The organism is Pseudomonas sp. R37(2017) (assembly GCF_002113375.1).
Lineage (GTDB): Bacteria > Pseudomonadota > Gammaproteobacteria > Pseudomonadales > Pseudomonadaceae > Aquipseudomonas.
Map to the genome: position 1 here is coordinate 1 of NZ_NEHO01000010.1, position 56,498 is coordinate 56,498.

Below are 56,498 nucleotides of genomic sequence, written 5' to 3' on the forward strand. Positions count from 1 at the left end.
GTGGGCGGCATCCAGGGCCTTGTCGATGTCTTCGGCCGTGGAGCGGGGGAATTCGGCAATCGGTTGGCCATTCACTGGCGAGGTATTGGTGAAGTACTGGCCCTTGACCGGCGCGACGAACTCGCCGCCGATGTAGTTACCGTACTTGGCTTTGAACGAAACGATAGCGCCTTCAGTACCGGGGTGAGCGTAACGCATGGTGGTCTCTCCTTGCTTTTGTGCTTATAGGGAGTCGCGCATGTGCGCTTGTTATAAGCGTAGAGCAAGGGGCGGGCCAGTGCGTTACAGCTCAGGAAAATCAAGGCCTTGCGTATTTTCTGTCGGACGGATGGAGTGCACCTGTGACGCTTTCGGTACAGCTGGCGTGACACTTTGTACCGCTTCTGGCACAGCCTGTGACTGGCTAGTCTTGCAGGCATTGCAATGCCGGCCCGGCTGGAGGATGCTCGGCATCACCTCATGCACGGGACGCCGAGCCCCGGGGAGAATAATAAGAAATGCACGACAACCATTTGAGTCGCCATGCGCAGCAGGTCCTGACCGTCACTCAGGGCAAGGCCCATCTGCATGGACCCGGCAGTGATCCATCCATCGCCCGATCCTGGCTGCGTTGCCTTGAGGATTATCACCTCGATCCGGCCCTGAGCATCGCGCCGACGGTGCTGGAGCATGGCCGGGTCCTCGAAAGCCGCGAACGTTTGCAGCAAGTACTGCACATCGCCGGCAATGAAATGACCAGCCTGCACCAGCAACTCTCCGGTGCCGGCCACGCGGTATTGCTGACCGATGCTCGCGGCGTGATCCTCAATTGCGTCACCGCGCCCGCTGAGCGGCAGATTTTCGAGCGCGCCGGCCTATGGCTCGGTGCCGACTGGAGCGAGGCCTGCGAAGGCACCAATGGCATCGGCACCTGCCTGGTGGAACGTCAGTCGCTGACCATCCATCAGGACGAACACTTTCGTGGCCGCCACACCGGCCTGACCTGCTCGGCGAGCCCGGTCTTCGACCCCCACGGCGAATTGCTGGCAGTGCTCGATGTGTCGTCGGCGCGGCGCGATGTGTCGCGGCAAAGCCAGTTCCACACCATGGCGCTGGTCAATCTGTCGGCGAAGATGATCGAGAGTTGCTACTTCCTGCGCTGCTTCGACAACCAATGGTTGCTGCGTTTTCACTTGCAGGCCGAGTCCGTAGGCTTGTTCAGCGAAGGGTTGCTGGCGTTCGACGGAGAAGGGCGCATTTGCGCGGTCAACCAGAGTGCGTTGAACCTGCTGGGGCACATCCGCGGCGGCTTGTTGGGCAAGCTGGTGGAAGCGTTTTTCGATTGTTCGCTCGATGAGTTGCTGGGGCGGGCGAGCATCAATGCTGCGGCCAGTTGGCCATTGCGTACCCGTGATGGTCGCAAGTTGTTCGCGGTATTGCGCGGTGAGGCGCGGCGGCCGCTGCCGACTCCGATGGTGCCTGCTCCCCAGGTCTTGCACGCACCGCGCCTGTCGGGCATTTGCCTGGGGGATGCGACGTTGCAGGCAGACTTCCGCAAGGCTTTGCGCGTCTACGAGCGCGACGTGCCACTGCTGATCAATGGAGAAACCGGGTCCGGCAAGGAGGCCTTCGCCAAAGCGGTGCACCACGCCAGCCAGCGGGCGGAAAAAGCCTTCGTCGCCCTCAATTGCGCAGCCATTCCCGAAAGCCTGATCGAAAGCGAGTTGTTCGGTTATCGCGGTGGCAGCTTCACCGGCGCACGCAAGGAAGGCATGCGTGGCAAGTTGCAACAGGCCGACGGCGGGACGTTGTTCCTCGATGAAATCGGTGACATGCCTCTGGCCCTGCAGACGCGATTGCTGAGGGTGCTGGAGGACCGGCAGGTGGTGCCGATCGGTGGCGAGCCGGAAGCGGTTAACGTGCGGATCATCAGCGCTACCCACCGTAATTTGCTGGATCGTGTGCAGGACGGCAGCTTCCGCGAGGATTTGTATTACCGCCTCAACGGGTTGGAAGTCGCATTGCCGGCTTTGCGCGATCGCAGTGACAAATCGCAGTTGCTCGACTTTTTACTGGCCGAAGAAGCGGGCGCGGAAAAGGTGTTGATCGACGGGCCGGCACGCGAGGCTTTGCTGGGATTCGCCTGGCCGGGCAACGTACGCCAGTTGCGAAATGTGCTGCGAACGCTGGCAGCACTGTGTGAGAGCGGGCGTATTGGTCTTGAGGACTTGCCGGCGATGATTCGTTCGGCCAGGCCGGCGGTGGCGCAGGCTGTCGAAGAGCCATCGGAGCATCCGCTGGAGGATGCCGAGCGGCTGGCGTTGCTCAGTGCGCTGGAGCAGACGCGCTGGCATATGACGCATACTGCGGAGCAGTTGGGGGTCAGTCGAAATACCCTTTATCGCAAGCTACGCAAGCACAATATCGCCCGGTAAACCGTGTCGCGGCCATTCGCGAGCAAGCCCGCTCCCACATTTGCTCGGAGGTGTTCACAAATTTGTGTTCACTATAGAACCAATGTGGGAGCGGGCTTGCTCGCGAAGGCGTCCTGAAGTCTGAAACACAAGGTGCGATTTTCCCCTCCCTAGGCTAACCTGCGACCAGGTTTTACGAGGTCGACTATGCACATTCATATTCTTGGTATCTGTGGCACTTTCATGGGGTCAATGGCAGTTCTGGCCAAAGAACTGGGCCATCACGTGACGGGCTCCGATGCCAACGTCTATCCGCCGATGAGCACTCAACTGCAAGCCCAGGGCATCGAGCTGACACAAGGCTATGACCCTGCGCAACTCGACCCGGCCCCCGATCTGGTAGTGATCGGCAACGCCATGTCCCGGGGCAATCCGGCGGTGGAGTACGTGCTGAACAAAGGCCTGCCTTACGTCTCCGGCCCGCAATGGCTGGCGGATCACGTGCTGCAAGGTCGCTGGGTGCTGGCCGTTGCCGGTACGCACGGCAAGACCACCACCAGCAGCATGCTGGCCTGGGTTCTGGAGCACGCGGGCATGGCTCCGGGCTTCCTGATCGGCGGCGTGCCGCAAAATTTCTCGGTGTCGGCGCGCCTGGGCGATACGCCGTTCTTCGTCATCGAAGCCGACGAGTACGACAGTGCGTTCTTCGACAAGCGCTCCAAGTTCGTACACTACCGCCCGCGCACGGCAATCCTGAACAACCTTGAATTCGATCACGCGGACATTTTCCCGGACTTGCCGGCCATCGAGCGACAGTTCCACCATCTGGTGCGGACCATCCCGAGCGAAGGCCTGGTGATCCATCCAACCACTGAGCCGGCCTTGCAGCGCGTCATCGAAATGGGTTGCTGGACTCCCGTGCAAACCACCGGTGCCGGCGGTCAGTGGCAGGTCAGACTGCTCAGTGAGGATGGCTCGAAGTTCGAAGTGATGTTCGAAGACATCGCCCAGGGCGTGGTCGAGTGGGACATGACGGGTCAGCACAACGTCGCCAACGCCCTGGCGACCCTGGCCGCCGCACGCCACGTCGGTGTGGTGCCGTCCATGGGCATCGCCGCGTTGAGCGCCTTCAAAAGCGTCAAGCGCCGGATGGAGAAAGTCGCGGAAGTCCGTGGCATCACCATCTATGACGACTTCGCTCACCACCCGACCGCTATTGCCACCACGCTGGATGGCTTGCGCAAACGCATTGGCGATGCGCCGCTGATCGCAATCATCGAGCCGCGCTCCAACTCCATGAAGCTCGGCGCGCACCGCGACGGTTTGCCGGAAAGCGTGGTCGATGCCGATCAAGTGATCTGGTATGCACCCGCCAATCTCGGTTGGGACCTGGCGGGCACTGCGGCGCTGTGCACTGTGCCGTCGATTGTCAGCGACTCCCTCGAGGGCATCATCGAGCGCGTGAAAAGCCAGGCCCAACCCGGTTCTCACGTGGTGATCATGAGCAATGGCGGCTTCGGCGGCCTGCACGGCAAACTGGCCGAGGCGCTCAAATGAACCACGGCCCGGACCGCATCACCCTGGCGATGACCGGCGCTTCCGGCGCCCAATATGGTCTGCGCCTGCTCGACTGCCTGGTGCGGGATGATCGTGAAGTGCACTTCCTGATTTCCAAGGCTGCGCAGTTGGTGATGGCTACCGAAACCGACGTCACGCTGCCGTCCAAGCCGCAGATGATGCAGGCGTTCCTCACCGAATACACGGGCGCTGCCGCCGGGCAGATTCGGGTGTACGGCAAGGAAGACTGGATGTCGCCGGTGGCTTCGGGTTCCGGCGCGCCAGCGGCGATGGTGGTGGTGCCGTGCTCCACTGGCACGTTGTCGGCCATCGCTACCGGTGCCTGCAACAACCTGATCGAGCGAGCCGCCGATGTGACGCTCAAAGAGCGTCGGCAGCTGATTCTTGTGCCTCGAGAGGCGCCCTATTCGAGCATTCACCTGGAGCACATGCTCAAGCTGTCGAACATGGGTGTGACAATCCTGCCGGCATCACCGGGCTTTTATCATCAGCCGCAAACCATCGACGACCTGATCGATTTTGTCGTCGCGCGGATTCTCAACCTGCTGAATATTCCTCAGGACATGCTCCCGCGTTGGGGCGAGCATCATCTGACCAGCGATGAATAAGCTGTTGCTGGTTGCGCTGGCGCTGCAATTGGCCGGGTGCGCGACGGTGCGCACGCTCGATGCGGCCAAGCCGGGTGCGCCGGTGGTGTATTCGGGGACTCGCCTGGATTTGTATGCGATGAACGGCGGGTGCTGTGCCAAGGACCGTTTCGGCGCCGAAGCGCCGAGCTACCCGGGCGTCGATCTGCCGGCGAGTGCGTTGCTCGACACGCTGTTGTTGCCGTTGTCGTTATTTACGGTGATTGGGGTGAGTTTTCAGGCGACGGGTGGGTTGTAAGAAAGCGTTGTGGCGAGGGGGCTTGCCCCCGTTGGGCTGCGGAGCAGCCCCAAAACCGGTCATCTCCATTTTTCTGATACATCGCGAGTCCCATATTTACGACTGCTACGCAGCCCAACGGGGGCAAGCCCCCTCGCCACAGGTCCGTGGATCACTTGCCCAACTTCCTCAGCTCATCCGACTCGACAATCCTGACCCCATCCTGCTCTTCCAGCGCCAGGCGCCACATCGCGCGGGCCAGTTGGCAGGCCTCGATGCCATGGTATTTGCCGGGAATCAGCCGAGACAACGGCCCGGCGACTTTCTCGCCCAGTCGCGGTTCGCTGCGTTCGCCCAGCAACAGTGACGGCCGGCAGATGGTCAGTTGCGGCCAGTCCTGCGCGCGCAATGCGTACTCCATCTCGCCTTTGACCCGGTTGTAGAAAATCGAGGATCTGCGATCGGCCCCCAGGGCACTGATCACGATCAGATGCCGTGCGCCCATTTCCCGGGCACGTTTGGCGAATGCCACCACCATGTCCAGGTCCACCGCGCGAAATGCCTGTTCGGAGCCCGCCTGCTTGATCGTGGTGCCAAGGCAGCAATAGGCGATATCGACTCGTCCGTTCAGTTGCGGCAGGAACGCCGTCGGGTCGCCAACCGGATTTTCCAGGTGCGGATGCTCGGCCAGTGGCCGGCGTGAAGGGGCCAGAACCCGGGTAATGGTTGGCTCGTTAAGCAGGCGATCAAGCAGATGTTCACCCGTCAAACCGGTGGCTCCGGCGAGCAGCACATGCTGAGGCGTCAAGTACATAGTGTTTCTCCCTTGATACTGTTCAGCTTAGTTGCTGTTTGCATCCTTGCTTTGCATGGATGCACTTTGCAGTGCTTTTCGTGCCTGTTGCTTGCGCAGTAGTTGCCAATGCGAAAGGACGGTTTTCGGTGCCCAGATCTGAGGTTCGGACGCTTCGAAACCGTCCGCCAGTTCACGCTCGGCGACGGTGGCCTTGGCCAGCTTGAAGGCTTGCTCCAGATCGTCGGTCTGGTTCAGGGCCTGGACGAACAGGGCGTCGCCGAAGTAGGTGAAGTTGGCTTCCTCCGAGCAGCCGAAAGACACCCGATCGGCCCGCGAGGCCGTCATGATCAGGGTTCGTTCGTCCTTGAGGGCGGGGATGAAACCGCCTGAGTAGCAAGACGAGATCACGATGACCTTGTCGCGGTTCTTCAGCGGGGCGAGAACCGAGGCCAATTCATCGGCTGGCAGATCAGCCAGTTCCATGCGCGGCTGGTCCAGCACCAGTTCGTGTTCGCTGGTGCCATGGCTGGTCAGGTAAATGAAGATCAAGTCTTCCGGTCCACTGCGTTCGGCCAGCGTCAGGACGGCGCGGCGCAGGTTTTCCCGGGTAGCCATCGGGCGGTCGGCGAGGTGGTCGCGATGGTTCACCAGGCGGATCTGGCCAAAGGCGCCGAAACGGGTGGAGAGCATGTTGGCGACGTAGTCGGACTCGCGAAGAAACACGCTTTGCTTGCCATCACCGCCCAGGGTCAACGAATACAGTTCCACCGCCGGGGTCGAGGGCGGAATGTCGCTCAGCGCTGCATCGAGCAGGCGCCCCTGTGCCAGTAAGCCGAGCTCCAGTGTGTCTGGCAACAATTTGCCCTCGGCATCGCGCACGCGCTGGCCGTTGATCCAGGTGCCGCTGAGTACGGTGCCGTCGGTCAACACCAGCGTGCCGCGCCCCTGGTAACTGTCGTTGTCGAACTGGCCGGTGTAAAAACTGCCGTCGGCCAGGTTAAGTCGGCCCGGCCCGGAGAAGCGCCAGTCGTTGAACTGGCCGATGTAGTGGCTGCCGTCGGTGCCGATCAGCTCGCCCTTGCCGTTCAGCGAACCTTCCTTGAACTGACCCAGCCAGACATCGCCATCGGCGTTTTCGTAGCGACCCTTGCCGTTCAGTTGGTTGTTCTTGAAGCTGCCGACATAGATGTCGCCTTCGGCGCTGTTGAACGTGCCGTTGCCCTCCAACTGGCCGTCGACGAAATGTCCAGTGAACTGATTGCCGTTGCCGTCGCCGCGCTGGCCTTCGCCGTTGGGTTTGCCATGGGCGAACTGACCCTGATAGGAGCTGCCGTCTTCGAGCTCGAGGCGGCCCAGGCCGGCGTACTGATCGGCCTTGAACTCGCCGCGATAGCTCATGCCGTTTTCTTTGAGAGTGCCTTCGCCGTTGCGCCGGCCAGCCTTGAAACCGCCGATGTAGCTGCTGGCATTGGTGGTCAGCGCCCCCTGGCCGTCGAACAGACCCTGATTGAACTGCCCGCGATAGACTTCGCCATTGCTGCCATGCCACTCGCCCTGGCCCTGCCACTGGCCTTTGTCGAAATCGCCGGCGTACCAGCTGCCATTCGGGTAGTCGATACGCCCCTTGCCTTGCAGCAAGCCATTGACCAGGTCACCGCGATAACGTCCGCCATCCGGCAGGCGTGCATCGGGGGGCAAAGGCGATTCGCCCTCGCCGCAAGCGGTGAGCATCAGGGTCAAGGCTAGGAGTGCAAGTGGGCGCATAGCGGATTCCGGGCAATTAGGCGAGGGAGTATGCCGTAGCTATGTGTCCTTATATAGGGCGAGGTACCGCAGGATGGCGCGAAACAGCAGGAGCTGCTTCGCATCCGGGAAGGGTTACACGAAGCACAGGGACAGGGGCTCGGCGATATACGCCGGTTTGTCCGAACCTTCGATTTCCAGGGTGGTGGTGGCCTTGAGCAGCCATTGGCCGGGCTTTTTCTCGATGACTTCGGTAAGGTCGACCTTGAGTCGAACTTTCGAATCGACCTTGACCGGTTGAATGAAACGCACGCTGTCGAGGCCGTAGTTGACCACCATCTTCAAGCCTTCAGGCATGACGAGGATGTCCTCCATCAATTTCGGGATCAGCGACAACGACAGGAAACCGTGAGCGATAGTGCAGCCAAATGGCGTTTGCGCGGCCTTGACCGGGTCGACGTGGATGAACTGAAAATCCCCTGTGGCTTCGGCGAACAGGTTGATGCGGTCCTGATCGATAGTGAGCCATTCGGAACGTCCGAGTTCCTTGCCGACATAATCTTTGAGCTCTGCAACTGGAACATGGGGCATTGAGACTCTCCTTGGTTCATCGGTTTTATAGTTTTGAGTCGGGGGGATTCGACCTCCCTGCTTACCACTTTAGATCAACATGGCCAAACGCTCAGGTCAACTGACCATGCTTTTGGCGAATGCCGGTCCATAGCGCGAGCATGCTTATAATGCCCGGCCGAAGCGGATGATGGATTTTGCGGGAGATCAACGATGTTGTTACGGGGCCTGACGTGGCTGGTGTTGTTCCAATTGCTCGGCACTGCGATCAATCATTTGTTCTTGCCGGTGCTGCCGGGGCCGATTGTGGGGTTGCTGCTGTTGCTGGTGTACCTCATCTGTCGCGGACAGGTCGGCGAGCCGCTGAACCTGGCGGCCAGCAGCCTGTTGCGTTACCTGCCACTGTTGCTGGTGCCGCCAGCCGTGGGCGTGATGGTCTATGCCGCTGACATCGCGGCGGACTTCTGGGCGATTGTCGGTGCGCTGGTATTGTCGCTGTTGCTTTCGATGGCCTTCGCCGGGGTGCTGATGCAGCGCATGGTCAAGCGTCACGCTCACAACGAGGACAACCCATGATCTTCGACTGGCACGGCGCCTGGACGTCGGTGATTCACCATCCGTTGTTCGGCATTGGCATTACTCTCGGCGCCTATCAACTCGTGCTTGCGGCATTCGAGAAAACCCGATGGATCTTTTTGCAGCCGGTGCTGGTCTCCATGATGCTGGTGATCGGCGTGCTGGTGGGCTGCGGCCTGACCTACGCCGAGTATCGCAAGAGCACCGAGATTCTCAGCATTCTGCTCGGGCCGGCTACTGTCGCCCTGGCGGTGCCGCTCTATCTCAACCTGCGACGGATTCGGCAGTTGTTCTGGCCGATATTTACTACGCTGGTGATAGGTGGGGTGGTGGCCACAGGGATGGGCGTGCTGCTGGGCTGGTCGTTCGGTGCCGAGCACATGATCCTGATGACCATGGCGCCGAAGTCGGTCACTTCGCCGATCGCCATGCTGGTGGCCGAGCAGATCGGCGGGGTCGCGGCGCTGGCAGCGGTGTTCGTCTTGATCACCGGCGTGATCGGAGCGATTTTTGGTCCGGCCCTTTTGACCCGTCTCGGCGTGCATAGCCCGGAAGCCAGGGGCATGGCACTGGGTATGACGGCCCACGCGGTCGGCACGTCGGTGGCGTTGCAGGAAAGTGAAGAATGCGGCGCCTTCGCGGCGCTGGCAATGAGCCTGATGGGTGTGGCCACGGCAGTTTTCCTGCCGCTGGCGGTGTCGATGGTGGTGTAAGGAAATTTCTATATGAGTCTGCCGCTTTTTCCGTTGAACACAGTGCTGTTCCCAGGCTGCATCCTCGACCTGCAGATCTTCGAAGCGCGCTATCTGGACATGATCGGCCGCTGCATGAAGCAGGGCGGTGGTTTCGGCGTGGTCTGCATCCTTGATGGGGAAGAGGTCGGGATCGCTCCGGCCGGCTACGCGCTGGTGGGCTGTGAAGCGCTGATCACCGATTTCAAGCAACAGGACAACGGCCTGCTGGGGATTCGGGTTCAGGGCGGGCGGCGCTTTCACGTTTTGCGTACCGAGGTGCAGCGCGATCAGTTGACCATCGCCGAAGTCGAGTGGCTGGAAGACGAGCCGGAACAACCACTGCAGGATGAGGACGCCGACCTGGTGGCATTGCTCAAGGCCCTGGCGGAGCACCCGATGGTCGAAGCGTTGAACATGGGTACTGAAGCGACCGGGCAACAGTCACTGGCCAATCAGTTGGCGTACCTGCTGCCGTTTGCCGAGCTGGACAAGATCGACCTGCTGCAACTTGACGATCCGCAGCAGCGACTGGATGCGATTCAGGCGCTGCTGGATGAGTTGCAGGGCGAATTGTTTGCCTGACGAGCGTTCTACTAATACGCATACCGCAACATCGTATGCGGTAAATGTCGCAACACGAAGTAGCCGAACAATGCCGCCAGCGCCGGCAGCACCAGCCACCAGACCTTGGGCGGCAAGGCGTTCAGCGGCTCCTTGCGCTGGATCAGCCACAGGCTGGCCGCACAGACACATGCCGCCAGCATCGCACCGGCCATGACATCGGTCGGCCAGTGTGCCCCGAGGTATACCCGGGAAAGGGCTATCGCCATCGCTGGCAAGCTGGCCACCAGCAACCAGGTCAGGCGCATGCGCGGCGGTTGCCCGCGACCGGCCAGTACGGCGAGGGTCAGAAACAGCGCGAACGCGCCTGAGGCGTGGCCGCTGGGCATGCTGTAGCTGGTGAGCGGGTCACTCAATACTTCCGGGCGTACACGGGAGAAGAAGTTTTTGCTTGCTGTATTGGCCAGTGCAGTGACGAGCAGTGTGCCAGTGGCGAAGATTGCCTGGCGCCATCTGCGCGTGATCAGCAGCAGAATGACCAGCAATGTGCTGAACAGCAGCATGTTGCGGAATTCGCCAATCAACGTGAAGACCACTGCCACCTCATCGAGCATCGGGCTGCGGTGCTCTTGCACCAGCGTCATGAGCCCCTGATCGAGGGCGCTCAGGTGCGGATAGCCGATGAACAGCCCTGCCAGAATGAGAAAACTCATCCCGGCAATCAGCGCTGTAGCCCTGCGATGCTGGCGCAAGCTGCTGGTGGCGCTCATTCCCACCATGACCGCAATGCTGCCGGCAACGATCCCGGCCTGAGTCCAGAAGCCTTCAGGCAGCGGCAGGCGAATCGCCGCACCGGTAGCCCAGCCAGGCAGCAGATAAGCCACCGACCAGCCCGCGCCGGCCAGCAGACTGACTGCGAAGAAGCGTGGGAAGGGCATGTCGCACATGCCGGCGACCATGGGCAGCATTGGCCGCAGCGGTCCGATAAAGCGCCCGACCAGCAGGCTGGCGATGCCATAGCGCTGGAAGTAAGTCTCGGCCCCGGCGATCCATTCCGGGTGATGGCGCAAGCCCGGCAGGCGCCGGATATTCTGATGAAAATGCCGTCCAAGGAAGTAAGAGACCACATCGCCAAGCACGCCGGCCAGGAAGCCCAGCAGCAGTGTTTCGCTCAGCGAGAGCGCTCCGCTGCCGGCCAGTACCGCTACGGCGAACAGCAGCACGGTGCCGGGCACGATCAGCCCGGCTATCGCCAGGCATTCCACGAAGGCCACAATGAACACCGCCGCGGCCAGCCATTGCGGGTTGACCGTCAACCAGCCGGTCAGGCTATCGAGCCATTGGCCCATAAAAACCACTCCATCAAATGTTCAATTGCTTCCAGGGGATAAGTACAACCTTGAGTACGCCACGGCCCGCTCCCACAGGGGATTTCGGTTTGCATCAAGTCTGAGTCACTTTCAGAACAGCACAAAATAATCGCGACCTTCGACTTGCCCCCGCCGCAGCGGGTTGCGCGTGCAGTACGGCGCGTAAGCCGCATCGACGAAGCGGTACATCAGGTGCTCGTCGCGCCCGTGGGGGATGCCCAGGCGGGTAGTCTGGATGATATGCGTGGGTGTCTGTCCGACGTCTTCCACCAGCAGTACTTCATGATCGAAGCGTTTGGCGTCCCAGACGGGCACCTTCAGCCCCAGCGACTTGCAGAGCAGTGTTTGCCCCGCGCACAGCTTTTGCGAGGGGCGAGGGCGGCCTTGCGCGTCGGGGTTGTTCAACAGCATCTGTGCCAGACTGGCCGGGCCACTCCGTTCGTCGACCCACGGGTAGGCGGATTTGATCAGCACGGCGTTGCCCGGACCTTGAGCGCTGAAGTTCAGGGAGTCACCGCCCCGGGCGTAATACATATAAATGTGGCCACCATCCAGAAACAAAGCCTTACGCTTTTCCGTGTAGCCGAGGGATGCGTGGCTGCCTTTTTCTTCGCAGTAATAGGCCTCGGTTTCGATGATCCGGGCGCTTAGCCACAGCTCGCCAACACGATGACGGATGACTTTGCCCAGTAGATCCCGGGCCAGAACTTGCGCGTCGCGGTCGAAAAAACTGTCCGGAAGGCCCGTGGGCAGCCTCACGGCGGATGCTCGAGCAGTCAGGTTGGACATGATGATCGGCGTTTATCAGGGCTGAATGAGTCGTGATGATAACAATTTGCAGCTTAATCCCGGCTGAACGTCGACAAATACCCCTCCATTTCGACCATCCGCCCGTCACCGCTGTTAGTCCCGGGACGCGACAGCTATAATCTGCCGCTTTACTCTTTACCAAGACCTTATCAAAGACCACTCCAGACCATGACTGAGTCCGTTCTTAACTACATGACCCGCCTGGGTCGCGCTGCCCGTGAAGCTTCTCGCGTCATCGGCCGTGCCAGCACCGCGCAGAAAAACCGTGCACTGCAGGCTGCCGCCGATGCGCTGGACGCTGCACGCGCCGAGTTGACGGCCGCCAATGAGCTGGATTTGGCCGCCGGTCGCGCCAATGGTCTGGAACCGGCTCTGCTCGAGCGCCTGGCACTGACTCCGGCGCGGATCGACGGCATGATTGTCGGCTTGCGTCAGGTCGCGGCCTTGCCGGACCCGGTCGGTGCGATCCGCGACATGAGTTTCCGCCCGTCCGGTATTCAGGTCGGCAAGATGCGCGTGCCGCTGGGCGTGATCGGGATCATCTACGAGTCGCGGCCGAACGTGACCATCGATGCCGCCAGCCTGTGCCTGAAGTCAGGTAACGCGACCATCCTGCGTGGCGGTTCCGAGGCTATCCATTCCAATCGTGCCATTGCTGCCTGTATCCAGCGCGGCCTTGCCGAAGCCGATCTGCCGGCCGCCGTCGTGCAGGTGGTCGAAACCACTGACCGTGCAGCCGTTGGCGCATTGATCACCATGCCGGAATACGTCGATGTCATCGTGCCCCGTGGCGGCCGTGGCCTGATCGAACGGGTCAGCCGCGATGCCCGCGTACCGGTGATCAAGCATCTGGACGGCATCTGCCACGTTTACGTGAGTGAACACGCCGATCTGGCCAAGGCACAGCGCATCGCGTTCAACGCCAAGACCTACCGTTATGGCATCTGCGGTGCCATGGAAACGCTGCTGGTGGATCACGCCGTTGCCAGGGATTTCCTGCCGGCGATGGCGGCACAGTTCCGCGAAAAAGGCGTCGAACTGCGCGGCTGCGAGCGTACTCGGGCGATCATCGATGCCGTGCCGGCCACCGAAGAAGACTGGAGTACCGAGTATCTGGCAGCGATTCTGTCGATCCGAGTAGTCGACGGGCTGGAGCAGGCCATCGAGCACATCAACCGTTACGGTTCTCACCACACCGATTCGATTGTCAGCGAACACCAGGGCGACACCCGGCGTTTCGTGGCTGAAGTCGACTCCTCGTCGGTGATGATCAATACCCCGACATGCTTCGCCGATGGCTTCGAATACGGATTGGGTGCCGAGATCGGCATTTCTACTGATAAGCTGCACGCCCGCGGCCCGGTGGGTCTCGAAGGACTGACCTGCGAGAAGTACATCGTGGTCGGTGACGGGCAGTTGCGCGGACAGGAGCCGGCCTGACTTGGGCGACATCGACCTGTCTGCCCCGGGCACCGTCGGCGAGCCAACCCCTCGCCGCATTGGCGTGCTGGGGGGAACGTTCGACCCGGTGCACATCGGCCATTTGCGTGGTGCGCTGGAAGTTGCCGAAACACTGGCGCTCGATGAGCTGCGTCTGACACCCAGTGCCAGGCCGCCCCATCGGGACACGCCGCAGGTGTCGGCGAAGGACCGTCTGGCGATGGTCGAGTGCGCGGTGGCCGGCGTGGCGCCGTTGGTGGTGGACGCCCGCGAATTGCAGCGGGACAAACCGTCCTACACCATTGATACCCTGGAACTGATGCGCGCCGAACTTGCCGTATCCGACCAGGTTTTTCTGCTTTTGGGCTGGGACGCTTTTTGCGGCCTGCCCACTTGGCACCGCTGGGAGGAGTTGCTCCAGCATTGCCATATCCTGGTGTTGCAACGCCCGGATGCCGACAGCGAACCGCCGGATGCCTTGCGCAACCTGCTGGCAGCGCGCTCGGTGAGCGACCCGCTGGCCCTCAAAGGGCCGAGCGGACAGATTGCATTCGTCTGGCAGACGCCGCTCGCGGTATCCGCCACCCAGATCCGTCAACTGCTGGCCAGCGGTAAGTCGGTACGTTTCCTGGTGCCCGACGCGGTCCTGGCCTACATCGATGCGCACGGACTCTACCGTGCGTCGAACTGAACAGGAGTGCTTCAAGGCACGTGGCAACAACGTGTATTGAAGCGCCCGAACAAACGAGCAAAACGAGTTTTATATGACGAGCAACAACGAAAGCAAAGTTAAACGCAAAGGCACATTCAAGAGTGCCCCACTGCCGGAAAAGGTACTCGCCGTCGAGCCACCCAAAGGTGATGAGCTGGTCAAGATCGCCGTAGCCGCCCTGGAAGACGTCAAGGCCCAGGACGTACTGGTAATCGATGTTCGCGACAAGCAGAGCATCACGGACTACATGATCATCGCCACCGGTACCTCCAACCGCCAGATCGGCGCGATGCTGGACAAGGTTCGCGAAGCGGTCAAGGCCCTGGGCATCAAGCCGCTGGGTGAGGAAGGCAAGGGCGACAGCGACTGGGTGTTGCTGGACATGGACGACGTGATCGTCCACATGATGACCGCCAGTGCCCGTCAGTTCTACGACCTAGAGCGTCTGTGGAAAGGTGCCGAGCAGAGCCGTGCGGCCGATGGCAAGCACCACAGCCCTGAAGTTGGTCACGAGCACTTCAACAAGCTCAACAAAGACCAGGAATAAGGGACCGCTGTGCGACTGCGACTGATCGCCGTCGGTTCTCGCATGCCCAAATGGGTGGAAGAAGGCTGGCATGAATATGCCAAGCGTCTTCCGTCCGAACTGGCGCTGGAACTGGTGGAAATACCGCTCAATACCCGTGGCAAGAACGCCGACGTGGCTCGTTTCATCCGTCAGGAAGGCGAAGCCATGCTGGCGAAAGTCGGGTCGAACGAGCGGATTGTCACGCTCGAAGTCCACGGCAAGCCCTGGAGTACCGAGCAACTGGCGGTCGAGCTCGATCGCTGGCGGCTGGATTCGCGCACGGTCAACTTCATGGTCGGTGGCCCCGAAGGGCTGGCGCCGGAAGTCTGTGCCCGGGCTGACCAGCGCTGGTCGTTGTCGCCGCTGACCTTGCCGCACCCGTTGGTGCGGATTCTGATCGGCGAACAGTTGTACCGTGCCTGGACCGTGTTGTCCGGTCACCCTTACCACAAGTAATTCTGCCCTCATGTCCCAGCCGATCCGCATCAAGGACCACGAAAAAGACGCCCGTCTGGTGCGTGGCCGCGTCGTGTTCGGGGCTATTGCAGTAGTGGCGCTGATCGGCGTGCTGATCGCACGCCTGTACTTCCTGCAGGTGATCCAGTACGACTACCACTCGACCCTGTCGGAGAACAACCGCGTCCACGTGCAGCCGATTCCGCCGCCCCGTGGGCTGATTTTCGACCGTAACGGTGTCGTCATTGCCGACAACCGGCCCAGCTTCAGCCTGAGCATGACCCGAGAGCGTTCTGGCGATTGGCAGCAGGTGCTCGATGTGATCGTCCAGGTGCTGGAGCTGACCCCCGAGGATCGGGGGATTTTCGAGAAGCGCATGCGCCAGGGGCGTCGGCCGTTCGAGCCGGTGCCGATCCTGTTCGAGTTGACCGAAGAGCAGATCGCGCGGATTGCGGTCAACCAGTTCCGCCTGCCGGGCGTGGAAGTGGTCGCGCAACTGGTCCGTCACTATCCGCAGGGTGCGCATTTTGCGCATTCGGTGGGCTACATGGGGCGGATCAACGAGAAAGAGCTGAAGACCCTGGATCCAGTGAGTTACAGCGGCACCCATCAAATTGGCAAAACCGGCATCGAGCGTTTCTACGAGCCTGAGTTGCACGGCCAGGTGGGATACGAGGAGGTCGAGACCAATGCCCGTGGCCGCGTATTGCGTGTGCTCAAGCGCACCGATCCGATTCCCGGCAAGGACATCGTCCTGAGCCTGGACATCAAGTTGCAGGAAGCCGCCGAAGCAGCGCTCGGTGGTCGTCGCGGCGCGGTGGTAGCGCTGGACCCGAAAACCGGCGAAGTGCTGGCGATGGTCAGCCAGCCGAGTTTCGACCCGAACCTGTTCGTCACTGGCATCAGTTTCAAGGCCTATTCCGAGTTGCGCGATTCCATCGACCGGCCGCTGTTCAATCGCGTGCTGCGCGGTCTGTATCCACCAGGCTCGACCATCAAGCCGGCGGTAGCGATTGCCGGCCTGGACGCGGGCGTGGTGACTGCGTCGTCGCGGGTGTTCGATCCCGGCTACTACATGCTGCCCAACTACGATCACAAGTACCGCAACTGGAACCGCACCGGCGACGGCTTCGTCGATCTCGATACCGCGATCATGCGCTCCAACGACACCTACTTCTATGACCTGGCCCACAAGCTGGGCATCGATAGGCTGTCGTCCTACCTGAGCAAGTTCGGTATCGGTCAGAAGGTCTCTCTGGACATGTTCGAAGAGTCACCGGGATTGATGCCGACCCGCGAATGGAAGCGTGCGACCCGCCGTCAGGCCTGGTTCCCGGGTGAAACGCTGATTCTGGGGATTGGCCAGGGCTATATGCAGTCGACGCCGTTGCAGCTGGCGCAGGCCACCGCGCTGGTGGCCAACAAAGGCATCTGGAACCGTCCGCACCTGGCCAAGACCATCGAAGGCGTGAAACCGGTGGACCCGAACCCGATGCCGGACATTGTCCTGCGTGATCCGTCGGACTGGACCAGGGTCAATCACGGCATGCAGCAGGTTATGCATGGCGCCCGGGGTACGGCGCGCAAGGCTTCGATCGGCGCGCAATACCGCATCGCCGGCAAGTCGGGTACCGCCCAGGTGGTCGCGATCAAGCAGGGTGAAAAGTACGACCGTTCCAAGGTCCAGGAGCGTCACCGTGACCACGCCTTGTTCGTTGGCTTCGCGCCGGCAGACGACCCGAAAATCGTGGTGTCGGTGATGGTCGAGAACGGCGAGTCCGGTTCCGGTGTCGCCGCGCCAGTGGTGCGTCAAGTCATGGACGCCTGGCTCCTGGACCAGGACGGTCGGTTGAAGCCCGAATACGCCAGCCCTATCAGCGCAGAGGCCACCGCCCGTGATGAATAACTTCGATCGCATGCTCTCCAGTGAGGATGTGATGCGTCGCCGTGCGACGCTGCTGCAACGCCTGCACATCGACGGGCCGCTGCTGATCCTGCTACTGACCCTCGCCGCCGGCAGCCTGTTCGTTTTGTATTCGGCCAGTGGCAAGAGCTGGGACCTGCTGGCCAAGCAGGCCACGTCGTTCGGCATCGGCCTGGTGTCGATGATCGTCATCGCCCAGTTCGAGCCGCGTTTCATGGCGCGCTGGGTACCGCTGGGCTACGTGGTCGGGGTGATGCTGTTGCTGGTGGTGGACATCATGGGTCACAACGCCATGGGGGCCACCCGCTGGATCAACATTCCCGGCGTGGTGCGCTTCCAGCCCTCGGAATTCATGAAGATCCTGATGCCGGCGACGATTGCCTGGTACTTGTCCAAGCGCACCTTGCCACCCCAGCTCAAGCACGTGGGCGTGAGCCTGATGCTGATCGGCGTGCCGTTCATTCTGATCGTGCGGCAACCGGATCTCGGCACTTCGCTGCTGATCCTGGCCGGTGGTGCTTTCGTGCTGTTCATGGGGGGCTTGCGCTGGCGCTGGATTCTCAGTGTGCTGGCCGCCGCCGTGCCCGTGGCGATTGCCATGTGGTTCTTCATCATGCACGACTACCAGAAGCAGCGAATCCTGACGTTCCTCGACCCGGAAAGCGATCCGCTCGGTACGGGCTGGAACATCATCCAGTCCAAGGCGGCCATCGGCTCCGGTGGCGTGTTCGGCAAGGGTTGGTTGCTGGGCACCCAGTCGCACCTGGACTTCCTGCCGGAAAGCCATACCGACTTCATCATTGCCGTGATGGGTGAAGAGTTCGGCCTGGTGGGGATCTGCGCATTGTTGCTGATTTACCTGCTATTGATTGGCCGCGGCCTGGTGATCACCGCCCAGGCGCAGACATTGTTCGGCAAGTTGCTCGCGGGCAGCCTGACCATGACGTTTTTTGTTTATGTTTTCGTCAACATCGGTATGGTCAGTGGCCTGTTGCCGGTGGTTGGGGTGCCGTTGCCGTTCATTAGCTACGGAGGAACTTCGCTGGTGACGCTGCTGTCAGCGTTTGGGGTTTTGATGTCGATCCATACCCATCGCAAGTGGATCGCGCAGGTTTGAATAAGGTGAAATTTTCAATGCAGGCAATGCGTGGCTGGGCGACCCGGTATGCGCCATGGGTCGGCCTGGTAAGCATCCTTGGCACGATGCAGGAAGCGTTGGCCGGCGACTACGAGGGCTCGCCCCAGGTGGCTGAATTCGTCGGTGAAATGACCCGCGACTACGGTTTCGCCGGTGAACAGTTGATGGGCGTGTTCCGCGAGGCCGAGCGCAAGCAGTCGATTCTGGACGCTATCTCGAAGCCCGCCGAACGGGTCAAGCCGTGGAGCGAATATCGCCCGATGTTCATCACCGATGCGCGCATAGCCCGGGGTGTGGATTTCTGGCGGCAGCACGAAGCTGTTTTGGCTCGTGCCGAGCAGGAATATGGCGTTCCGGCCCAGGTGATTGTCTCGATCATCGGCGTTGAAACCTTTTTCGGTCGTAATACCGGAAATTTCCGGGTGATCGATGCCTTGTCGACCCTGGGTTTCGACTATCCTCCCCGTGCCGAGTTTTTCCGCAAGGAGTTGCGTGAGTTTCTGTTGCTGGCCCGCGAGGAACAGGTCGATCCGTTGACGCTCAAAGGCTCCTATGCCGGAGCAATGGGATTGCCGCAATTCATGCCGAGCAGTTTCCGCGCCTATGCGGTGGATTTCGACGGTGATGGCCATATCAACATATGGACCAACCCGGACGATGCCATTGGCAGTGTCGCCAGTTACTTCAAGCGTCATGGCTGGGTTGCCGGCGAGCCGGTGGTCAGCCGCGCCGATGTCCGTGGCGATCAGGTCGACGAGGGGGTGACCACAGGAATCGAACCGACGAAAACCGTCGGGGAGTTGCGAGCGCTGGGGTGGTCAGGTCATGATGCGCTGCGCGATGATATGCCGGTTACCGCTTTCCGCCTGGAAGGTGACAATGGCCCCGAGTACTGGATGGGCCTGAAGAATTTTTATGCGATCACGCGTTATAACCGCAGCGTGATGTACGCAATGGCCGTACATCAACTGTCTGAACAGCTGGTCCAAGCACGGGGCGTCAAGTAATGCGGGCATTGCCTATCGATAAACCCCTGAAGCTGATGGCATTCGCCGCGCTGGCAGTGCTGGTCGCCAGTTGTTCGACCAGCCGCGCACCGACGCAGAAGACCACTACCGCCGTACGTTCGACACCGGGGTTGGACATCAACCGTGCCCACAAGGATGGCGCGCCATGGTGGGACGTCGACATTTCGCGCATCCCTGATGCCACGCCGACCTTGCACACCGGTCCGTACAAGGCCAGCCCGTACTCGGTGATGGGCAAAACCTATTTTCCGTTGCAGGAATCCAAGACCTACGTAGCGTCGGGCACGGCGTCCTGGTACGGCACCAAGTTCCACGGCCAGAACACCGCCAACGGCGAGGTGTATGACCTGTACGGCATGAGTGCCGCGCACAAGACATTGCCGCTGCCGAGTTATGTTCGGGTGACCAACCTGGATAACAACAAGAGCGTGATCCTGCGAGTCAACGACCGTGGGCCGTTCTACTCGGACCGGATCATCGATTTGTCCTACGCCGCCGCCAAGAAACTCGGCTACGCCGAAATCGGCACCGCGCGGGTCAAGGTCGAAGGCATTGATCCACAGGCCTACTGGGCGGCCAAGGGCCGTCCGGCGCCTATGATGCTGAACGAGCCGCAAGTCGCGCAGAATAGCGCCCCGGTGATCACGGCTTCGGCCGGCACAGTCGAGCAATGGACACCGCCGCCGCAGCAACACGCCGCCGCGGTGGTGCCAGTACAGCTCGATGCAAAAAAAAACGCTTCTGTACCAGCCTCTGGCCAGTATCTGCAGGTGGGCGCGTTCGCCAACCCGGACGCTGCAGAACTCCTGAGATCGAAGCTCAGCGGGATGGTGAGCGCTCCGGTGTTCATCAGTTCGATCGTGCGCAATCAGCAGACCCTGCATCGGGTTCGCCTGGGCCCGATCGGATCGCCGGGTGAAATCCAGCAGGTGCAGAACAGCGTGCGCCTGGCCAATCTCGGTTCGCCGAGTGTTGTAACTGAGTAATACGTAGGACTTGATTGACGGTTCGTCTGCGATATTGGGGGGCGAACCAGGTTGTTGACTCGTTGAAGAACAAAAGCCCGGCAAGGGTGACTGGAGTGAGCAACTGAACACGCGATGACTCGTTAGAAAGTCATCTGATTAGTTTTGCCTTCGGGCAGTTTCCATTAGCGATTTCGAGAGACGGATGAACATCACCACCTTTGCCAAACGCCTGTTCCTGTTAGTCCCGCTGCTCCTCTCACCTGCCGCGTTCGCGGTCGAGATGATGCCGTCGCCACCGCAACTGGCCGCCAAGGCCTATGTGCTCATGGATGCCAGCAGCGGCAACGTGCTGGTCGAGAACAACGGTGACCAGCGTCTGCCTCCGGCCAGCCTGACCAAGCTGATGACCGCGTACATCGCGACCCTGGAAATCCGTCGTGGCCAGATCGGCGAAAACGATCCGGTGACCGTCAGCGAAAATGCCTGGCGTACCGGCGGTTCGCGGATGTTCATCAAGGTCGGCTCGCAGGTCACCGTCAGCGACCTGCTGCACGGCATCATCATCCAGTCGGGTAACGACGCCAGCGTCGCGCTCTCCGAGCACATCGCCGGCAGCGAAGACGCGTTCGCCGACATGATGAACAAAACCGTTGGCGACCTGGGCATGACCAATAGCCACTTCATGAACCCGACCGGCCTGCCGAACCCTGAGCACTACTCGTCGGCTCACGACATGGCTGTGCTGGCTCGCGCGATCATCCACGAAGACCCGGCTCACTACGCGATCTACTCGCAGAAGGAGTTCTTCTGGAACGGCATCAAGCAACCGAACCGCAACCTGCTGCTGTGGCGCGACAAGACCGTCGACGGTCTGAAAACCGGTCACACCGACGAAGCCGGCTACTGCATGGTGTCTTCGGCTGTACGTGATGGCATGCGCCTGATCGCCGTGGTATTCGGTACCAGCAGCGAAGTGGCTCGCGCCGCCGAGACCCAGAAGCTGCTGACCTACGGTTTCCGTTTCTTCGAAACCCAGACCTTCTATCAGAAGGGCACCGAATTGGCCCAGGCGCCTGTCTGGAAGGGTTCCACCAATCAGGTCAAGGCCGGCCTGGCTGAAGACCTGACCATGACCCTGCCAAAAGGCCAGCTGAAAAAACTCGCTGCCAGCATGACCATGAACCCGCAACTGATCGCGCCAATCGCCAAGGGCGACGTGATCGGCAAGGTCGAAGTGAAGCTGGACGACAAGGTCGTGCATAGCGCCGATCTGATCGCGCTGGACGCCGTTGAGGAAGGTGGTATCTTCCGCCGCATGTGGGATAGCATCCGTCTATTCTTCTACGGCTTGTTCAACTGAATTTAGTGAGCACCTGCATGGTTCCGCGCTGATCTGGCGCGCAGCCATGCCTGTCGCCACGGCTTACGCTTACGAGGCCGTTACGCCATGACCGATACCGAAGTAAAGGCGCCAAAGATCGAATTTCCCCAGACCGATTATCCGGTTAAGGTGATTTGCGATACGGGCGTCGGCAACAAAGACAGGATCATCGAAATCGTCAAGAAATACGCGACCATCAACGATGAGCGTGTTGATGAGCGTCAAAGCAGCAACGGCAAATACACCACCATTCAGTTGCACATCGTCGCGACCGACCAGGACCAGCTGTACAACATCAACAGCTATCTGCGGGCCACCGGTTTCGTGCACATGGTGCTGTGATGTCCGGTGTGCTGGGCTTTCGCGAGCTCGGCCAGATGGCTTACGAGCCGGTCTGGCATGCCATGCAACGCTTCACCAACGAACGCGGCAGCGATGCCGCCGACGAAATCTGGCTGGTAGAACACCCCCCGGTGTTTACCCAGGGCCAGGCCGGCAAGGCCGAACACTTGTTGCTCCCGGGAGATATCCCGGTGGTGCAGGTCGACCGTGGTGGTCAGGTGACTTACCACGGTCCCGGCCAACTGGTGGCTTATCTGCTGCTGGATGTGCGCAAGCTCGGGTTTGGCGTGCGCGATCTGGTCACCCGGATGGAGCAGTGCCTGATTGAACTGCTGGCCAGTTACGGCGTGACCGCCGCTGCCAAGCCAGATGCGCCGGGTGTCTATGTCAACGGGGCGAAAATCGCTTCCCTGGGTCTGCGGATCCGCCATGGTTGTTCCTTTCATGGCCTGGCCTTGAACGTGGACATGAACCTGGAACCGTTTCGACGGATTAATCCCTGCGGCTATGCCGGGCTGGCGATGACCCAGCTGAGCGATCACGCAGGATCGATTGAATTTGCCGAGGTAAGTGCCCGGCTGCGCGCGCAGCTCGTCAAACACCTCGACTATGCTGAGCAGACGACCCTGACGGGCGGAATCGACTGATATGACTACTGATGCAGTGCAAACCATGAACCCGACGCTTGATGTCACCGAGCGCCCGGCCCCGCGTCCCAAGGTAGAAGCCGGCGTCAAGCTGCGCGGCGCCGAGAAGGTTGCACGCATTCCGGTGAAGATCATTCCGACCACCGAACTGCCGAAGAAGCCGGACTGGATTCGCGTACGCATCCCGGTTTCGCCGGAAGTCGACCGCATCAAGGCCCTGCTGCGCAAACACAAGCTGCACAGCGTCTGCGAAGAAGCGTCCTGCCCGAACCTGGGCGAATGCTTCTCCGGCGGCACCGCGACCTTCATGATCATGGGTGACATCTGCACCCGTCGTTGCCCGTTCTGCGACGTCGGCCACGGTCGTCCGAAGCCATTGGACGTCAACGAGCCGGAAAACCTGGCCGTTGCCATCGCCGACCTGCGCCTGAAGTATGTGGTGATCACTTCGGTGGACCGTGATGACCTGCGCGACGGCGGTGCCCAGCACTTCGCCGACTGCATTCGCGAAATCCGCAAGCTGTCGCCGAACGTGCAGCTTGAAACCCTGGTCCCGGACTACCGTGGACGCATGGACATCGCCCTGGAAATCACCGCTGCCGAGCCGCCGGATGTGTTCAACCACAACCTGGAAACCGTGCCGCGCCTGTACAAGGCTGCGCGCCCGGGTTCGGACTACCAGTGGTCGCTGACCCTGCTGCAACGCTTCAAGCAGATGATGCCGCACATTCCGACCAAGTCCGGCCTGATGCTGGGCCTGGGCGAGACCGACGAAGAAGTCATCGAAGTCATGAAGCGCATGCGCGAGCACGACATCGACATGCTGACCCTCGGCCAGTACCTGCAACCATCCCGCAGCCACTTGCCAGTGCAGCGCTTCGTGCACCCGGACACCTTTGCCTGGTTTGCCGAGGAAGGTTACAAGATGGGCTTCAAGAACGTCGCTTCCGGTCCGCTGGTACGCTCCTCGTACCACGCCGACGAGCAGGCCAAGCTGGTCAAGGCCGAGCTGATGTCGTCCTGATCTGCGCAATGATATGAAAAACGCCTGCACGGTAATTCAGCCGAGCGGGCGTTTTTTTTTGCCTGGCCCAAGATACTGGGCGCTTTTTCCCCCAACCTGCGGGGCGACGGACACTCTTCAGTTTGTCCTCGTTCCTGACTACTGTGTGCTGAAGATTTCACGCAGGGAGATTCACGGATGACTGCTCGACCAACCCACACCCTTGGCCCTCACGCTCCTGTCCCGGCTCTGCCGTCGGAGGGCATGATCGGCGTTATTGCACCCGCCGGTCCCGCGACGCTGGACACCGACAAGGCGGTGCAGTGGATGCGTGCCCGAGGTTATTCACTGAAAGTGTTTCCGGGGGTCTACGAGAAAGACGGCTATCTGGCCGGCAGCGACGACGTGCGGCTCAATGACCTGCATGCTGCGTTCGCGGATCCTGATGTCGATGCCATCATCTGTCTGCGCGGTGGCTACGGCACGCCCCGCCTGCTCGATCGTATCGATTTCCAGCTGCTGCGCGATAACGCCAAGCCATTCATCGGCTACAGCGACATCACTGCCCTGCATTTGGCGATCAGTCGTTATGCCGGCTTCGTGACATTTCATGGCCCGCTGCTCAATGCCGATCTGCTGGGCGACAAGCAAATTCCTACGGAGTCTTCCTTCTTCAGCATGCTGAGAGGGCAGGTGAGGGCAGGCTCAGTGATGGCGCATCCGGTTGCCTACCCGTTGACCACAGTCGAGCCAGGCGTGGCCCATGGGCGGCTGCTGGGGGGCAATCTGGCCATGATTGCCGCAACCATGGGCACGCCTTACGAAATTGACGCCGAGGGTGTCATTCTGTTGATCGAGGACATCAACGAGCCGCTGTATCGCATTGACCGGCTGCTGACCCATCTGCGGCTGGCAGGCACGTTGCGCAAGCTGCGCGGGGTGTTGGTCGGGGATGTGGCGGGGGTTGAGGCCGCAGCGCTGGACCGCTTGCTCAAGCAGACCTTCGAGCCAATGAAGATTCCGGTGCTGTCCGGTTGGCGCAGTGGGCATTGCGACCCGAACCTGACATTGCCCATGGGGGCGCTGGTCAGGCTGGATGCGGGGAACAAGGAGTTGATGCTGGAACAGGATGTGGTGGTCAGGCAGTAGATGTTCATCGTCTGAAAGTCAGTCTTCGCGAGCAAGTCGGATCGCCGCACCGCCGCTCCCACAGGTGACCGAGTTCCTCCATGGGAATACGGTCGAATGTGGGAGCGGGCTTGCTCGCGAAGCTTTTAGCGGTTGCGCAAGCCTTCCAGCAACTTGTGCGTCGGATACCCGTCCGCCGGCCAGCCAAACGACTGCTGGGCGCTGCGGATCGCCTTGCGGGTGTTGGCGCCAATGATCCCGTCGGCGGTGCCGGCGTCATAGTTTTGCGCACTCAACAGGTTTTGCAGCTCGATCCGTTCGGTACGGCTCAGGGGCAGGTCATCCTTTGGCCATGAGCCACTGATCAAGCCCGCGCCATTGAAGCGTTCGGACAACAGGCTCACCCCCAGTGCATAGGATGACGAGTTGTTGTACTTGAGGATTGCCCGGAAGTTGTCGAGCACCAGGAACGCCGGTCCGCGGTAACCGGCCGGCAGTAGCAGGGCGGCGGACAGTTGCTCCGAGCCGGCAGGGACCTGGGCACCGTTGGGCAGGGTAATGCCCAGTTGTCTCCATTCGGCGACGCTCTTGCGAATCGTGCCGTCGGCCAGCACGTAGTTGAACCCGCTCGGCAGTTGGACTTCAAAGCCCCATGGCTGGCCTCTCTGCCAGCCGGAGCTTTGCAGGTAATGCGCGGTCGAGGCCAGGGCATCGGCCGAGCTGCTCCAGATATCGCGACGCCCGTCACCATCGAAGTCCACCGCATGGGTGTTGTAGGTGGTCGGGATGAACTGGGTCTGGCCCATGGCGCCGGCCCAGGATCCGAGCATCTTCTCGGGCTCGATATCGCCTTGTTGCAGGATTTGCAGGGCGGCAATCAATTGCGCGTGGGCGAAAGCGGGGCGACGACCTTCGTAGGCCAGGGTCGCCAGTGAGTTGATCACCGACTTGTTGCCCTGGAACTGGCCGAAGTTGCTTTCCATGCCCCACACAGCCACCAGCGCCTGACGATCAACGCCGTAACGTTGTTCGATGCCTTGCAGGATGTCGGCGTACTGGTTGATCAGCGACTGGCCTTTGCGTACCCGCAGTGGTGACAGGGCGCCATCGAGGTATTCCCACACCGGTTTTGCGAATTCCGGTTGACTGCGATCGGCACGAATCACACTGGGGTCGAAGCTGACATTGGCGAAGGCGCGGTCGAACAGATCGGCGCGGATACCGGCGGCCAGGGCATCCTTGCGAAATCCCGCCTGCCATTCGGCAAAGGTCTGGGTTGGCTGGATGTCGAGGTTCTCACCCGTCGGAACCACAGGTGGAACAACCGCCGGGGCAGTGCTGACAGGAAGGGTCTGAAGCGGCTGGGCGTCGGCTGCGGTCGGTTTTTCCGCACAGGCGACAAGCAAAACAAGGCTGGAGGCAGCGATCAATTGGCGCAGGTGCCAACGACGGGGAAGACAAAAGGGCATGCACGGGTCCAGGGAATTCGAATCAGGTGCAGACCTTAACATGTCGAAGGGGTGTTCTGCTTTACGCAGCCAGAAAGTAAGAAGCCTCCCAGTTGTCAGACTGGAAGGCTTCGCGGCGGTAACTGCCTTTGCCCTTGGCCGGGCGTTCCTGGCGGCTGCGGAACAATGGCTGGGCGACGATGGATTTGGCCTTGTTGGGGCCATGCTTTGATGGTTTTCTGCTCATGATGATTTCTCGCAGGTGAGTGGATTTTGCGAGGCGCATCATCGGCCGAAGTCGCGGACCTGTCCAGTCCCTGCATTGTGTAGGAGATTTCACTCCGCCGGCAGTGACAAACGCTGACCTGCCATCAATAGCGTCAACCGGCTCAAGCTCATCCACGGCGAGCCCGCCGCCTGGCCCTTGATCTGCGCGTCGATGCGTTGCGCTTCCAGCAGCAGTTGCGCCCAGCGTTGTGCCGAGTAGCGTTGCAGGGCTTTGCTCATCAAGGGTTTGCGCTTGTCCCAGATCGGCGGCTTGGCTTGGCTGAAGGCCTTGTCCAGCGGCATCCCCTGACTGTATTGCAGCGAAATATTGGCCAGCAGGCGCAACTCCCGGGCCAGGGCCCAGAGAATCACCGGCGGTTCGACGCCTTCGCCGCGCAAGCCTTCGAGCATGCGCAGCGCGTGGGCAGCCTCACCATTGAGCACCGCATCGGTCAGGCCAAATACGTCGAAGCGCGCACTGTCGGCCACCGCCGCCTGTACGGTTTCGACGGTGATCTGGCCCCCTTCGGCCATCAGTTTGAGCTTTTCGATTTCCTGGGCGGCAGCCAGCAAATTGCCCTCTACCCGTGCAGCGATCAGTTCAACGGCGTCCTGGCTGGCGGAGAGACCGGCCTGGGACAGGCGCTGGCGGATCCAACTGGGCAACTGTCCGACATCGACTGGCCAGATCTGCACGAACTGGGTTTGCTGTCCTTCGACCAGCGCCTTGCCCCACTTGGTTTTCTGCGCGCTACCATCGAGTTTCGGCAAGCTGATCAGCAGCACGGTATCTTCGGCCGGGCGCGAGCAGTATTCGATCAGCGCGGCGGCACCTTTGTCGCCGGGTTTGCCGGACGGCAGGCGCAATTCCAACAGGCGCTTTTCAGCGAACAGCGACATGCTGGCACCGGCTTGCAGCAACGTCCCCCAGTCGAAACTGGCGTCGGCGGCAAACACCTGGCGTTCATCGAATCCCTGCTGACGGGCGGCGGCGCGAACAGCGTCGGCCGCTTCCTGGCACAGCAACGGGTCATCGCCGCTGATGATGTAGATCGGCGCGAGGGCACCTTGCAGGTGTTTGGCGAGTTGGGCGGGGGCGAGCTTCATGAGAGAGGGCAAACGGGGCGCCTGGGCGCCCCGTAAGTCTTACTGCTGCGGCAGTTCGACAGGCGACTGACGCGGGGTTTCCGCTTCAGCCTTTTGTGCCGCTTCCAGTGCCGCGGCGTCAGCCTTGGCCCTGGCTTCGGCAGTCTGCTGCAACTGATCCAGTTGGGCCGGGCTCAGTTGTTCCAGGCGCAGCATCATGCGTTGAACCATCTCCCGGCGGCTTTCTTCCCGGGCCGTTGCAGCTTCCTGATCGGAACCCACCAGGTTGTTGCCGTCGTGCATGTAGATTTTCTGTACTTCAAGCTTGTCGCTCAACAGTGGCAGATCACCGCGACCACGGATGTCGTAGTTCAGTACGGTGGTGATCTGGTACTCGCCAGCACGACCGGCACCGGCGTAGCTGAGGATACGCTGGCTTTCCTGTTCATTGGTCAGGATCAGCTTGTAAGGCGCGCCGGTATAGACATTGACGCCGCTGCCTTCCAGTACCTTGCGCAGTTGGGTTACGGTTGGACCGTAGGCGTTACGGGCGCTCAGGTCGAGTTCCTTGATCGCCAGTTCGTTGGTGCCGGTGCCGCGCAGCTGGAAACCGCAGGCGCTCAGCAGGACCGCGAGGCCCATCACCAGCAGATTGCGTTTGATCATCTTGTTGCTCCCATTGAAACCATGTGGGCCGATCAAGCGGCCCGAAAGGTTTTATTCGGCGCCAGGCTCACCTGGCGCCTTATCCAATCAGCTGGCGACGATATTGACCAGTTTCCCGGGCACTACGATCACTTTACGAATGGTCAGGCCGTCGACGAAACGCAGTACGTTTTCGTTGGCGCGGGCGGCAGCCTCGACCTCTTCGCGGCTGGCGCTGGCCGGCATTTCGATCTGGCCACGCAGCTTGCCGTTGACCTGGATGACGAGCGTCAGGCTGTCCTGCACCAGCGCGCTGTCGTCCTGCACCGGCCAACCGGCGTCGATCACAGGATCGGCGTGACCCAGTTGATTCCACAGCTCATGGCTGATGTGCGGCGTGATCGGCGCCAGCAGCAGGGTCACGGTTTCCAGACCTTCGTGAACCAGTGCGCGATCCTGTTCGGTACCTTGCGCGGCTTTTTCCAGCACGTTCATCAGCGTCATCACCTGGGCGATGGCGGTGTTGAATTTGTGGTTCTGGCCGACGTCCTGGCTGGCCTGCTTGATGGCCAGGTGGATTGAGCGGCGAACGGCTTTCTGTTCGTCGTTCAGGCTGGCTACGTCCAGTTTGCCCGGCAGGCCCTGAGTGACGTGCGCTTGCGCCAGGCGCCAGACGCGCTTGAGGAAACGGTGCGAACCTTCGACGCCGGAGTCGGACCATTCCGCGCTCATGTCGGGTGGCGAGGCGAACATCATGAACAGGCGGCAGGTGTCTGCGCCGAACTGGTCAATCATCGACTGTGGGTCGACGCCATTGTTCTTCGACTTGGCCATCTTCTCTGTGCCGCCGATTTCCACCGGCAAGCCGTCGGATTTCAATTTGGCGCTGATCACCTTGGCCTTGCCGTCGCGCTCAAGCTCGACGTCCGCCGGGTTGAACCAGGTGTAGGCGCCATTGGCTTCCCGACGGTAGTAAGTCTCGGCGATCACCATGCCCTGGGTCAGCAGGTTCTTGAACGGCTCGTTGGAGCTCACCAGGCCTTCGTCGCGCATCAGCTTGTGGAAGAAGCGCGCGTAGAGCAGGTGCAGGATCGCGTGCTCGATACCGCCGATGTACTGATCCACCGGCAGCCAGTGGTCGGCCGCCGATTTTTCCACCAGACCGCCTTCAAAGTGCGGGGAGGCGTAACGGGCGTAGTACCACGAGGACTCGACGAAGGTGTCCATGGTGTCGGTTTCACGCTTGGCAGGCGCGCCGCATTTCGGGCAACTGCATTCGTAGAACTCGGGCATGCGCGCCAGCGGGGAACCGGCGCCGTCGGGTACGACGTCTTCCGGCAGCACGACAGGCAGTTGATCTTCCGGCACCGGCACGTCACCGCAAGTGCCGCAGTGGATGATCGGGATCGGGCAGCCCCAGTAGCGTTGACGGCTGATGCCCCAGTCGCGCAGGCGGAACTGGGTGCGCGAGGCGCCCAGTTCTTTCTTGATCAGCGCAACTTCGATGGCGTCGAAGGCGCCCGCGAAGTCGAGACCATCGAACTCGCCGGAATTGATCAGCGTGCCGTGCTCGCCGTAGGCGTCTTGCCATGGCGCCGGATTGCTGTCACCGGAGCTGGTGCGCACCACTGATTTGACCGGCAGGTTGTACTTGTGGGCGAATTCGAAATCACGCTCGTCGTGGGCCGGAACCGCCATCACCGCGCCATCGCCGTAGTGCATCAGCACATAGTTGGCGACCCATACCGGCAGTTTTTCGCCGGTCAGCGGGTGCTCGACGAACAGACCGGTCGGCAGGCCTTTTTTCTCCTGGGTGGCAACATCGGCTTCGGCCACGCTGCCGCCCTTGCATTCAGCGATGAACGCTTGCAGCTCAGGGTTGTTCTGCGCCGCCAGGGTAGCCAGGTGGTGCTCGGCAGCGACTGCGACGTAGGTCGCGCCCATCAGGGTGTCCGGACGGGTGGTGAAGACTTTCAGCGTGCCCGCTTCGCCGATGGAATCGACGTTGTACGGGAACTGTACTTCCATGCCGCGGGATTTGCCGATCCAGTTGCGCTGCATGGTCTTGACCTGTTCAGGCCAGCCAGTCAGTTCGTCGAGGCTCTCCAGCAGCTCATCCGCGTAGGCGGTGATCTTGAAGTAGTACATCGGGATTTCGCGCTTTTCGATCAGCGCGCCGGAACGCCAGCCACGGCCGTCGATCACTTGCTCGTTGGCCAGAACGGTCTGGTCGACCGGGTCCCAGTTCACGGTGCCGCTTTTTTTGTAGATCACACCTTTTTCGAACAGGCGGGTGAACAGCCATTGTTCCCAGCGGTAGTAATCGGGCTTGCAGGTGGTCACTTCACGCGACCAGTCCACCGCCAGGCCCAGGCTGCGCAGCTGGGATTTCATGTAGGCGATGTTTTCGTAGGTCCACTTGGCGGGCGCTACGTTGTTCTTCATCGCGGCGTTTTCCGCCGGCATGCCGAAGGCGTCCCAACCCATTGGTTGCAGAACGTTCTTGCCTTGCATACGCTGGTAGCGGGAGATCACGTCGCCGATGGTGTAGTTGCGCACGTGCCCCATGTGTAGCTTGCCGCTGGGGTAAGGGAACATCGACAGGCAGTAGTAAGTCTCCTTGCCTGGCTGTTCACTGACTTCAAAGGACTTTTGCTCGTCCCAGAACGACTGGGCGGCGGCTTCGATTTCACGGGGCTGATATTGTTCGTGCATGGCTACTTTTGAACTGAATAGGGGTGGCCCAATCCTCTTCAATGCAACGCTGGACGCGGATCACGCCACCTTGGCGTTTTCGATGCCCAGCCGAGCTGGAAGTGGAGTTACAGGAAGCGCCGTAGCATACATGACCGCGCTCTACCGAGGGAAACCCTGATTACTGCCGCACGTCCTGCAAACATCGCTGCGAGGGCCGTTGGTCGCGGCGTTCAGCCGGTTTGTTCATGGAAGCTAAGCTCTAAATGGGGAGTAGGTCTTATCTTCCAATGAGGTGAGGGATGGTTGAGTCACAGCAAAAAGCTACAAAACCGGAGCTGTACGAAAGGCTGATCGATCGTTTGGCCTTGGCCCTGGAAGCGGCAAGAACCGCTAGCCGGTTGCGCGACGAACGCCCTCTGGAGCTGGAACTGCGCGGCCTGAGCCCTGCAGAGTTTGCACTGGTCAAGGCGTATCTGGATCGCAGTGAGCGTGAGACACACGGATGCTTGTCAGAGGCGGTGAAGCAACTCGACGCACCACGTTCGGCCAAGATCATCTGGCTCAAGGACAAGGTTCCCGGCAGAGAAGCGGTAAAGGTCCGGTCTTTGCATTTCAAATAGGGCACAGAGCTATGCTCCAGGCATTTTTGAAGCATAGTCCTTCCGTATTGATTGTCGCGTTACCTCAATCCACTTAGGCTTCGGGCATCTCCGGGAGATGCTCGATGCCATTTCGTTACTTCGTAAAACAACTTCTTTTGCCACCCGGCATTCTATTGCTGCTGCTTGTGCTTGCCTGGTGGTTGCGCCGTTCAAGGCCGAGGCTTGCCGGAGCGTGCTTTGCGCTGGGCCTGGGTGGCCTCTGGTTGATGAGCTTGCCTGTGGTGGTGCAGTGGAGTGCCGGTCTGCTTGAGCGGGAACCACCGTTGGCACGCGATGAATGGGCAGTCCTGGGGCAGCGCGCAGATGCCATTGTCGTCCTTGGTTCGGGGCGCGAGCGCGGTGACCTGGCCTGGGGGGCCGACCAGCCCACGGGCGTCGGTCTGGAACGCCAGCGCTATGCCGCGCGGCTGGCCAAGGCTTCCGGGCTGCCGGTACTGACCAGCGGCGGCTTGCATTACGGTACGCCGCCCAGCGAGGCGCAGATGATGGCGGACTCCTTGCGTGACGATTTTGGCGTGACTGTACGCTGGCAAGAGGGACGTAGCCGCACGACCTGGGAAAATGCGCAGTTCAGCGCCGAGGTGTTGCTGCCTCAGGGTATCAAGCGTGTGGTGCTCGTGACTCATGCCTGGCATATGCCGCGAGCGGTCTGGAGTTTCCGCAAGGCCGGCTTTGAGGTGGTGCCGGCGCCGGTCGGGTTTCTGGGTGGTGACAACGCGCGGCCGCTGGGTGGCTGGATGCCGGAGTTCAAGTCGATCTGGCAGAGCGGGCAATTGATGAACGAGGCGGTGGGGCAGATCGGTTATTCGTTGTTCTATCGCTGAGTGTCAAACCCTGTGGCGAGGGAGCAAGATCCCTCGCCACAAATGATTTCAGACGGTCTTGGCCATCCGGCTCGCTATCAGTGCCCAGCCGAACAACAGCACGCACACAATGATCAGCGGCCACGAGCGCCATTGCAGGTACGGCGTCAGGTTGTGCATTGGTACCACTTCGCCATACAGGGTGCCGCGTTCGAACTGCGGGATCTGATCGGTAATCTGACCAAACGGGTTGATCAGGCCGGACACGCCGTTGTTGGTGGCACGGATCATCCAGCGGCCGGCTTCCAGCGCGCGCATCTGCGCCATCTGCAGGTGTTGCAGCGGCCCGATGGAGGTGCCGAACCAGGTGTCGTTGCTGATGGTCAGCAGCAGGTCGCTGCGGGCGGCAAGGCTGGCGGCGAACTCCGGATAGACCACTTCATAGCAGATGAACGGCGCGATCTGATAACCCTTGGCTTGCAGCAGCGGCTGGTCGGCCGGGCCGCGAGCGAAGTCCGACATGGGCAGGTCGAAGAAGGCGATCAATCCGCGCAACATGTCCTGCAAGGGGACATATTCGCCAAATGGCACCAGTTTTTGCTTCAGGTAAGTGCCGTCGCCTTCACCGGTAACGGTGATGCCATTGAAGAAACGCTTCTCATGGCGTACCTCCATGCGGACCGGGACACCGGTAATCAACGCCGATTTACGTTCGGCCGCGAAGTTGCCCATCATGGTCAGGTAGCCCTCGGCGGACTCCTTGAGCACCGGGACCGCCGTTTCCGGCCAGATGAGCAGGTCGGCACGCTTGGAACTGAAACTCATGTCACGGTACAGCGCCAGCTGCGAATTGAGCTGCGCCGGGTCCCATTTCATGCTTTGTTCGATGTTGCCCTGAATGGCGGCAACGCTCAGTGGTGGGCCCGACGGGCTGGTCCAGGCGTGGTGCTTGAGCGCCATGCCGACCAGCCATGGGCCGACCAGCAGCAATACGCCGGCAGCGATAAAGCCTTTGCGCCCCGTGCGAACCAGGCGCACGCCGTTGTAGATCAACGCAGCCGTCAGGGCCAGGGTGAAGGAAATCAGCCACATTCCGCCGAGGGGGGCGAGCCCGGCCAGCGGGCCATCGAGCTGGCTGTAACCGGAGTACAGCCACGGGAAACCCGTCAGGAACCAGCCACGGAATGCTTCCTGGCCGACCCATAGCGCCGCGAAGGCGAGGGCATCGGCCAGCGGCGCCTCATTGCGGCGCAGCCAGCGCGCCCATATCCAGGCAGGCAGGGCAAAGAACCAGGCAATCGCTGCCGTGAACAGCAGCATCAGGAAGCCGGCCAGCAGCACCGATGCGCCGCCGAAGTGGTGAATGCTGTAGTAGATCCAACTGGTGCCGGCGCCGAACAGGCCGAACCCGAAACACCAGCCGCGACCCAGCGCCTGGCGTGGGCTCAGTTCACGCAAGCCGGCATAGAACAGGCCGACGGCGAGCAGTGCCAATGGCCAGATATCGAACGGCGCCAGGGCCAGGGTGGTGATTGCACCGGCCGCCACGGCCAGCAGGTTACCGGGCCAGCCGGGGCGGGTTGTCCAGCGCATTTCAATCCTTAGCGAGCAATGGGCGTCAGGCGAAGCAAGTGAATCCGACGGCTGTCGGCGTTGAGGATGCGGAAACGGTATGGGCCGATTTCAGTGATTTCATTGCGTTTTGGCAAATGCCCGAACGCGCTCATCACCAGGCCGCCAACGGTGTCGAACTCGTCGTCAGAGAATTCGCTGTCGAAGAACTCGTTGAAGTTCTCGATCGGCGTCAGCGCCTTGACCAGGAAATCACCGCTTGGCAGCGGCTTGATGTAGCTGTCTTCTTCGACGTCGTGTTCGTCTTCGATGTCGCCGACGATCTGTTCCAGCACGTCTTCGATAGTCACCAGGCCGGCCACGCCGCCGTACTCGTCGATGACGATGGCCATGTGGTTGTGGTTGGCGCGGAATTCACGCAGCAGCACGTTAAGGCGCTTGGATTCCGGCACGAAGGTGGCCGGGCGCAGCAGGTCCTTGATATTGAAACTGTCGCCGTTCTCCTTGAGGATCAACGGCAGCAAGTCCTTGGCCAGCAGCACGCCCATCACGTCATCGTGGCTTTCGCCGATCACCGGATAGCGGGAGTGGGCCGACTCGACCACGGCAGGCAGGAACTCGCGAGGTGTCTGGTGCGCCTTGATGCTGACCATTTGCGAGCGCGGGACCATGATGTCCCGGACCTGCAAGTCAGCGACCTGGATGGCGCCTTCGACGATGGCCAGCGCTTCGCTGTCCAACAGTTTGTTCTGGTGTGCATCGCGCAGCAGCTCCAGCAGCTCCTGGCGGTTTTTCGGCTCGTGGGCAAAAGCCTGGGTGAGCTTACCCAGCCATGACTTCTGCCCGTTGCTCGATCGATCTTCGCTCATAGCGATTACTCTGAATCCTTTGTTGTTTTGGTAGGGGATGAATCGGGTTCGTCGTCCGCGTACGGATCGGGAAAGCCCAGTTCTGCAAGCAACGTTCGTTCCAGTGCTTCCATCTCTTCGGCTTCGTCATCATCGATATGGTCGTAACCGAGCAGATGCAAGCAGCCGTGAATCACCAGGTGTGCCCAGTGGGCCTTGAGTTCCTTGCCCTGTTCAGCGGCTTCGCGCTCGACCACGGCCACGCAGATCACCAGATCGCCCAGCAGCGGGATGTCGAGGAGCTCATCCGGCACATCGGCCGGGAATGACAGGACGTTGGTTGCGTAATCCTTTTGCCGCCAGGTGTGGTTCAGCTCGCGTCCTTCGGCTTCGTCGACCAGGCGAATGGTCATCTCCGAATCGGCGGTGCGCTGGCGCAAAGCCAGTTCGCACCACTGGCGGAACTCGGCTTCGTCGGGGGCGGGGGCCTGGGTGGCGATTTGCAGATCAAGCTCAAGCATCGCGGTGGCTACCCTTGGCGGCTGCATCGTCGGCCGCTTTGGTTTCGAAGCGCTCGTAGGCTTCAACGATGCGCTGCACCAACGGATGGCGCACGACGTCCTTGGGCTGGAAATGGGTAAAGCTGATACCCGGTACATCCTTGAGCACTTCGATCACATGGTGCAGGCCGGACTTGGTGCCGCGAGGCAGGTCGACCTGGGTGATGTCCCCGGTGACGACGGCCGTGGAGCCGAAGCCGATCCGGGTCAGGAACATCTTCATCTGCTCGACCGTGGTGTTCTGGCTTTCGTCGAGAATGATGAAACTGTTGTTCAGCGTCCGGCCGCGCATGTAGGCCAGTGGCGCGACTTCGATCACCTGGCGCTCGATCAGCTTGGCAACGTATTCGAAGCCGAGCATTTCGTAGAGCGCGTCGTAGAGCGGGCGCAGGTACGGGTCGATCTTTTGCGAGAGGTCGCCGGGCAGGAAGCCGAGCTTTTCACCCGCTTCGACCGCCGGACGCACCAGCAGGATGCGGCGGATCTGCTCGCGCTCGAGTGCATCGACCGCGCAGGCTACGGCCAGATAGGTCTTGCCGGTACCGGCCGGGCCGATGCCGAAGTTGATGTCGTTACCGAGGATTTCCTTCACGTAGCGCAGCTGATTCAAGCCGCGGGGGCGAATCATGCCTTTCTTGGTGCGCAGGGCCACGGACGGTTCGGCGGGGGAATGGTTGTCCAGTTGCTCGACAGCCGATTCCTGCAGGAACAGGTGCACCATGTCCGGCGACAGCTCGGTACCCTTGGTTTCCCGGTACAGGCGGCGCAGGAGATTTTCCGCGGAGGTGGTGTGTTTGGGTTCGCCGATCAGCTCGAACTGGTTGCCGCGATTGCGGATTTCGATGGTCAGGCGCTGTTCGATCAAGCGCAAGTGCTCGTCGAATTGCCCGCACAGATTGGCGAAGCGACGAGCTTCAAAAGGCTCGAGAATGAAGCGATGGGGTTCTATGGGTGCGTTCAAGGTCGTATTTAGCCGCCCTGGGGCAATAGTGATGAATCAAGGATAGCGCCAGTGGCGTGGGCGCGAAAGCTCTTATACAGACCAAGTTGATTCACTGGCCTGGCGCTGTCCCTGTGGGAGCGGGCTTGCTCGCGAAGGCGGACTGTCAGCTACATCAATGCTGACTGGCAGGCCCTCTTCGCGAGCAAGCCCGCTCCCACAGGGAAATGCGGTGTTACGGGATCAGCGAACCCCGCAGCGAGTGCGGTTGCGCGGCATCGATGTGCACATCCGCGAACTGGCCGATCAGGGTCGGATTGTCGCAGCGGAAGTTGACGATACGGTTATTCTCGGTCCGGCCTTGCAGTTCGCCCGGGTCTTTTTTCGAGTAGTCGGTCACCAGGATCCGCTGGATCGAGCCGACCATTTGTCGGCTGATCTCGAAACCCTGCTGGTTCAGGCGATGCTGCAGGGCGTTCAGGCGCTCTTTTTTCAGTTCTTCCGGTGTGTCGTCCGCCAGGTCGGCGGCCGGAGTGCCCGGGCGCTGGCTGTAGACGAACGAGTAGGAAAAGTCGAAACCGACGTCGGCAATCAGCTTCATGGTTTGCTCGAAGTCTTTCTCGGTCTCGCCCGGGAAGCCGACGATGAAGTCCGAGCTGATGCAGATTCCCGGCACGGCGGCGCGCAGCTTGCGCAGTTTGGATTTGTATTCCAGTGCGGTGTGATTGCGCTTCATTGCGGCGAGGATGCGATCAGACCCCGACTGCACCGGCAAGTGCAGGTGCTTGACCAACTCCGGCACGTCGGCGTGGGCCTGGATCAGGCTGTCGGAAAACTCCAGTGGATGCGACGTGGTGTAGCGGATGCGGTCGATGCCGTCGACCGCGGCGACCACGCGAATCAGCTCGGCCAGATCCGCCAGGCGCCCGTCGTGGGTCAGGCCGCGATAGCCGTTGACGTTCTGCCCCAGCAGCGTCACTTCGCGCACGCCGTTTTCGGCCAGGTGAATGATCTCGGCAATCACGTCGTCGAACGGGCGGCTGACTTCTTCGCCGCGGGTGTAGGGCACCACGCAAAACGTGCAGTACTTGCTGCAACCTTCCATGACCGACACGTAGGCGCTCGGGCCATCGATGCGAGGCTCGGGCAAATGGTCGAACTTTTCGATTTCCGGGAACGAGACGTCGACTTGCGGCAGCTTGCTGATGCGCGCGGCGTCGATCATTTCCGGCAGGCGGTGCAGGGTTTGCGGACCGAACACTACGTCGACGTACGGTGCACGATCGCGAATGGCCGCGCCTTCCTGACTGGCCACGCAGCCGCCGACGGCGATCACCATGTCCGGGTTGGCCTGCTTCAGTTCGCGCCAGCGGCCGAGTTGGGAGTAGACGCGGTCCTGGGCGCGCTCGCGGATCGAGCAGGTGTTGAGCAGGATCACGTCGGCGTCTTCAGCGCGGGCGGTGACTTCCAGGGCCTGATGTTCGCCCAGCAGATCGACCATGCGCGAGCTGTCGTACTCGTTCATCTGGCAACCGTGGGTTTCGATGTAAAGCTTCTTGGCCATGGAAAGAGTCATCACGTGATTCAAAGAACCGCGCATTATAGGGAACATGTCCCCTGGTTCCTACCGTTGTGCGTCCGACGGCTGTGCTATAGTTTGCGCCCTCATTTTTGCCCCGATGTGTTACCCGCCCACCATGACCAAACGTGAAGCTCCAATCTACAAGGTGATTTTCCTCAACCAGGGCCAGGTGTTCGAAATGTACGCCAAGCAGATCTATCAAAGTGATCTGTGGGGCTTTCTGGAAGTGGAAGAGTTCGTCTTTGGCGAGCGCACGCAAGTGGTCGTCGATCCGAGCGAAGAAAAGCTCAAGGCTCAGTTTGAAGGCGTGGTGCGCAGCTTTGTGCCAATGCATTCGATCGTGCGTATCGATGAAGTCGAGCGTCTGGGCACACCGAAAATCAGCGAAGCCCGCGCCGGGGTAGGCAATGTAATGCCGTTTCCGATGCCGATGCCGGAGAAGTAAGGCTCTGTGGCGAGGGGGCTTGTCGGATCGCCGCACCGTCCCGTTCGGCTGCGCAGCAGTCGTAAATTCAGTTAATGTGATTCTTCTGGAAGAACGCGGCGGCTGGTTTTAGGGCCGCTACGCAGCCCAACGGGGGCAAGCCCCCTCGCCACAGGTGACCGAGTCGCTGTCAAGGCAGTGGCGCGAACGGCGTACGCCCATCGGCGCTCTGCAATTCCATCAGATATTTACGGAAAATTTGCCCGAGCACCTGGGTAGCAAGCTCCAGTTCTTCGCGGGGCATCTTTTCGGTGACTTCGTCAGCGGTGTCCAGTGCATCTTCGGCGCCGTTGACCGCCGCCATCTTCAGCAGGATATACGCCTGAACGTTATTGGCCGGCACGCCTTCGCCGTGGAAGAACATGGTGCCTAATTTGAATTGCGCCTGGGCGTGGCCTTGCAGCGAGGCCTTTTCGAAATAGCTCAGGGCTTGATTGAGGTCGCGTGGCGCGTTTTTGCCTTCGTAGTAGAACTCACCCAACTCGTATTGCGCTTGCGCATCCCCTTCATCCGACGCTTTCTGGCAGGCGGCGAGCGCTTGTTCCAGGTCCTGCGGCTGGGTATTGAGGGTGCAGCGACCCATCGCTGGGATCAACAACGAGTTGCCGCCTGCTTGTGCGTGCGCGAGCAGGGGCTGAAGAAGCAACAGGCAGCCCAGTGCAAGGGTGCGGCCGGTGCGGTTCATGGGAATCGACTTACCTCTGAAGGGCGCGCGGACCCATCGAGGGGATCCAATAAGCGCGCATTATGAAATAAGCGGGGCCAACCTTACAAAGTCTTTACTCGTTTTTCTGCTGCGCGGGAAACATATCAGCGGTTTTGCGGAGGATTTTTGCTGAAACTGTAGGAACACAGGCAGGCGTGTAGGTGAAAGCTGACGTCGGCAATGGCCAACGTCAGCGCTACAGCGTTATTTCAAGGCAGCGAAGGCGCGCTCGGCGGCGTCCAGGGTCAGTTTCAGCTCGGCTTCGCCATGAGCGATCGAAGTGAAACCGGCTTCGAAGGCGCTCGGTGCCAGGTACACGCCGCCTTCCAGCATCAGGTGGAAGAAACGACCGAACAGGGCTGCGTCGCTGGCCATGACGTCATCGAAGGTGACAATGTCGTCGGCGCCGCTGAAGTACAGACCGAACATGCCGCCGGCCTGGGTGGTCACGAACGGGATGCCGGCCGCGTCGGCGCGCTGTTGCAGGCCGTCGAGCAGGCGAGTGGTGTAGTCGGTCAGTTCGGCGTGGAAGCCCGGGCGGCTGATCAGGCGCAGGGTGGTCAGGCCTGCGGCCATCGCCAGCGGGTTGCCGGACAGCGTGCCGGCCTGGTAGACCGGGCCCAGCGGAGCGATGCGCTGCATGATTTCACGCTTGCCGCCGAAGCAGCCGACCGGCATGCCGCCACCGATGATCTTGCCGAAGGTGGTCAGGTCCGGCGTCACGCCGTAGTAGGCCTGGGCACCGCCGAGGGCGACACGGAAACCGGTCATCACTTCGTCGAAAATCAGCACCACGCCGTGCTTGTCGCACAGGGTCCGCAGGCCTTCGAGGAAACCCGGTGCCGGCGGCACGCAGTTCATGTTGCCGGCCACTGGCTCGACGATGATGCAGGCGACGTCCTGGCCGACTTCGGCGAGCATGCTCTCAACGGCGTCGATGTCGTTGAACGGCAGGGTCAGTGTGTGTTTGGCGAACGCGGCCGGCACACCGGCCGAGCTCGGCACGCCTTGGGTCAGTGCGCCGGAACCGGCCTTGACCAGCAGGCTGTCGGAGTGACCGTGGTAGCAGCCTTCGAACTTGATGATGCTGTCGCGGCCGGTGAAACCACGGGCCAGGCGAATGGCGCTCATGGTTGCCTCGGTGCCGGAGCTGACCATGCGCACCATTTCCATCGACGGCACGAGCGAGCAGACCAGGTCGGCCATCTGCGTTTCCATCTCGGTCGGGGCGCCGTAGGACAACCCGTGCTCAAGCTGCTTGCGCACGGCGTCCAGCACGTCCGGGTGGCTGTGGCCGAGGATCATCGGGCCCCATGAACCGACGTAATCCACATAGCGCTTGTTGTCTTCGTCGGTGACGTAGGCGCCTTCGGCGTGCTTGAAGAACAACGGCGTGCCGCCGACGCTCTTGAACGCGCGTACCGGCGAGTTCACGCCACCGGGAATGTGTTTCTGGGCATTGGCAAACAGCGTTTCGGAACGAGACATGATCGGGCTCTCAAATCAGATTTTAAGCGGCTTGAATAGAAAACAATTCGTTGAAGGCGCGGGCGCGACGGGTCACTTCGGCGGTGCTTTCGGCGCCAAACAGACCATGCACCACCGCCAGCAGATCGACGCCGTGGGCCACCAGCGGGGCGGCGTTGTCCAGGGTGATACCGCCAATTGCGCAGATCGGCAATTGCAACTGCTTGCGGGCCTGATCGAGCAGTTCGAGGCTGCAGGTCGGTGCGCCGGGCTTGGTGTTCGAATTGAAGAAACGACCGAAGGCAACGTAGCTGGCGCCTTCTTTGGCAGCCTGTTCGGCCAGTTCGAGTTGCGCGTGGCAAGTTGAACCGATGATCGCCTGACGCCCCAGCAGTGCACGAGCCGGAGTCAGCGGGCCGTCGGTCTGACCCAGGTGCACGCCGACGTTCAGGCGTGCCGCCAACTCGGCGTCGTCGTTGATGATCAACTGTGTCTTGTAGCGTTCGCACAACTCGCGCAAGGCCTCGGCCTCACGCAGGCGGCGGGTGTCGTCACTGCTCTTGTCACGGTATTGCAGCAAGGTGACGCCGCCTTCCAGCGCCGCCTCCACGTACTTGAGCAACTTGCCGTCCAGCAAATGGCTGTCGGTAATGGCGTACAGGCCACGTAGTTTCATCGGACAAGCCTCACCACATTGCAAAAGAAGTTACGAACAGAAATCCAGTGGCAAACGGCGCGGTACAAACTGGCCTTTGCCCAGTTGCTCGGCATCACGCAGGGTGCGCCACGTGTAGTCAAGCGCGGTCTGTACGGCACTGGCGAGGTTTTCGCCCTGGGCCAGACGACCGGCCAGCGCGCTGGCCAGGGTGCAACCGGAACCGTGATAACTGCCGGGCAAGCGCTGACAGGTATAGGTTTCGCGCAAGCCGTCGCGGCTGTACAGGCGATTGTGGATTTCGGTTTCGTCGCCATGGCCACCGGTGATCAGTAGGTGTTTGACGAACGGCAGGAGTTTTTCAGCGCACTCGTCCGCGGTGCCTTCTGGCAGTTCGGCGAGGATCCGGGCTTCGGGAAGGTTGGGGGTCGCAATGATCGACAGGGGCAGCAGGCGTTCGCGCATGGCGTAGCCGACTTCGTCCTTGCCCAGGCGTCCGCCACCGCCAGCGCGCAGCACTGGGTCGCAGACCACTGGCAAGTGCGGGTGCGCCGAAAGCAGTTCGACAACGGTGTCGACCATTTCCAGGGAACCGAGCATACCCAGTTTGACTGCAGCGACTTCGGAGTCGTTGAGCACGGCATTGGCCTGGGCCAGTACCCACTCACGGTCGAGGACGCGGAAGTCCGTGACATTGACGGTGTCTTGCACGGTCAGGGCGGTGACGGCCGGAGCCGCATGGCAACCTTGAGCGAGCAGGGCTTCGATATCTGCCTGCAAGCCGGCGCCACCACTTGGGTCGTGGCCGGAGAGACAGAGGACAACGGGGCGAGAGCTGTAGATATTCATGGTGCGCGAGCTTACCACCAAACCTGTTTATCGGGTGCTGTGGCTGTGTGTTTGGTCGATACATTGTGGCGAGGGGGCTTGCCCCCGTTGGGCAGCGAAGCGGCCCCGACTTTTTTCAGCTATACCGCGTTGCCGGACTTTACGACTGCTTTGCAGTCGAACGGGGGCAAGCCCCCTCGCCACAATGATTTTTTGCCATTGATAATCGTTTATATGTATCTCTGAAACGCCCGTCCTAGAGCCTTTTCGTGAAAGATTTCAATGGTATTCAATGGCCATCAGCAGCTATGCTAGAGTGGATCCAAACCAATAACAGGTGATACCGGGTTACGTCTGCTCAAAAGGAATGGGGGGCTTCCTGACAGAACCGGACAGGCCACGCTGGGGCTTCAATGCGCTATTTGCTGATGTTGCTGTTGTGTTTGCCCCTCCTGGCAAACGCCGTCGAGTTCGATGAGTTCACTCAAAGCCTCCCCTTGGGCCGAACCCTGCAGGTCTACGAGGACGCAGGTGGTCAGGCGACCATCGTGGATATCCTTGCGCAAGCGGCGGCCGGCAACTTCAAGCCGCACCACAAGGAAACGCTCAACGCCGGTTACTCGCGTTCGGTGTTCTGGCTGAAAATCGACCTGCATTACCGTCCTGCCAATCCGGCGGCGCAAAGGACCTGGCTGTTGGAACTGGCCTATCCACCCCTCGATCGTCTCGACCTCTATTTGCCCGATGCGGACGGCAACTATCAGTTGGCCAGGCAGACCGGCGATGCCTTGCCCTTTGCCAGTCGCGAGATTCGTCAAAACAACTATTTGTTCAGCCTGACATTCAAACCTGAGCAGGCCGAAACCGTATTCCTGCGCTTGCAAAGCGAAGGTTCGATCCAGGCACCGGTCACCTTGTGGTCAAGCACCGCCTACCTCGAAGATCAACCCGTGCGCCTCTACGTACTGGGGCTGATCTACGGCGTGCTGCTGGGGATGCTGGTCTACAACCTGTTCATCTACCTCAGCGTGCGCGACACCAGTTACCTCTATTACATCTTCTATATCGCCTCGTTCGGCTTGTATCAGCTGTCGGTAAACGGTGCGGCCGTGCAGTATTTCTGGCCGGACAATCCTTGGTGGGCCAACGCCGCGACACCGTTTTTCATCGGCTGTGCGGGGTTGTTCGGCAGTCAGTTCGCCCGCAGCTTTCTGCAGATGGCCACCCACAGTCGCTGGTTCGACCGCTTGCTGCTGGCTCTGGTGGCTTTCGGTGCGCTGGTGGTCGGCCTGTCGTTGATGACCAGTTACGCCCTGGCCTTGCGCCTGGCCACGGCCCTGGCGCTGACGTTCACCGTGGTGATTTTTGCCGCGGGGATCTATGCCTGGCTGCGGGGCCTGCGGGTTGCGCGGTATTTCATCATCGCCTGGTCGGCGTTCTTGCTGGGTGGCATCGTCAATACGCTGATGGTGCTTGGCTATCTGCCGAACGTGTTCCTGGCCATGTACTCCAGCCAGATCGGCTCGGCCATCGAAGTGGCGTTGCTCTCCCTGGCGCTGGCCGACCGTATCAACGCCATGCGCGAACAGCAGGCACAAACCCTGTTCGACGCCAGCCAGAAGCTTGAAGTGCTCAACCAGCAACTGGCGCGCAGTAACAAGCTCAAGGACGAATTTTTGGCCACACTGACCCATGAGCTGCGTACGCCCATGAATGGTGTGATCGGTTCGCTGGAACTGATGCAGACGGTCGAAATGGACCCGGAGCTTGAGCAGTATCAGCAGACGGCTTCGGGGTCGGCGCGGGACATGATGCGCATGGTCAACGGCATTCTCACCCTCACTGAATTGCAGGCCGGCAAGCTCGAGGCCTCGGCCGGCACCTTCAGCTTGCGCGGCATGGTCGAGGCACTGCGCGCGCAGTTCGAGGGCAACGCAGCGGGCAAGTCGCTGGACTTCAAGGTCGACATCGCACCAGGTGTGCCGGATCGATTGCACGGCGACAACGTCAAGATCGCGCAATGCCTGGAATGTCTGCTGGATAACGCCATCAAGTTCACCAAGGTCGGCGGTCTGGCCTTGCGGGTGACCGGCAAGGCCATCGCGCCCGATCGGCTGGCCTTGACCTTCGCGGTGATCGACACTGGCATCGGCTTCACCGATTTGGGGGAGGCCACGATGTATCAGCGGTTCTTCCAGCTCGATGGCTCGATGACCCGTGAATATGGTGGCCTGGGTGTTGGCCTGGCGATTTGCCGACAGTTGGTGGAATTGCTCGGCGGACGCCTGACCCATCGCTCCGAGCCAGGGCGTGGCAGCCGGTTTCAGCTGGATGTGGAAGTCGGGGTGCCGGTGGCCGAACGTCCGGTGACGCCGTTGATGACTCGGGATTTGCCACGCCTGCGCTTGCCTCAGGATTGTGCCGTGCTGCTGGTCGACGGCAACAGCATCAGCCAGTTGGTGATACGCGGCATGTTGCTCAAACTGGGTTTCCGCGTGCGCACGGCGGACAGCGCCGATATCGCGTTCGAGCTCCTGCCGCGCGAAGTGTTTGACGCGGTGCTGGTCGATTGTCAGTTGCCGCTACAGGACGGTGAATCGCTGTGCTGCCGGATTCGCGCGATACCGGGCTATGCCGAGCTGCCGTTGTTCATGATCGCCCTGAGCGTTGACCGAGAGCTGTGCCCGACCGGCGCGCTGATTGATTACTTGAGCAAACCGGTGAAATTCGAAGAATTGCAGACTGCGCTCTACCGCCGTGTGCTATGCCCGCAACAGGGTGAAAGCGCCGACAGTTAGGCGGATATGACACTTTGTCAGGCCGAGGGGTGGTGCTTAACTGAAGTCCCTTGGCCGACCAAAGGAGCCCCGTCATGAACCTGCATCAGTTCGCCGAAACCCACGAAGTCACTAACCAGCCACCGTCACTGGACGGCGCCAACCTGTACCGCATCGACTTGCCGTTGCAGGAATGGTCGCGGCGCTTCGGGGCCGGTTGGGCCGAATCGCGGATCGACGCCTATGGCGCGCTGGCCGGTGGTCCGTTGATGGAAGCCGGGTTCCTGGCCAATCAGAACAAGCCGGTGTTCAACAGTCATGATCGCTTCGGTCATCGTATCGATCTGGTGGAATTTCATCCGGCTTATCACCAATTGATGCGCACGGCGGTCGAGCATGGCTTGACCTCGCTGCCCTGGGCGCACCCGCAGGATGGCGCCCATGTCGCACGCGCTGCGATGTCGTACCTGCATAGCCAGGCCGAAGCCGGCAGTGGCTGTCCGTTGACCATGACCTTCGCCAGCGTTCCGGCCATGCGCCTGCAACCGGACCTGGCCGAAAAGTGGCTGCCGAAAATCCTCGCCACCGAATACGACCCGCGCAATGTCGGCATGGCCCACAAGGCCGGAGTCACCATCGGCATGGCCATGACCGAGAAGCAGGGCGGCACCGATGTGCGGGCCAATACCACCAAGGCCTATCCGGTCGGTGCCAGTGGTCCGGGCCAGGCCTATGAGCTGGTGGGGCACAAGTGGTTTTGTTCGGCGCCGATGTGCGACGCCTTCCTGACACTGGCACAGACCGACAAGGGCCTGACCTGTTTCCTGTTGCCGCGCCACCGCCCGGACGACACTCGCAACCAGTTCTATATCCAGCGCCTGAAGAACAAGCTCGGCAATTGCTCCAACGCTTCCAGCGAAGTGGAGTTCCGGGGCGCGCTGGCGTGGATGATCGGTGAAGAGGGGCGTGGCGTTCCGACCATCATCGAGATGGTCGCCATGACTCGCTTCGATTGCATGGTCGGTTCCAGTTCGCTGATGCGTCAGGCGCTGACTCAGGCCAGCCATCACTGCGCTCACCGTTCGGTGGGCGGCAAACTGCTCAGCGAACAGCCGTTGATGCAGAACGTACTGGCGGATCTGGCGCTGGAAAGCGAAGCCGCCCTGGCCTTGAGCCTGCGCATGGGCCGGGCGCTGGATCATCTGGACGATTCGCAGGAAGCCAGGTTCGCCCGTCTGGTGACAGCAGTGGGCAAGTATTGGATCTGCAAGCGGGCGCCGGCCATGATCAATGAAGCGGCGGAATGCATGGGCGGCGCGGGTTATGTCGAGGAAAGCATCCTGCCGCGGCTTTACCGCGAGGCGCCGGTGAATTCGACATGGGAAGGCTCCGGCAACGTGCAATGCCTCGACGTGCTGCGTGCCCTGTCCAAAGAGCCGGGCGTGCTTGATGCGCTGTTCGACGAGTTGGGCGATGGCCATGGCGACAAGCGCCTGGCTGCACACATCCATCAATTGCAGGCGGCGTTCAAGGACACCGGTGACATTCAGTACCGTGCCCGGCAGTTGACCGAGGATATCGCGCTGGGGCTGCAGGCCAAGCTGTTGCTCGAAGCCGGGAATTCGGTGGTCAGCGATGCCTTCATCGCCAGTCGCCTGGAGGGTGGTGGCCGAGTGTACGGCGCTTTGCCACGAGGCTTGGACGTGGAAACCATTGTCGCCCGTTCGACCCCGCAAGGCTTCTAAGCGACACCGGTCTCTTGTGGGAGCGAGCCTGCTCGCGAAGGCGGTGTCATAGTCAACATTGATGTGACTGACAGACCGCTTTCGTCGGAACGCCGCCCGGAGCAGGCTCGCTCCCACAGTGGTTTTCTATACACAGTCAATGCCACTGTTCCCGTGAAGCGACGATGCAGGCAAGATGAAGGTCTGCAAGTCAGAACACAGGATGCTGATCGTGACCGAAGCTTTTATTGTCGTTCAAACCGCCGAGCAAGCCGTGGATCGGCTTGCACTCTTGCACAATCGTGCAACCACCGCGCTGAGTCAGGCGCTCAAGCGCTACCTCAAGGATCGCGTCGAGCCTGATGCCGAGCAGCGGGCATTGTTCCGTTATCCCGAACTGCGCCTGACCTACCATTGCCAGGGTGAAGTCCCGCAGACCACCCGTGCCTATGCCAAGGTCCAACTGCCGGGCACCTACAGCGTCACCGTCACCCATCCATCGGCTTTTCGCAAATACCTGCTGGAACAGCTCGTTCCGCTGATGCACGACTTCACCGTGACGGTGGAGGTCGGTGTCAGCGAGCAGAACATTCCGTATCCGTATGTGGTCGAGCAGGGCGATGAGCTGGCCGGTTCCGGTGTCACGGCCGCCGTGCTGGCGCGGGTGTTCCCGAGTACCGACCTGTCCGCCGCGACCGATGGCATTGCCGACGGTCTGTACGATTGGGAAAACACCGACCCGCTGCCCCTGGCCCTGTTCGATGCCGCGCGGGTGGACTTCTCCCTGCGCCGACTGGTGCATTACACCGGCAGTGACTGGCGTCATGTACAGCCGTGGATCCTGCTGACCAACTACCACCGCTACGTCGACCAGTTCATCGTCCATGGCCTGGAACAACTGCGCAAAGACCCGCGCTTCGTGCGCATGGTGCTGCCGGGTAACGTGATCATCGACAAGAGCATGGATCACGACGAAGCCTCGGCCATTGCCGCCGGGGTGGTCTGGCACCGTTACCAGATGCCGGCCTATCACCTGATCGCCAGCGATGGCCACGGTGTGACTTTGGTCAACATCGGCGTCGGCCCGTCCAACGCCAAGAACATCACTGACCACCTGGCCGTGCTGCGCCCGCATTGCTGGCTGATGATCGGTCACTGCGGCGGCCTGCGTCAGTCGCAGACGATTGGCGATTACGTGCTGGCCCATGCCTACATGCGTCGCGACGGCATTCTCGACCGGGTGGTGCCGCCGAACATTCCGATCCCGGCCCTGGCCGAAGTGCAGTTGGCGCTTCAGCAAGCGGCGGCCAACATCACCGGCGAGAAGGGCGACGAACTGAAGAAGCGCCTGCGCACCGGCACCGTGTTGACCTACGACGACCGTAACTGGGAGTTGCGCTGGGCCCAGGAGCGACCGCTGATCAACCTGTCCCGCGCCGTGGCGGTGGACATGGAAAGCGGCACCATCGCCGCGCAGGGTTATCGTTTGCGGGTGCCCTACGGTACGTTGCTGTGCGTCTCGGACAAACCGCTGCACAGCGAAATCAAATTGCCGGGCTCGGCCAACGCCTTCTATGAGCGCGCGGTCAGCCAGCATTTGAAGATCGGTATCGAGGCGGTGGATCTGTTGCGCACCGAGCTCAACTCGCTGCACTCGCGCAAACTGCGCAGCTTCGACGAGCCGCCGTTCCGCTGATTTGTCGATGGTCATTTGACGGTCGGGCTACTAGCATTGGCAGCCCTGACCGTTAGATGTTGTTTTGCCCATGTCGCGTCCATCTCGTCCACCTTCCCGTCGCCCCGGCGCGAAGCCATCCCCATCAGCCCAGCGGCGTATTGCCAAGGCACCGCCGGCCGAGCCGAAACTGATCCTGTTCAACAAACCCTTCGATGTGCTGACGCAATTCAGCGACGGAGAAGGGCGCGCGACCCTCAAGGACTTCATCGATGTTCCGGGAATCTATCCGGCCGGCCGGCTGGATCGCGACAGTGAAGGCCTGTTGCTGCTGACCAATGACGGTCAACTGCAGGCGCGGATCGCCGACCCGAAACACAAGCTGGCCAAGACCTATTGGGTACAGGTCGAAGGCGAGCCGAGCGCAGAGCAATTGCAGCGCTTGCGTGACGGCGTTGAATTGAATGACGGTATGACCTTGCCTGCCGAGGCGCGGCAACTGGACGAACCAGAGTTGTGGCCGCGCAATCCGCCCGTGCGCTTTCGCAAAAGCGTGCCGACCAGTTGGCTGGAGTTGGTGATTCGCGAAGGGCGCAACCGTCAGGTGCGGCGCATGACCGCGGCGGTCGGTTTGCCGACCTTGCGTCTGGTGCGGGTCAGAATCGGTGACTGGACGATCGAAGGGCTCGATCAGGGCCAGTGGAAAGAAGTGCCGGCGCGCTTATAACGTGCCGGTTTCGATCAGGCCGATGACCACGCTTTTGATCACGAATGCCGCGACACCCAGGCCGAGGACGAAGAACAGGATGAACGAGCCGAAGCGCCCGGCCTTGGATTTCTTCGCCAGATCCCAGACGATGAAACCCATGAAAATGATCAGGATCGAGACCAGACCGGTCATCATCCACTCTTCAAAAACTGCAGGATCCATCGGACAACTCCAGCGCGGGCGGGGCTAAAAGGGCGCGGGGAGTATACGCCTCGCAGTCTGCATTCAGTATTGACCTGCGGCAGTGTGTCGCAGCTATTCGTCGCCTGTGCTGGCCCCATCGCGAGCAGGCTCGCTCCTACAGGGATCTCACATGCGCTGGAGATTCACTGTGGGAGCGAGCCTGCTCGCGAAAGCGTCCTCAGCTACGCAAATGCGTCAAAGGCAGCTCGGTGCTATTCAAAACCTGGTTCAGCACAAAACTCGAGCGCACGCTGGTCACGCCTTCAATCCGCGTCAGATGCCCCAGCAGCAGTTTCTGGTAGTGATCCATGTCCGGCACCACAACCTTGAGTTGATAGTCGGCATCCATCCCGGTCACCAGGCTGCATTCGAGCACCTGGGGCAGGGTGCGGATGGCCGCTTCGAAGTTCTCGAAACGCTCCGGCGTGTGACGGTCCATGCCGATCAGCACATAGGCCGTCAGGCTCAGGCCGAGCATTTTGCGGTCGAGCAGGGCGACCTGACGGGAAATGTAACCGTCGTCCTCCAGTTGCTTGACCCGCCGCGAGCACGGTGAAGGCGACAGGCCGATGCGCTCGGCCAGCTCCTGGTTGGAGATGCGTGCGTCGCGTTGCAATTCCGCCAAAATACTCAGGTCGTAACGGTCGAGCTTGCTCATCAAACGGTCCTTTGTCGTAACTATTGCGTAAGATTATGTGTCTTGGGTTAAAAATTGCGCAAGTGGTGTTTAATCAAGCAATCTTCGCAATCCTCTGCTCGCGCTCCCGGCCTATTCTTATCACCAGAATCACTGCTCGGACAAACAGTCCAGTGCGGCCCGCCCAATCAGGCCCGCCGCGGTCGCCACCCCACCGGGGATGTGCCGGCCCCCGAGCTACACTCTGTCCAGAAGACGGCGTGAGGTGAGCCGACGTCAAAAGCGTCGAGCCAGGACGAAGTTCTCCAAGGGGAGGCCGACGGGTCTCCCCTTTTTCTTGCGTGAAATTCGACCCCCAGCCCTCAATAAATAAGTTGCGTGACTGATAACCTGTTGCAGAACCGGTCAGAGCTTTCCCAGTCTTATGTACAGGCCCTAACCCGCAATGAGGAACAGCATGAAAGCGCGCATCTGGCGTTTGGCCGGCGTTGGTTTGCTATGTATCAGTGTCACTGCACAAACGATGGCCGATGAGCAGCAAAACCGTGGGCATGATGGCGGGCAGCACGGCCAGGGTGGGAGTCAGGGCCAAGGTGGCAACAACCAGCCGCGTCCGCAAAATGCCCCACCGCAGAATCAGCCGCATGTGCAAAACATTCCGCCGCAGAGCCCGCCGCGTGTGCAAAACATTCCACCGCAGAGCCCGCCGCGTGTGCAAAACATACCGCCGCAGAACCAGCCGCGTCCGCAAAATGCTCCACAGCAGAACCAGCCGCCTGCGCAAAACATTCCGTCGCAGAACCAGCCAAGTCCGCAAAACTACGGCAACCGCCAGTACGAGCACAACGGCCAGAATCAGCGTCAGAACAATGGCCAGTGGCAGAATCGTCCATTGCCTGATTTCAACAGCCCGGTTCGCTCGCCACCGCCGCCGCCGCAGCTGCCGGCCACTGACATGCCGATCCAGCCCCGCCCCGACACCGTGCACCAGACCCAGCCGCCGATGCGCGGCTACTACCAGGATCAGCCGCATCGCAACAATTACAATCAGCGCTGGAGCGGCTATATCGGTGCTCCGACCAATGACAATCACTGGGAGGGGCGCCCGAGTGGCTATGGTAACGGTTGGGGTCCAGGCCCCAGATATCGCCCCGGCCAGGTGATCGACCGCTTCTCCGAGCGTAACTTTCGCGTGCCTTACCGCGGCATGGATTACTACTATTCCGGTGGCTACTGGTATCGCCCGCTGGGTCCGCGTTATGAGGTGGTAGAGCCGCCACGCGGGATTCACGTGCGCTACCTGCCCGATTATGCCCAGCAGGTGTGGATCGGCGGGGCGCTGCTGTTCCTGGCGGCCGGTTCGTATTACGCCTATCAGGAAAGCACTCAGGACTACGAAGTGGTTGAGCCGCCGGCTGGCCAATCGCAACCGCTGGCTGCCGGCAATGGCTATGACGTGGAGGCGTATCCGGCCAACGGTCAGTCGCCGGAGCAGGTCAGTCGGGATGGCTACGAGTGTTATCAATACGCGGTGCAGCAGAGTGGTTTCGACCCACGTACCGCCACCTACGAGCCAGATCCATCGGTGGTGCAAGCCTACCGACAGGCCCAGGGCAGTTGCCTGAGCAGTCGCGGTTATCAGGTTCAGTAGCAGCTACAAGCTACAAGCTTCTAACTTGCAGCTTAAAACTTGAAGCTTGAAGCTGCTTTTACAGGATCGGCGTGCACCAGCACTTCGGCTCGCGGGTAGGCACTGTGAATGGCTGCGGCTGCCTGGTCGCTGATGCCATGGGCAACCGATAGCGTCAGCTCCCCCGGCAGTTCCAGATGCAACTGTACAAACCACTGGTTGCCGGAGATCCGCGTGCGCAGGTCATGGGCACCCAGCACGCCAGGCACGCTGCAAGCCAGTTCCAGCATGTGCTGGCTGACATCCGGTGGCAGTTCCTCATCCATCAACACCGCCAAGCTCTCCCGGGCGATCTGCACCGCGCTCCAGAGAATGTAGGCAGCGATCCCCAGACCGAACCAGGGGTCGACCTGATGCAGTCCCATCGCGGCCAACACCAGCGCGATCAGAATGCTGCCGTTGAGCAGCATGTCCGAGCGGTAGTGCAGGGAGTCGGCGCGTACCGCGTTGGAGCCGGTGGCCTTGACCACCCGATGCTGAAGGATCAACAACGCCAGGGTCAGCGCGAGCGAGAACACAATCACACCGATGCTGATCCACGGCGCGCCCACGGGCTCGGGATGCTTCAACCGATCGTAGGCCTGCAACGCGATCAGCACCGCACTGCCACCAATGAACAACGCCTGGGCCATGCCCGCCAATGACTCGGCCTTGCCGTGCCCGTAGCGATGATCATCGTCGGCGGGGCGCAGGGCGTAATGCACCGCCAACAGATTGAGCAATGACGTGACGCCGTCGAGTGTCGAGTCGGTGAGCCCGGCGAGCATGCTCACCGAGCCGCTCAGCCACCAGGCTATGGCTTTGGCGGCGATCAACGTGCACGCCACCGCCACCGAGGCACGGGTCGCCAGCCGCAGCAGGCGGGCGTGTTCGGAGCTGGAGGTCATAGGGGCCATCGTTCCTTGAAGAATCCTTTGGCGCGCACGGATTACGCGGCTGGTTGCAGGCCGAACATCGCCAGTTGTTGGGCGCTGCCCTTGCTCTGGATCAGGCGTGGATCATCCAGCGGGAAGCTGCGGCCCAGTTCACGTTCCAGAATAGTCTGCAACTTGCGGTTATCGACTTTGCCGTCGGGACCGATGGCGTCCTTGAGTTTCTGCGGGTCGACCTGGGCGGTCTTGCCCGGCTCGAAGTAAATCGCGCCGGTGGCGAAGTCCACGGCAAACGCGATCAGGCCGGGAATGATGTAGAACAGCAGGCCGACGGCGTCGAGCGCGGCGATGGCCGGGTCGATCTTGCCTTCGATCTGGCCACGGCGATCGGGGTAGAAGATCGAACCGCAGGCGGTCACTTGAGTCAGCAAGGTTGCGACCAGAACACCGCCAATCAGCCGAAAGGTAGCACGCATATGAAATCTCCTGAGTAGAACGCCAATAACGTTAATGGTTAGAGCCCAGACTACGCCAAACAGTTCGCCGTTATACTCGCGGCTCTGTTTTGGAGCCAGCATGATTTCCTTGCCGATCGATGAAGTTTTACCCGCCCTGCGTGAAGCCCTCGCTGCACGCCACGAAGCCGTGCTCGAAGCGCCGCCCGGCGCCGGTAAAACCACCCGCGTACCTTTGGCCTTGCTCGACGAGCCGTGGCTGGCCGGGCAGACCATCCTGATGCTCGAACCCCGCCGGTTGGCCGCGCGCGCAGCGGCGGAGCGGCTGGCCAGTGAGCTGGGGGAGAAGGTCGGCGAAACCGTGGGCTATCGCATTCGTCTCGACAGCAAGGTCGGCCCCGACACCCGCATCGAAGTGGTCACCGAAGGCATCCTCACCCGGCGCCTGCAGGATGACCCGGCGCTGGAAGGCGTGGGCCTGCTGATCTTCGATGAGTTTCACGAGCGCAGTCTCGACGCTGACCTGGCGCTGGCCCTGAGCCTCAATGGCCGCGAACTGTTCCGTGACGATCAGCCGCTGAAAATCCTCTTGATGTCCGCCACGCTTGAAGGCGAACGCTTGTCCGGGTTGCTGGACGACGCGCCGATCCTGCGCAGCGAAGGGCGGATGTTCCCGGTGGCGATGCGCTGGGGCCGGCCGTTCCAGGCCGGTGAATTCATCGAACCGCGCCTGGTGCAGACCATCCTTGAAGCCTTGAACGACGAGGCCGGTAGTGTGCTGGTGTTCTTGCCGGGGCAAGCGGAGATTCGCCGTGTGCATCAGCAATTGGCCGATGCGTTGGGCGAAAATCCAGAGGTGCTGTTGTGTCCGTTGCACGGTGAACTGGACCTGGCGGCGCAACGTGCGGCAATCGATCCGGCCCCGGCGGGCAAGCGCAAAGTGGTGCTGGCCACCAACATCGCCGAAACCAGTTTGACCATCAATGGCGTGCGCGTGGTGATCGATGCCGGGCTGGCGCGGGTACCGCGTTTCGACCCCGGCAGCGGCATGACCCGTCTCGACACCCAGCGCATTTCCAAGGCCAGCGCCACCCAGCGTGCGGGCCGGGCCGGGCGCCTGGAACCCGGTGTGTGTTATCGCTTGTGGTCCCAGGATCAACACGAGCAACTGGCGGCCTATGGCAGTGCGGAAATCCTTTCGGCGGACCTTGCCGGGCTGGCCTTGCAACTGGGACGTTGGGGCGTGACACCGGGGCAACTGGTGTGGCTCGACGTGCCGCCGGCCGCAGCCTATGCGCAGGCCCAGGATCTGCTCGAACGCCTGGGGGCTCTGGAGGGGGAAGCATTGACCCGCCACGGTCAGGCCATGGCCGAACTGCCGGCGCATCCGCGCATCGCTCATTTGCTGTTGCGCGGCCAGGCACTGGGTCTGGCGGACATGGCGTGCGACGTCGCGGCGCTGCTGGGCGAGCGCGATATCTTGCGTGGCGGCGGGGCGGATCTGCACAGTCGATTGGTGTTGCTGTCTGGCGATGAACGCGCTGCACGTGGTGCTCAGGGAGGCGTGCAGCGTGCGCGGCAACTGGCGCGGCAATATCGTGGTTACCTGCGCGGCAAAGCCTCGGAGCCGGTCAGCGATCCGGATCATCCGCGCTGGCTCGGCGCGTTGCTGGCGCTGGCCTATCCGGACCGGGTCGCCCAACAACGACGTGCCGGTGGTGCGGAGTATCGCCTGGCCAACGGTCGTGCCGCCCTGTTCGCCGAGGCCGACAGCCTGATGAAACAACCATGGCTGGTGATCGCCGATCTGGGCAGTCGTCAGGGCCAGCGTGAAGAGCGGATTTATCTGGCGACGGACTTCGATCCGGCGCTCTTCGATTCGGTGCTGGCCGAGCAGGTGCGCTGCGTCGATCAACTGGACTGGGACGAACGCGAGGGCGTGCTGCGTGCCGAGCGTCAGCGCAAGGTCGGTGAACTGATCCTCAGTCGTGAGCCGTTGACCGGCCTCGACGAAACCGCCCGCAGCCAGGCGCTGGTGAACCTGGTGCGGCGCAAAGGCCTGGAGCTGTTGCCGTGGACCCCGGATCTGCGTCAGTGGCAGGCGCGGGTCGCCTTGTTGCGGCAACTGGACCTGGCTGGCAAGGGCGAAAGCGAATGGCCGGATGTCAGCGACGCGGCGTTGCTCAAGAGTCTGGAACACTGGCTGATGCCGTATCTGGGCAAGGTTTCGCGACTCAGTCACTTTGCCAATCTGGACCTGTCCAGCATCGTCCACAACCTGCTGCCATGGCCGCTGCCGCAGCGGCTGGATGAGCTGGCGCCGCATCATTTGAGCGTACCGTCGGGTTCGTCGATCCGTCTGGATTACAGTGAGCAACCGCCGATCCTGGCGGTGCGTTTGCAGGAATTGTTCGGCCTGGCCGAAACCCCGCGCATCGCCGGGGGCCGGCAGGCGGTCAAGCTGCATCTGCTATCCCCGGCGCGGCGGCCGGTGCAGGTGACTCAGGACCTGGCCAACTTCTGGCGCAGCACCTACGCCGAGGTGAAGAAGGATTTGAAAGGGCGTTATCCGAAGCATTACTGGCCGGATGATCCGTTGGTGGCCGAAGCCACCGCGCGGGTCAAACCGCGTAAATAGCGGTTAACACGGAACTTTGTGGTGAGGGAGCAAGCTCCCTCGCCACAAGGGATCAATGCGAGTTTTGGGATTTGGCGGTCAGTTGTTCGCGGCAATAGTCCGCAAACAACTGCGCCGGCTTGGTCAATTGCCCGCGCTTGAGCCACGCCGCTACCAGTCCGGATCCAGTGATGTCTTCGGCAATGTCCACGCACACCACTTTCTGCCCGTCGTAGGTGCATTCCGAATGCGGCTTGGTGACCAGGATCGAAAAACCGAACCCCTGGCCGACCATGCCGCGCACCATCTCGATCGATGGCGAGCTGAAGGCAATGCGCGGGGTCAGGCCCAGCTCATCGAACAGGCTGACGAAGTAGGTCCGGCTCGGCTGTACATCCAGAAGAATCATCGGTTCCAGGTACAGGTCTCGCAACGACACTTGCGCCTGTTGGGCGAAGCGGTGATCCGCCGGCAGCAGCGCATACGGTCGTTGCGCCGGCATCAGCGGTTCGGTCTGGATGGTGCCGTCCAGGTCGTGCTCATAGAGGATCGCCAGGTCGAAGGCGCCGGAGGTCAGGCCTTGCACCAACTCTTGTTGTTCCCCATCGCGGATGCGGATTTCCACCCCCGGATACAGCGCGGAAAACCCGGCGATCAATTGTGGCAGGTACAGCGGCGCGACGGTTTCGAAACAGCCGATATCGATCTGCCCGGACACCACATCGTTGTCGGCCAGGGCGTTCTGCTCGAACTCCCTGGCCATGCGCAGCAGTTCCTGGGCCTTGCGATAGAAGCGGGCACCGCTGGGGGTCAATGACACGCCCTGGGCGTGATGACGGATCAGCAGTTGCACGCCGAAACTGTCTTCCAGACCCTTGATGGCCGTGGAGATCGATGGCTGGGCGATGTACAGCTTGCGCGAGGCCTCGGCGACGCTGCCGCACTCGACAGTGGTGATGAAGTACTTCAGTTGACGCAGATTGTAGGCAGCCACAGCAAACCTCGGGGGAGAACAGATCAGGCATCCAGGCAATTTGCGCGCCACCCCTATCCGCTCGGGCAGCGATTAATCATGGTTGAACAATAACCACATGCTGCGCCAGAAGGGAGATTGGCTGC

Annotated in this window: 53 protein-coding genes and 1 pseudogene; 29 read left to right on the top strand and 25 right to left on the bottom strand. The window is 61.2% G+C overall.

Annotation, left to right across the window (positions count from 1 at the left end; translation table 11 throughout):
• Nucleotides 1-198: pseudogene (locus CAG47_RS16990) on the bottom strand (aldehyde dehydrogenase); the annotation flags it as partial.
• A 299-nt stretch (nt 199-497) separates the two neighbouring features.
• Here CAG47_RS16990 and CAG47_RS16995 point away from each other — a divergent pair.
• From CAG47_RS16995 to CAG47_RS17010, 4 genes are all read left to right on the top strand, one after another.
• Entirely contained in the window at nt 498-2,414 is a 1,917-nt protein-coding gene (locus tag CAG47_RS16995) for a sigma-54-dependent Fis family transcriptional regulator (protein WP_085726014.1), read from the top strand.
• A gap of 186 nt (nt 2,415-2,600) precedes the next feature.
• Entirely contained in the window at nt 2,601-3,950 is a 1,350-nt protein-coding gene (mpl, locus tag CAG47_RS17000; protein ID WP_085726015.1) for a UDP-N-acetylmuramate:L-alanyl-gamma-D-glutamyl-meso-diaminopimelate ligase, read from the top strand.
• Entirely contained in the window at nt 3,947-4,579 is a 633-nt protein-coding gene (gene ubiX / locus CAG47_RS17005) for a flavin prenyltransferase UbiX (RefSeq protein WP_085726016.1), read from the top strand. The genes mpl and ubiX overlap by 4 nt, the downstream gene beginning before the upstream one ends.
• A complete protein-coding gene (locus CAG47_RS17010) occupies nt 4,572-4,856 on the top strand; it encodes a YceK/YidQ family lipoprotein (protein WP_085726017.1) in 285 nt (94 codons plus the stop codon). The genes ubiX and CAG47_RS17010 overlap by 8 nt, the downstream gene beginning before the upstream one ends.
• A gap of 151 nt (nt 4,857-5,007) precedes the next feature.
• On the opposite strand, the gene CAG47_RS17015 is transcribed toward CAG47_RS17010, so the two are convergent.
• The 3 genes from CAG47_RS17015 to CAG47_RS17025 all read right to left on the bottom strand — a co-directional run bounded on the left by CAG47_RS17015 (nt 5,008) and on the right by CAG47_RS17025 (nt 7,965).
• On the bottom strand, nt 5,008-5,649 hold the full coding sequence (locus CAG47_RS17015) for an oxidoreductase (RefSeq protein WP_085726018.1): 642 nt from the start codon (nt 5,647-5,649) through the stop codon (nt 5,008-5,010).
• A gap of 27 nt (nt 5,650-5,676) precedes the next feature.
• Nucleotides 5,677-7,395, bottom strand: a complete 1,719-nt coding sequence (locus tag CAG47_RS17020; RefSeq protein ID WP_085726019.1) for a C13 family peptidase — start codon at nt 7,393-7,395, stop codon at nt 5,677-5,679.
• Between the two features lie 114 nt (nt 7,396-7,509).
• A complete protein-coding gene (locus CAG47_RS17025; protein ID WP_085726020.1) occupies nt 7,510-7,965 on the bottom strand; it encodes a MaoC family dehydratase in 456 nt (151 codons plus the stop codon).
• Nucleotides 7,966-8,157: 192 nt separating this feature from the next.
• Here CAG47_RS17025 and CAG47_RS17030 point away from each other — a divergent pair, with 192 nt between their 5' ends.
• Genes CAG47_RS17030 through CAG47_RS17040 form a run of 3 tightly spaced genes read left to right on the top strand, consistent with a single transcriptional unit; the run spans nt 8,158 to nt 9,836 of the window.
• A complete protein-coding gene (locus CAG47_RS17030) occupies nt 8,158-8,520 on the top strand; it encodes a CidA/LrgA family protein (protein WP_085726021.1) in 363 nt (120 codons plus the stop codon).
• Nucleotides 8,517-9,233: an LrgB family protein gene (locus tag CAG47_RS17035; protein ID WP_085726022.1), complete on the top strand. Its 717-nt coding sequence runs from the start codon at nt 8,517-8,519 to the stop codon at nt 9,231-9,233. Before CAG47_RS17030 ends, CAG47_RS17035 begins: the two co-directional genes overlap by 4 nt.
• A gap of 12 nt (nt 9,234-9,245) precedes the next feature.
• Complete coding sequence (locus CAG47_RS17040; protein WP_085726023.1) at nt 9,246-9,836, top strand: LON peptidase substrate-binding domain-containing protein; 591 nt, start codon at nt 9,246-9,248, stop codon at nt 9,834-9,836.
• Nucleotides 9,837-9,847: 11 nt separating this feature from the next.
• Here the strand turns inward: CAG47_RS17040 and CAG47_RS17045 are convergent, their stop codons facing one another.
• Nucleotides 9,848-11,164, bottom strand: coding sequence for a bifunctional DedA family/phosphatase PAP2 family protein (locus CAG47_RS17045; protein ID WP_085726024.1), 1,317 nt, complete (start codon nt 11,162-11,164; stop codon nt 9,848-9,850).
• Between the two features lie 111 nt (nt 11,165-11,275).
• Nucleotides 11,276-11,974, bottom strand: coding sequence for a DNA-3-methyladenine glycosylase (locus CAG47_RS17050; RefSeq protein WP_085726025.1), 699 nt, complete (start codon nt 11,972-11,974; stop codon nt 11,276-11,278).
• A 189-nt stretch (nt 11,975-12,163) separates the two neighbouring features.
• Between CAG47_RS17050 and CAG47_RS17055 the strand changes: the two genes are divergently transcribed.
• From CAG47_RS17055 to CAG47_RS17115, 13 genes are all read left to right on the top strand, one after another.
• The gene (locus CAG47_RS17055) at nt 12,164-13,435 is read left to right on the top strand and encodes a glutamate-5-semialdehyde dehydrogenase (RefSeq protein ID WP_085726026.1); all 1,272 of its coding nucleotides are present in this window, start codon (nt 12,164-12,166) and stop codon (nt 13,433-13,435) included.
• Nucleotide 13,436: 1 nt separating this feature from the next.
• On the top strand, nt 13,437-14,126 hold the full coding sequence (nadD, locus tag CAG47_RS17060; RefSeq protein ID WP_085726027.1) for a nicotinate-nucleotide adenylyltransferase: 690 nt from the start codon (nt 13,437-13,439) through the stop codon (nt 14,124-14,126).
• A gap of 73 nt (nt 14,127-14,199) precedes the next feature.
• Nucleotides 14,200-14,694 carry a ribosome silencing factor gene (gene rsfS / locus CAG47_RS17065; RefSeq protein WP_085726028.1) on the top strand — a complete coding sequence of 165 codons (495 nt, stop codon included), beginning with the start codon at nt 14,200-14,202 and terminating at the stop codon, nt 14,692-14,694.
• Between the two features lie 9 nt (nt 14,695-14,703).
• Nucleotides 14,704-15,171, top strand: a complete 468-nt coding sequence (gene rlmH / locus CAG47_RS17070) for a 23S rRNA (pseudouridine(1915)-N(3))-methyltransferase RlmH (protein ID WP_085726029.1) — start codon at nt 14,704-14,706, stop codon at nt 15,169-15,171.
• A gap of 10 nt (nt 15,172-15,181) precedes the next feature.
• Nucleotides 15,182-17,077, top strand: a complete 1,896-nt coding sequence (gene mrdA, locus CAG47_RS17075) for a penicillin-binding protein 2 (RefSeq protein WP_085726030.1) — start codon at nt 15,182-15,184, stop codon at nt 17,075-17,077.
• 31 nt (nt 17,078-17,108) lie between these two features.
• Nucleotides 17,109-18,212 carry a rod shape-determining protein RodA gene (rodA, locus tag CAG47_RS17080; protein WP_085726031.1) on the top strand — a complete coding sequence of 368 codons (1,104 nt, stop codon included), beginning with the start codon at nt 17,109-17,111 and terminating at the stop codon, nt 18,210-18,212.
• Between the two features lie 17 nt (nt 18,213-18,229).
• Entirely contained in the window at nt 18,230-19,240 is a 1,011-nt protein-coding gene (mltB, locus tag CAG47_RS17085) for a lytic murein transglycosylase B (protein WP_085726032.1), read from the top strand.
• Nucleotides 19,240-20,247 (top strand): septal ring lytic transglycosylase RlpA family protein, encoded by a 1,008-nt coding sequence (locus tag CAG47_RS17090; RefSeq protein ID WP_085726033.1) that lies wholly within the window; start codon nt 19,240-19,242, stop codon nt 20,245-20,247. Before mltB ends, CAG47_RS17090 begins: the two co-directional genes overlap by 1 nt.
• Nucleotides 20,248-20,431: 184 nt before the next feature.
• Nucleotides 20,432-21,589: a D-alanyl-D-alanine carboxypeptidase family protein gene (locus CAG47_RS17095; protein ID WP_085726034.1), complete on the top strand. Its 1,158-nt coding sequence runs from the start codon at nt 20,432-20,434 to the stop codon at nt 21,587-21,589.
• A gap of 87 nt (nt 21,590-21,676) precedes the next feature.
• Nucleotides 21,677-21,952, top strand: a complete 276-nt coding sequence (locus tag CAG47_RS17100; RefSeq protein WP_085726035.1) for a DUF493 domain-containing protein — start codon at nt 21,677-21,679, stop codon at nt 21,950-21,952.
• Nucleotides 21,952-22,599 carry a lipoyl(octanoyl) transferase LipB gene (gene lipB / locus CAG47_RS17105; RefSeq protein WP_085726036.1) on the top strand — a complete coding sequence of 216 codons (648 nt, stop codon included), beginning with the start codon at nt 21,952-21,954 and terminating at the stop codon, nt 22,597-22,599. The genes CAG47_RS17100 and lipB overlap by 1 nt, the downstream gene beginning before the upstream one ends.
• Before the next feature lie 25 nt (nt 22,600-22,624).
• The gene (gene lipA, locus CAG47_RS17110) at nt 22,625-23,623 is read left to right on the top strand and encodes a lipoyl synthase (RefSeq protein ID WP_177409025.1); all 999 of its coding nucleotides are present in this window, start codon (nt 22,625-22,627) and stop codon (nt 23,621-23,623) included.
• 177 nt (nt 23,624-23,800) lie between these two features.
• Entirely contained in the window at nt 23,801-24,751 is a 951-nt protein-coding gene (locus CAG47_RS17115; RefSeq protein WP_085726038.1) for an LD-carboxypeptidase, read from the top strand.
• 125 nt (nt 24,752-24,876) lie between these two features.
• Here CAG47_RS17115 and CAG47_RS17125 read toward each other — a convergent pair whose 3' ends face one another.
• The 5 genes from CAG47_RS17125 to leuS form a co-directional block, all read right to left on the bottom strand.
• Nucleotides 24,877-26,199: a lytic murein transglycosylase gene (locus CAG47_RS17125; protein ID WP_085726040.1), complete on the bottom strand. Its 1,323-nt coding sequence runs from the start codon at nt 26,197-26,199 to the stop codon at nt 24,877-24,879.
• A 61-nt stretch (nt 26,200-26,260) separates the two neighbouring features.
• Nucleotides 26,261-26,425 (bottom strand): alternative ribosome rescue factor ArfA, encoded by a 165-nt coding sequence (gene arfA / locus CAG47_RS17130; protein WP_085726192.1) that lies wholly within the window; start codon nt 26,423-26,425, stop codon nt 26,261-26,263.
• 89 nt (nt 26,426-26,514) lie between these two features.
• The gene (holA, locus tag CAG47_RS17135; protein ID WP_085726041.1) at nt 26,515-27,552 is read right to left on the bottom strand and encodes a DNA polymerase III subunit delta; all 1,038 of its coding nucleotides are present in this window, start codon (nt 27,550-27,552) and stop codon (nt 26,515-26,517) included.
• A 39-nt stretch (nt 27,553-27,591) separates the two neighbouring features.
• Nucleotides 27,592-28,197 (bottom strand): LPS assembly lipoprotein LptE, encoded by a 606-nt coding sequence (gene lptE / locus CAG47_RS17140; protein WP_085726042.1) that lies wholly within the window; start codon nt 28,195-28,197, stop codon nt 27,592-27,594.
• 87 nt (nt 28,198-28,284) lie between these two features.
• Nucleotides 28,285-30,891, bottom strand: coding sequence for a leucine--tRNA ligase (leuS, locus tag CAG47_RS17145; protein WP_085726043.1), 2,607 nt, complete (start codon nt 30,889-30,891; stop codon nt 28,285-28,287).
• Nucleotides 30,892-31,172: 281 nt separating this feature from the next.
• Between leuS and CAG47_RS17150 the strand changes: the two genes are divergently transcribed.
• On the top strand, nt 31,173-31,493 hold the full coding sequence (locus CAG47_RS17150) for a hypothetical protein (RefSeq protein WP_085726044.1): 321 nt from the start codon (nt 31,173-31,175) through the stop codon (nt 31,491-31,493).
• A 104-nt stretch (nt 31,494-31,597) separates the two neighbouring features.
• Nucleotides 31,598-32,359 (top strand): YdcF family protein, encoded by a 762-nt coding sequence (locus CAG47_RS17155; protein ID WP_085726045.1) that lies wholly within the window; start codon nt 31,598-31,600, stop codon nt 32,357-32,359.
• Nucleotides 32,360-32,407: 48 nt separating this feature from the next.
• Here CAG47_RS17155 and lnt read toward each other — a convergent pair whose 3' ends face one another.
• The 5 genes from lnt to miaB all read right to left on the bottom strand — a co-directional run bounded on the left by lnt (nt 32,408) and on the right by miaB (nt 37,822).
• A complete protein-coding gene (gene lnt, locus CAG47_RS17160; RefSeq protein ID WP_085726046.1) occupies nt 32,408-33,931 on the bottom strand; it encodes an apolipoprotein N-acyltransferase in 1,524 nt (507 codons plus the stop codon).
• 8 nt (nt 33,932-33,939) lie between these two features.
• Nucleotides 33,940-34,779: an HlyC/CorC family transporter gene (locus CAG47_RS17165; protein ID WP_085726047.1), complete on the bottom strand. Its 840-nt coding sequence runs from the start codon at nt 34,777-34,779 to the stop codon at nt 33,940-33,942.
• Between the two features lie 5 nt (nt 34,780-34,784).
• Complete coding sequence (gene ybeY, locus CAG47_RS17170; RefSeq protein WP_085726048.1) at nt 34,785-35,279, bottom strand: rRNA maturation RNase YbeY; 495 nt, start codon at nt 35,277-35,279, stop codon at nt 34,785-34,787.
• Nucleotides 35,272-36,279 carry a PhoH family protein gene (locus CAG47_RS17175; protein WP_085726049.1) on the bottom strand — a complete coding sequence of 336 codons (1,008 nt, stop codon included), beginning with the start codon at nt 36,277-36,279 and terminating at the stop codon, nt 35,272-35,274. The genes ybeY and CAG47_RS17175 overlap by 8 nt, the downstream gene beginning before the upstream one ends.
• A 214-nt stretch (nt 36,280-36,493) precedes the next feature.
• On the bottom strand, nt 36,494-37,822 hold the full coding sequence (gene miaB, locus CAG47_RS17180; RefSeq protein WP_177409018.1) for a tRNA (N6-isopentenyl adenosine(37)-C2)-methylthiotransferase MiaB: 1,329 nt from the start codon (nt 37,820-37,822) through the stop codon (nt 36,494-36,496).
• Between the two features lie 133 nt (nt 37,823-37,955).
• Between miaB and CAG47_RS17185 the strand changes: the two genes are divergently transcribed.
• On the top strand, nt 37,956-38,285 hold the full coding sequence (locus CAG47_RS17185) for a DUF1820 family protein (protein WP_047736335.1): 330 nt from the start codon (nt 37,956-37,958) through the stop codon (nt 38,283-38,285).
• Between the two features lie 169 nt (nt 38,286-38,454).
• Here CAG47_RS17185 and CAG47_RS17190 read toward each other — a convergent pair whose 3' ends face one another.
• The 4 genes from CAG47_RS17190 to CAG47_RS17205 all read right to left on the bottom strand — a co-directional run bounded on the left by CAG47_RS17190 (nt 38,455) and on the right by CAG47_RS17205 (nt 42,001).
• Nucleotides 38,455-39,009, bottom strand: coding sequence for a tetratricopeptide repeat protein (locus tag CAG47_RS17190; protein ID WP_007990647.1), 555 nt, complete (start codon nt 39,007-39,009; stop codon nt 38,455-38,457).
• A 225-nt stretch (nt 39,010-39,234) separates the two neighbouring features.
• Entirely contained in the window at nt 39,235-40,518 is a 1,284-nt protein-coding gene (gene hemL, locus CAG47_RS17195; protein WP_085726051.1) for a glutamate-1-semialdehyde 2,1-aminomutase, read from the bottom strand.
• 22 nt (nt 40,519-40,540) lie between these two features.
• On the bottom strand, nt 40,541-41,173 hold the full coding sequence (gene thiE / locus CAG47_RS17200) for a thiamine phosphate synthase (RefSeq protein WP_085726052.1): 633 nt from the start codon (nt 41,171-41,173) through the stop codon (nt 40,541-40,543).
• A 30-nt stretch (nt 41,174-41,203) separates the two neighbouring features.
• Nucleotides 41,204-42,001: a hydroxymethylpyrimidine/phosphomethylpyrimidine kinase gene (locus tag CAG47_RS17205; protein ID WP_085726053.1), complete on the bottom strand. Its 798-nt coding sequence runs from the start codon at nt 41,999-42,001 to the stop codon at nt 41,204-41,206.
• A 392-nt stretch (nt 42,002-42,393) separates the two neighbouring features.
• On the opposite strand from CAG47_RS17205, the gene CAG47_RS17210 reads away from it, so the two are divergent.
• From CAG47_RS17210 to CAG47_RS17225, 4 genes are all read left to right on the top strand, one after another.
• Complete coding sequence (locus tag CAG47_RS17210; RefSeq protein ID WP_085726054.1) at nt 42,394-44,778, top strand: hybrid sensor histidine kinase/response regulator; 2,385 nt, start codon at nt 42,394-42,396, stop codon at nt 44,776-44,778.
• Between the two features lie 74 nt (nt 44,779-44,852).
• Entirely contained in the window at nt 44,853-46,502 is a 1,650-nt protein-coding gene (locus tag CAG47_RS17215; RefSeq protein WP_085726055.1) for an acyl-CoA dehydrogenase family protein, read from the top strand.
• Nucleotides 46,503-46,677: 175 nt separating this feature from the next.
• On the top strand, nt 46,678-48,177 hold the full coding sequence (amn, locus tag CAG47_RS17220; RefSeq protein ID WP_177409020.1) for an AMP nucleosidase: 1,500 nt from the start codon (nt 46,678-46,680) through the stop codon (nt 48,175-48,177).
• Nucleotides 48,178-48,316: 139 nt separating this feature from the next.
• Nucleotides 48,317-48,883, top strand: coding sequence for a pseudouridine synthase (locus tag CAG47_RS17225; protein WP_177409026.1), 567 nt, complete (start codon nt 48,317-48,319; stop codon nt 48,881-48,883).
• Here the strand turns inward: CAG47_RS17225 and CAG47_RS17230 are convergent.
• The gene (locus CAG47_RS17230; protein ID WP_046815823.1) at nt 48,878-49,087 is read right to left on the bottom strand and encodes a DUF2788 domain-containing protein; all 210 of its coding nucleotides are present in this window, start codon (nt 49,085-49,087) and stop codon (nt 48,878-48,880) included. The genes CAG47_RS17225 and CAG47_RS17230 overlap by 6 nt on opposite strands.
• A 199-nt stretch (nt 49,088-49,286) precedes the next feature.
• A complete protein-coding gene (locus tag CAG47_RS17235; protein WP_007937367.1) occupies nt 49,287-49,766 on the bottom strand; it encodes an Lrp/AsnC family transcriptional regulator in 480 nt (159 codons plus the stop codon).
• A gap of 436 nt (nt 49,767-50,202) precedes the next feature.
• On the opposite strand from CAG47_RS17235, the gene CAG47_RS17240 reads away from it, so the two are divergent.
• The gene (locus tag CAG47_RS17240; protein ID WP_256577466.1) at nt 50,203-51,396 is read left to right on the top strand and encodes a DUF6515 family protein; all 1,194 of its coding nucleotides are present in this window, start codon (nt 50,203-50,205) and stop codon (nt 51,394-51,396) included.
• A gap of 32 nt (nt 51,397-51,428) precedes the next feature.
• On the opposite strand, the gene CAG47_RS17245 is transcribed toward CAG47_RS17240, so the two are convergent.
• Both CAG47_RS17245 and CAG47_RS17250 read right to left on the bottom strand, forming a co-directional pair.
• The gene (locus tag CAG47_RS17245) at nt 51,429-52,322 is read right to left on the bottom strand and encodes a cation diffusion facilitator family transporter (protein ID WP_085726057.1); all 894 of its coding nucleotides are present in this window, start codon (nt 52,320-52,322) and stop codon (nt 51,429-51,431) included.
• A 41-nt stretch (nt 52,323-52,363) separates the two neighbouring features.
• The gene (locus CAG47_RS17250; protein ID WP_085726058.1) at nt 52,364-52,783 is read right to left on the bottom strand and encodes a polyribonucleotide nucleotidyltransferase; all 420 of its coding nucleotides are present in this window, start codon (nt 52,781-52,783) and stop codon (nt 52,364-52,366) included.
• Nucleotides 52,784-52,883: 100 nt separating this feature from the next.
• Here CAG47_RS17250 and hrpB point away from each other — a divergent pair, with 100 nt between their 5' ends.
• On the top strand, nt 52,884-55,400 hold the full coding sequence (gene hrpB, locus CAG47_RS17255) for an ATP-dependent helicase HrpB (RefSeq protein WP_085726059.1): 2,517 nt from the start codon (nt 52,884-52,886) through the stop codon (nt 55,398-55,400).
• A 52-nt stretch (nt 55,401-55,452) separates the two neighbouring features.
• Here the strand turns inward: hrpB and CAG47_RS17260 are convergent, their stop codons facing one another.
• Nucleotides 55,453-56,373 (bottom strand): LysR family transcriptional regulator, encoded by a 921-nt coding sequence (locus CAG47_RS17260; protein ID WP_085726060.1) that lies wholly within the window; start codon nt 56,371-56,373, stop codon nt 55,453-55,455.
• Nucleotides 56,374-56,498 lie beyond the last annotated feature (125 nt).

Excerpts from the sequence above, each read along its gene's own strand:
- leuS (WP_085726043.1), bottom strand. The coding sequence starts at position 30,891 with ATGCACGAACAATATCAGCCCCGTGAAATCGAAGCCGCCGCCCAGTCG.
- CAG47_RS17245 (WP_085726057.1), bottom strand. The coding sequence starts at position 52,322 with ATGACCTCCAGCTCCGAACACGCCCGCCTGCTGCGGCTGGCGACCCGT.
- lipB (WP_085726036.1), top strand. The coding sequence starts at position 21,952 with ATGTCCGGTGTGCTGGGCTTTCGCGAGCTCGGCCAGATGGCTTACGAG.
- arfA (WP_085726192.1), bottom strand. The coding sequence starts at position 26,425 with ATGAGCAGAAAACCATCAAAGCATGGCCCCAACAAGGCCAAATCCATC.
- mltB (WP_085726032.1), top strand. The coding sequence starts at position 18,230 with ATGCAGGCAATGCGTGGCTGGGCGACCCGGTATGCGCCATGGGTCGGC.
- CAG47_RS17155 (WP_085726045.1), top strand. The coding sequence starts at position 31,598 with ATGCCATTTCGTTACTTCGTAAAACAACTTCTTTTGCCACCCGGCATT.
- CAG47_RS17055 (WP_085726026.1), top strand. The coding sequence starts at position 12,164 with ATGACTGAGTCCGTTCTTAACTACATGACCCGCCTGGGTCGCGCTGCC.
- CAG47_RS17230 (WP_046815823.1), bottom strand. The coding sequence starts at position 49,087 with ATGGATCCTGCAGTTTTTGAAGAGTGGATGATGACCGGTCTGGTCTCG.
- CAG47_RS17015 (WP_085726018.1), bottom strand. The coding sequence starts at position 5,649 with ATGTACTTGACGCCTCAGCATGTGCTGCTCGCCGGAGCCACCGGTTTG.
- CAG47_RS17125 (WP_085726040.1), bottom strand. The coding sequence starts at position 26,199 with ATGCCCTTTTGTCTTCCCCGTCGTTGGCACCTGCGCCAATTGATCGCT.
- holA (WP_085726041.1), bottom strand. The coding sequence starts at position 27,552 with ATGAAGCTCGCCCCCGCCCAACTCGCCAAACACCTGCAAGGTGCCCTC.
- lptE (WP_085726042.1), bottom strand. The coding sequence starts at position 28,197 with ATGATCAAACGCAATCTGCTGGTGATGGGCCTCGCGGTCCTGCTGAGC.
- ybeY (WP_085726048.1), bottom strand. The coding sequence starts at position 35,279 with ATGCTTGAGCTTGATCTGCAAATCGCCACCCAGGCCCCCGCCCCCGAC.
- CAG47_RS17010 (WP_085726017.1), top strand. The coding sequence starts at position 4,572 with ATGAATAAGCTGTTGCTGGTTGCGCTGGCGCTGCAATTGGCCGGGTGC.
- hrpB (WP_085726059.1), top strand. The coding sequence starts at position 52,884 with ATGATTTCCTTGCCGATCGATGAAGTTTTACCCGCCCTGCGTGAAGCC.
- CAG47_RS17115 (WP_085726038.1), top strand. The coding sequence starts at position 23,801 with ATGACTGCTCGACCAACCCACACCCTTGGCCCTCACGCTCCTGTCCCG.
- CAG47_RS17150 (WP_085726044.1), top strand. The coding sequence starts at position 31,173 with ATGGTTGAGTCACAGCAAAAAGCTACAAAACCGGAGCTGTACGAAAGG.
- CAG47_RS17250 (WP_085726058.1), bottom strand. The coding sequence starts at position 52,783 with ATGCGTGCTACCTTTCGGCTGATTGGCGGTGTTCTGGTCGCAACCTTG.
- CAG47_RS17035 (WP_085726022.1), top strand. The coding sequence starts at position 8,517 with ATGATCTTCGACTGGCACGGCGCCTGGACGTCGGTGATTCACCATCCG.
- CAG47_RS17215 (WP_085726055.1), top strand. The coding sequence starts at position 44,853 with ATGAACCTGCATCAGTTCGCCGAAACCCACGAAGTCACTAACCAGCCA.
- mrdA (WP_085726030.1), top strand. The coding sequence starts at position 15,182 with ATGTCCCAGCCGATCCGCATCAAGGACCACGAAAAAGACGCCCGTCTG.
- CAG47_RS17025 (WP_085726020.1), bottom strand. The coding sequence starts at position 7,965 with ATGCCCCATGTTCCAGTTGCAGAGCTCAAAGATTATGTCGGCAAGGAA.
- CAG47_RS17235 (WP_007937367.1), bottom strand. The coding sequence starts at position 49,766 with ATGAGCAAGCTCGACCGTTACGACCTGAGTATTTTGGCGGAATTGCAA.
- CAG47_RS17050 (WP_085726025.1), bottom strand. The coding sequence starts at position 11,974 with ATGTCCAACCTGACTGCTCGAGCATCCGCCGTGAGGCTGCCCACGGGC.
- thiE (WP_085726052.1), bottom strand. The coding sequence starts at position 41,173 with ATGAAACTACGTGGCCTGTACGCCATTACCGACAGCCATTTGCTGGAC.
- CAG47_RS17095 (WP_085726034.1), top strand. The coding sequence starts at position 20,432 with ATGAACATCACCACCTTTGCCAAACGCCTGTTCCTGTTAGTCCCGCTG.
- CAG47_RS17210 (WP_085726054.1), top strand. The coding sequence starts at position 42,394 with ATGCGCTATTTGCTGATGTTGCTGTTGTGTTTGCCCCTCCTGGCAAAC.
- lnt (WP_085726046.1), bottom strand. The coding sequence starts at position 33,931 with ATGCGCTGGACAACCCGCCCCGGCTGGCCCGGTAACCTGCTGGCCGTG.
- ubiX (WP_085726016.1), top strand. The coding sequence starts at position 3,947 with ATGAACCACGGCCCGGACCGCATCACCCTGGCGATGACCGGCGCTTCC.
- rodA (WP_085726031.1), top strand. The coding sequence starts at position 17,109 with ATGCGTCGCCGTGCGACGCTGCTGCAACGCCTGCACATCGACGGGCCG.
- CAG47_RS17240 (WP_256577466.1), top strand. The coding sequence starts at position 50,203 with ATGAAAGCGCGCATCTGGCGTTTGGCCGGCGTTGGTTTGCTATGTATC.
- miaB (WP_177409018.1), bottom strand. The coding sequence starts at position 37,822 with ATGGCCAAGAAGCTTTACATCGAAACCCACGGTTGCCAGATGAACGAG.
- lipA (WP_177409025.1), top strand. The coding sequence starts at position 22,625 with ATGAACCCGACGCTTGATGTCACCGAGCGCCCGGCCCCGCGTCCCAAG.
- CAG47_RS17190 (WP_007990647.1), bottom strand. The coding sequence starts at position 39,009 with ATGAACCGCACCGGCCGCACCCTTGCACTGGGCTGCCTGTTGCTTCTT.
- CAG47_RS17090 (WP_085726033.1), top strand. The coding sequence starts at position 19,240 with ATGCGGGCATTGCCTATCGATAAACCCCTGAAGCTGATGGCATTCGCC.
- hemL (WP_085726051.1), bottom strand. The coding sequence starts at position 40,518 with ATGTCTCGTTCCGAAACGCTGTTTGCCAATGCCCAGAAACACATTCCC.
- CAG47_RS17045 (WP_085726024.1), bottom strand. The coding sequence starts at position 11,164 with ATGGGCCAATGGCTCGATAGCCTGACCGGCTGGTTGACGGTCAACCCG.
- CAG47_RS17165 (WP_085726047.1), bottom strand. The coding sequence starts at position 34,779 with ATGAGCGAAGATCGATCGAGCAACGGGCAGAAGTCATGGCTGGGTAAG.
- CAG47_RS17100 (WP_085726035.1), top strand. The coding sequence starts at position 21,677 with ATGACCGATACCGAAGTAAAGGCGCCAAAGATCGAATTTCCCCAGACC.
- CAG47_RS16995 (WP_085726014.1), top strand. The coding sequence starts at position 498 with ATGCACGACAACCATTTGAGTCGCCATGCGCAGCAGGTCCTGACCGTC.
- CAG47_RS17205 (WP_085726053.1), bottom strand. The coding sequence starts at position 42,001 with ATGAATATCTACAGCTCTCGCCCCGTTGTCCTCTGTCTCTCCGGCCAC.
- rsfS (WP_085726028.1), top strand. The coding sequence starts at position 14,200 with ATGACGAGCAACAACGAAAGCAAAGTTAAACGCAAAGGCACATTCAAG.
- amn (WP_177409020.1), top strand. The coding sequence starts at position 46,678 with ATGAAGGTCTGCAAGTCAGAACACAGGATGCTGATCGTGACCGAAGCT.
- mpl (WP_085726015.1), top strand. The coding sequence starts at position 2,601 with ATGCACATTCATATTCTTGGTATCTGTGGCACTTTCATGGGGTCAATG.
- CAG47_RS17185 (WP_047736335.1), top strand. The coding sequence starts at position 37,956 with ATGACCAAACGTGAAGCTCCAATCTACAAGGTGATTTTCCTCAACCAG.
- CAG47_RS17030 (WP_085726021.1), top strand. The coding sequence starts at position 8,158 with ATGTTGTTACGGGGCCTGACGTGGCTGGTGTTGTTCCAATTGCTCGGC.
- CAG47_RS17020 (WP_085726019.1), bottom strand. The coding sequence starts at position 7,395 with ATGCGCCCACTTGCACTCCTAGCCTTGACCCTGATGCTCACCGCTTGC.
- CAG47_RS17040 (WP_085726023.1), top strand. The coding sequence starts at position 9,246 with ATGAGTCTGCCGCTTTTTCCGTTGAACACAGTGCTGTTCCCAGGCTGC.